Source organism: Mesorhizobium calcicola (genome assembly GCF_042682105.1).
Lineage (GTDB): Bacteria > Pseudomonadota > Alphaproteobacteria > Rhizobiales > Rhizobiaceae > Mesorhizobium > Mesorhizobium calcicola.
Genome location: NZ_JBHUGY010000028.1, coordinates 57,281 through 114,951, shown reverse-complemented (window position 1 = coordinate 114,951; position 57,671 = coordinate 57,281). Strand labels below are relative to the sequence as shown.

Genomic DNA, 57,671 nt, shown 5'->3' with positions numbered 1-57,671 from the left:
GACATCCCGCCCGACTGGAACGACGTGATCGCGCGCCAGCAGGCGACGATCGATCTCCTGGCTCGGGAACTGAACAGGCCCCCGATCAAGGCCGAGGATCTTTTCGACAGGCGCTTCGAGAAGATCGCCACAAATGCGCTGAACGCGTCATGACGCCCGTTTCTCAAGACTGGAGACGACGCAGATGAACGCATTCTCACACCCCGCCGCGGTCGCGCCCACCATCGGGTATGCATCTGATGAAAGGGCGTTGATCCCGCCCGCCGTAAAGCCCCGCAAGACCGGGACGAGGCGTCGCCTGGCGCTTGGGCGTGCGATCCCGTTTGGCGCGCTGATTGGGCCCGCACTTCTTCTTGTGGTCTGGTCCATCGGCAGTGTCGCCGGCCTGATCGATCCAAGGACGCTGCCGGCGCCTTGGTCGGTTGTCGGCACCGCCGTCGATCTTATCGCAGAAGGCAAGCTTCAGGGTCATCTGATGACGTCTGCCTGGCGGGCAGCGCAGGGGCTGGTGTTCGGCGTCCTGATCGGGACCGTGCTTGCCCTCATTTCAGGGTTGTCCCGGCTTGGCGAAGCGATCATCGACGGTCCCGTTCAGATCAAGCGGGCGATCCCGACGCTCGCTCTGATCCCGTTGCTGATGCTGTGGTTCGGCATCGGCGAGGGCATGAAAGTGACGACGATCGCGCTGGCTGTCCTGATCCCGATCTATATCCAGACCCACAGCAGCTTGCGCAGCATAGACAGCCGTTATGTCGAATTGGCCCAGACCCTGCGAATGGGCTATGGCGAATTCATCCGCGAAGTCATCCTGCCAGGCGCCCTGCCCGGCTTCTTCCTGGGCCTGCGTTTCGCCGTGACCTATGCTTGGCTGTCCCTGGTGGTGGTCGAACAGGTCAATGCCACCAGCGGCATCGGCTATATGATCGATCTCGCACGCAACTACGGCCAGACTGACATCGTCATCGTGGGCCTCGTCCTCTACGCGCTGCTCGGTCTCGCCTCAGACGGCATCGTCAGCTTCTTCCAGGAAAGGTCGCTGTCATGGCGTCGCACCTTGGCGGATTGAGCGGCGCACCCGTCGTGCGGGTCGAGAGCCTTATCAGAAGCTTCGGGCCACGAACCATTCTCGACGGGCTCAGCCTCGACATCGACAAGGGGGAGTTCGTCGCCCTTCTCGGCCGTAGCGGATCGGGCAAGAGTACGTTGCTGCGCGCGCTCGCAGATCTCGATGACAAAGTATCCGGGTCCGGCCGGCTCGAAACGCCCGATAAGAAATCGGTGGTGTTCCAGGATGCCCGACTGTTGCCATGGAAACGAGTGCTGGAGAATGTGATTCTTGGTCTCAACCTACCGGACGCAGCCAAACGCGGACGGGCAGCTCTCGAAGAAGTTGGCCTGGGCGGCCGTGAGAACGCTTGGCCGGTCGAGCTCTCTGGTGGCGAGCAGCAGCGGGTGGCATTGGCGCGCTCGCTGGTCCGTGATCCCGAACTGCTGCTGGCGGATGAGCCGTTCGGCGCACTCGACGCGCTGACCCGCCTGCGCATGCACGATCTGCTGCGTCAGCTTTGTGCCCGTCACCAACCGGCGGTCCTATTGGTCACCCATGACGTTGACGAAGCCGTAACGCTGGCGGACCGGGTTTTGGTTCTCGACAAGGGCGGGATCGTCGCCGACATCGCAATCGATATCCCAACGCCACGCGATCATGGCGATCGCCGGTTCGGCGAGATTCGCTCCGAACTTCTGCGTCATCTCGGCGTCGAGACGAAGCCTGTGCTGCCGGTCTGACCGGTCGAAAACCTGTCGCTCAGAGTCACCACCCAAGAGGACCCCCATATGCCCGCCGAATCACGACAGTTGAAGCTCAATCTTTTCATCTATCCTGGCGGCCATCATGAAGCCGGCTGGCGCTACAAGGATTCCGCCCCTGAGAGAATGCTGGACATCGCTTATTATCAGGAACTGGCGAAAAAGGCCGAGGCGAGCAAGTTCGACGCGCTGTTCTTTGCCGATGGGCCGGCGCTCGCAGACAACATCCGTTACGCAAGCCGCTTCAGGCTGGAGCCGCTGACCTGGATTTCGGCGCTTGCCGCCGTGACGCAACGCATCGGCTTCATCGCGACCGCCTCGACCACCTACAACGAACCCTATAACCTCGCCCGGCTGTTCGCTTCGGTCGATCATCTGAGCGGCGGCCGCGCCGGTTGGAACATCGTCACGACGGGTGATGCGTCCGCGGCGCTGAATTTCGGCTTTGACCGACATCCAACCCATGCCGACCGTTACGAGCGCGCCGGCGAATTCGTTGATGTGGTGACCAAGCTCTGGGACAGTTGGGAGGACGACGCGCTCGTTTCGGACCGGGACTCTGGAATTTTTGCCGACACTGACAAGATCCACTCAATCAATCACATCGGCAAATATCATCGGGTGAAGGGCCCGCTCACGCTTCCGCGCTCACCACAGGGGCGTCCGGTCTACGTCCAGGCGGGTTCATCGGAAGACGGACGATCATTCGCAAGCCGCTATGCCGAGGCGATATTTACAGCCCATCAGACACTCGGCAACGCGCAGGAATTTTACGCTGATATCAAAGCGCGCGTGAAGTCGGTTGGCCGCAACCCTGACCACGTCAAGGTCTTGCCTGGGATCAGTCCCTTCATCGGTTCAACCGAGGCGGAAGCTCGGGCACTGCATGACGAGTTCAATGAGCTGACGCAGCCGGAATACTCTCTTCACCAGCTACGCCGCATCGTAGACGCCGACCTTTCCGGCTACGATCTGGACGGGCCATTTCCGCGCGAGCTCATCCGCGTTGAGGGCGAGCGCGGCGCGAGCAGCCGCTTCCACGTCGTACTCGACATCATTGAGCGCGAGAATCCAACCATCCGCCAGTTGCTGCACCGCCTCGCCGGGGCGCGCGGGCATTGGGTCCAGGCCGGGACACCCGAACAGATCGCCGACAAAATCCAGGAATGGTTCGACAATGGTGCCGCGGACGGCTTCAATATCATGCCGCCCTATCTACAGGGCGGGTTCGACATATTCGCCGAGGAGGTGGTGCCGATCTTGCGCAGGCGCGGACTTTTCCGGCACGACTATGACGGGGCAACGCTACGGGACCATTTCGGTCTGCCGCGCCCGCAAAACACATTCAGCGGACTGCAAAGGGCGACCGCTTGATGCATCATGAAGATCGAAGACCTGCTGTTTCCTTTTTCAGGATTCGCTGAGAAGTCTTCAGCTTAAACCCGATTATTGTGGTCCATCTGTCATATTTTCCAAGGCCACTGCACGGTAGAGTAACAGCAACGTAGGTAAGACGGCGCAGACCGTCATGTTCTTTACAAGAGGCAAATCTCCCGAGGGATCGTCAACATGATCCGGCGGTCGGAAGGATCCGCCGGCTGAAAGAGGTCGGTGCCAAATGAAGCGGTCAGGAGATGGATTGGATGATCAACGCCAGGCATCTGCACGGATTACCTCCCCAAAATGGCGAGCCGGTCACGGAATTGAGCCACCGTCGCGAGCTTTTCGAGGCAGTGGAGGCTTCGCTGTCTGCTGTCCGCAGGGCGAAGCGCGCAGCAGATGAGAACCTGCGGCGAGTGCACGGAGCGCCGGATAGCGTGCGAAGAGCACATCCGGCATCGCAACAACTGTGCGAGGCCTGCTTTCAGCCATCCGTTGGCGACGGCCTCCGCGTTACGTCAGCCGGTCTCCGGTCAAACATACCCTCATCGAGCCCTCAAAATGGAGCGCTGCTAACTGGGAAAAGGGACGGCAACGGCTGTTTCGATGCTTCGTCATTATCCGGAGAGGTTAGCGCCGCGGCCCGTGTTGAGCGCCGAGCGTCGGATCAACTTGATTTTGTCGGGCATCCAATACCTCGTCGTCCCAGGTGCACTCAGCAAAGCACGCGATATCGTTCCTTTGCGATTCGTCGACTAGGACGTAGTGACGATTTAAGGGTTTGGGATTCCCAAGGATTGGCAAATCAGATTCAACGCTGATTTTTGGAGATCGGCGATGGATTGCGATGCGCTTGGGGACGACCAGTGGGACCGGATCAAGGGTTTTGTGCCCGGCGGCACGAAAGGCAAGCGCGGCCCGCGTACAGATAATCGGAAGTTCCTCGACGCGCTGTTGTGGATGGCGCGTTCGGGTGGCCGTTGGCGCGACCTGCCGGAGCGGCTTGGCGATTACCGCTCGGTGAAGCGGCGCTATTATCGTTGGATCGGGATGGGTGTGCTGGACGATATGCTGGAAATGCTCGCCCGCGAAGCCGACCTCGAATGGCTGATGATCGACAGCACGATCGTGCGAGCGCACCAGCATGCCGCCGGGGCACGCAAGGTCAAAGGGGGGCGGATGCCCAGGGCCTGGGTCGGTCTCGCGGCGGCCTGAGTACCAAGATCCACGCCGCCACCGAGGCGCTCGGCCTTCCCATCCGCCTGATCGGCACCCCCGGCCAGCGCAACGACATCGCCTTGGCCCACGACCTGATCGACGGTATCGACGCCGATGCCGCCATCGCCGACAAGGGATACGACGCCGATCACCTCGTTGACAGGATCACTGAACAGGGCGCAGAGGTCGTCATCCCGCCCAAGCGCAACCGCAAGGCCCAGCGGCCATACGACCGCGATCTCTACAAGGAGCGCAACCGCATCGAGCGCTTCTTCAACAAGCTCAAGCAGTTCAGGCGCGTCGCAACCCGTTACGACAAGCTGCTCGCAAACTTCATGGGTTTCGTCAAACTCGCAGCGATCGCCATTTGGCTCAGATAGTTAAATCGTCACTACGTCCTAGAGGATCTATGCGTCAGCAGACAATTGAGAATTTGCATTTAATTTGAGATTCGCGCTTGGCTCGCTGCGAGACCGGTAATTTCTCTGGGGTCGAATACGGGTTGTTAGGCCCAAGCAGTCCATCACCGTCGCTTCTTCAAGGAGGCAGCGATGGGACGCGCAAAATCAGAACTGTTTTCGGCACCGTGAAGGTTCGCAATCCCCGTTGGATGCTCTGCCGGGATTGCCATCCTGGCATGGTCGCTGCCTTCGCACCACTCAACGAGATCTGCCCTGATCGAGCCACGCCTGAACTGATTGAACTGACGGCGCGATTGGGAAGCATGATGCCGTATCGGCAGGCAGCGAAGGTGCTTGGCGAATTTCTACCCATTGAACACCCCGAGACGTACGTGACCGTGCGCAAGCGGACCATCAGGATCGGTGAACGGCTCGATGAACAGATCGCGAAGGAAGAAAGGCGCGCGCGAGCTCAAAGGCACGATCGAAGCCAGCTTGAAATGCAGCTTCCCGGCGACCGACGCAAAGAGTTCGTCATCAGCATCGATACGGCACATGTTCGCAGCGCCGATCCCAATTCCGCGCGAAACTTCGAGCTCGTTGTAGCTCGATGCGGCCGCGGCGGTCGGGGTGATGTCGGTGGCCGCTACCTCGTGACCAGCAACACCGACCAGGCTGCAATCCGGGATCGAGCCCTCCACGCACTTCAGCAAGAAGGCTATTGCGGCTTTGGCAACGTCACCGTGATCTCGGACGGCGCCGAAATCCTGAAGCGGCTGCCCCGCGCCATGCCGAAGCCGACAGCCCACATCATCGACTGGTTCCACATTGCCATGAAGATCCAGCCCATGCAGCAGATCGCCGATCACATCGTTCCCAGTCCGACCCTTTTGAAGTGCTTCCAACCATCGACAGGGACATCAGAGCCGTGAAGTGGCGTCTCTGGCACGGGCGGGTCGATGGCGCGATCCGCGACCTGGAGCAACTCCTAGCGAGACTGAAAGACTCGCAAAGGGACGGCGAGTTCTCGATCGCACGGCTTTATAGCCTCGCCTCGCAGCTCATCCATTCAAATCGCGGCGCGATCGTCAACTATGGAAAGCGCTATCGGGCTGGGCTTCGCGTTGCCTCCGCTCTGGCCGAGTCGGCGGTGAATTCACTCGTCAGCAAGCGGATGGTCAAAAAGCAACAGATGCGCTGGTCCCCCCACGGTGCCCACATGCTCATGCAGGTCCGGACGGCGGAGATCAATGGCGAACTTCGCGATCGGTTGCGGGCACCCTTCCGACAGCCAGAGCCAAACGTGCCCCCATTATTCAAGCCCAAACCACCCCTTCTGCGCGCCGCGTAACCCCAGAGAAATTACCGGTCTCACACGCTCTCGGCTCTCTAGGCCCCTAGTCTATAGCAGGTCGGACGCGGTTTCATTTTTGACTGCGAGTACAAGTAGTCAGCGCTCGCCTCGGCCGCACGCGTAATCGCGGCGAGATCGACATCCAGTACGCCATGACGCTTCATGATCTTGCCGGCAATCACGACGGTGTCCACGTCCGCTGGAGTTGCATTCATGACCACGAGCGCAGTCGGGTTGTGAAGCGGGAAGAGACCTACACGCTTGTAGGACAGAAGGACGATATCAGCCTGCATCCCTGCGGCAAGCATCCCCGTCTTTCCTGACAGACCCGCCGCGGCTGCGCCTCGCAGGGTGGCAAACTCCAGGATATCACGGGTCGTTAGCCGTGATTCAGTCTTCTCGCCCGAATGGTCGAGCATCTGTTGCGATATTTGGCCGCGATGAGTGCCAAGGGTGATTCGCAACGCACCGAGGATGTCGCAGGAATTCACGCTCGGCACGTCAGTCGAGATGCTCGGTCGGATTCCATTGGCCAGCAGCCGCGACAGCGGGTTGGCGCCGCACCCGAGGTGCATTTCCGATTCAACGGAGATCGACACGGTCCCGCCGGTGTCCGCAATCATCTTGTATTCGTCGCTCTTCAACGAATTGCAGTGGACATGGGTAATGTCAGGACCCAAAAGCCCTGCCTCGTGAAGCTGGCCGACAGAATAGGAGTAGGACCCGTTCGAGCCAACATGCACCGTGATCGGCAGCCCCAGCTCCCTGGCCGCCTTGAAGTCGTCCATCCAAACTTCCCGGGATGAGTAGTCTGGGCCACGTGCGGCTATCGCCATGGTGACCAGCCCGCCGGTGCCTGAGAAGTACTGATCTCGCACCCGTCTCGCATCGATCGTATCGAGGCGATGCGTATTTGGAAATTCGTAGCCCGCGTTACTATTTCCATACCCAAAGACTGCACGAATGCCTGAATCTTTGAGCGCAAGCACCGAGGCGTCAGCGTGCGCCGGAGTGTTCATCAGATGCGCCCAGTCGACAAGCGTTGTTGTGCCGGAATCGATGCCCTCAAGCGCGCCGAGCAAGGTTGCGATGTAAAGGTCTTCCGGTCGGTATACGCGCCCGATCACGCCGCGCATGAAGCCAAAATAGTCGGACAGCAGCCAATCCGGTCCGAGCGTATGGACCGTGGACTGCCAGGTGTGGCGGTGCGTATCGACCATACCTGGAACGACGATCATACCCGTAGCGTCAATGACGAAAGCGTCGGTGGCGTCGATCTTATGATCGATGTCAACAATACGATCCCCATCGATCAGAATGTCGCCGGGGGCGAAGTCACGATGGTCATCAGCCATTGTGACGACGGTACCGCCGCGGATCAGAATCCGCTGGCCTTTCCCGGGCTTTGGTTCCGCCACGCCTGCCGGGTTTGTGGCACGCAACCTCGACAGGCCCGGCGCGCCGTTTGTCGCGGCGATAGGTGCCGCCGCAACAGTGTGTTGGTGCAACTGAAAATGGGGGTTCCAGTGGCTCATGCACGAACAAGCCCGGGGGTTGAACACAGGTGGAGCCGGTAGATTGCCCCGATGAGGTGCCGCGTGACTGTCAATGTGAAGGCTCATTGCCGATCCCCTGCCTCGAGATACCTATACTGTTCCTAGCAATCGCCGATGGCCACCTTGGAGCGGCGAGCGCGCAAACTGTTGCGCGCCGCCTGCTCGTGCTGCCTATCGACGCTTTGACCTCATTCAATGAGGACCTTCATGGACGGCCGCACTTGGTGGCCATGGCACTTGCCAGTGTCGTCTCATCAGGCGTCCAAGATGGAGATTCGGCAATATTGTCCTTGGTGACGGTGACGTATGGAACAAGACAGACCTTGTCGGAGTCCGCCAGTGGCTTTCCGTTGAGAGTGTCATCGAGAATCCGGGTCGCAATGATCCCCTCAACCACTGGCGACCAGGCAGATGTAGCGACAAGCGTGCCCTGCTTGATGAGTGTGATGCCCTCGGGCGAACCGTTCTGGCTTACAATTGTGATCTCCGACGCCTTATCGCCAATGGCCTGGATGGCACCTGCCGCCATAGGCTCGTTCATCACGAACAGTCCTTTCAGGTCGGGCGTTTTGGTGACGATGTCCTGTGCTGCCTTGAATGCCTTTTGGCGATCCCAGAGACCATCGACAACGCTGACAATCCTGCTGTCATCCCGGAGGCCGCGCTTGAAACCCTCCAGCATCTCTTCAGCGTCGCCACGGCCGAGCGCACCGGTTATCACGCCCACGCCCCCAGCAGGGAGAGCCTTGGCGAGGGCAGCACCTGCCGCTTCACCAGTCTTGGAATAGTTGACATGGACGAAGCCGGCCGCCTCCGCGCGCAAGTCCGGAGAGTATCCGTAGAGGACCACGACGGGGATTCCAGCTTCTTTCAACAAGGCCAAGTTGGACGCGGAGCTTTGAGCCGTCGAAGGTTCGAGCACCACGCCGGCAACCTTCTTTGTGATGGCATCCTGAACATTCGCGCGCTCGGTTGCTGGATCGAAGTTCGAGACAAGAACGAGCGTGCTTGCACCGAAGCTCTTGGCGGCAAGCTTCACACCATCGGCGGTCCCGTCATAGTAAGGGTTGCTGTAGGTCTGTATGTACGCGACGGTCTTTCCGGTCAAAGGTCCGTCTGCCGAGCTTGCAGGTTGCACGAACACAAATGCCGCAAGTGCTAGGCCAACACCGCTTCGCCCGACAAGATTCTTCCTGATCGCCCCGTACTTTGTCTCCACATTCATGATTTTCCTCCCTGTTTGATCTTACGGTTGGCTGAGATTGCTTATTTTGCGTCTCGCTGCGCCATGACTGCGGTGACAATGACGAGACCCTGGAGCACGTACTGCCAGTTGGGGCTGATCGACATTAGGTTGAGAGCATTGCTGATCAACCCGAGCAACAGGACGCCAAGCAGAGTTCCGATCATGTCGCCCTTGCCGCCCGCCAACGTGGTTCCGCCGACGGCGACGGCGGCAATGGCGCTGAGCTCTTGCCCTGCCCCCATGGTGGCTCCAGCCGAACCGATCTGGCTCACCAGCAAGATCGAACCAATGCCGACAAGCAGACCGTTGAGCGTGTAAATGCCGATCTTAACGGTTCTAATGCGGACACCGGCGAGGTGAGCGGCTGACTCGGAGCCGCCGATGGCATAGAGCCAACGGCCCAACTTTGTGGCGCGCAAAAGGATGTGGCAAAAAAGGGCAACAAGCGCGAAAACGACAACCGCGATCGGTAGTCCGAGAAATTTCAACCTGCCCCAGGTGATAAACTCGTTCGGCAACCCGTACAGGGGCGTCTGTGAAACGAGAAGCGCCAGTCCCTGCAGCAGTGTAAGAACGCCAAGTGTGATAACGAAGGGGTGGATGGGGGAGTAAGAGGCCAGCGTGCCATTGACCGCACCAACTGCCGCTGCAACCGCAAGACATGCCACGATTGCCAGCCAGATCGGGGCGCCTTGCAGCATCACGAAAGCCAGCACCATCCCCGACAGCGAAAGGCTGGAACCGATCGACAAATCCATGCCGCGCGAGACCATTAACAGCGTGGTACCGCTAGCCAAAACGCCGAGCACCGCGACCTGAGACGCGACATTGACAAAATTGTGAACGGTCAGGAATACCGATGACTGGGTGGCTGTGATTGCGATCAGCAGCAGGATGACCGAGGCGAGCGCGATCCGAGAACGATAGACGCGTACCGTTCGGCCAAGGGCAGGTAGCCGGGGCTTCACGTTGGTGCGGGCGCCGACCGCATTTTCAGGGTTACTTGTCATGCTACCGGCTCATCCATGCTGACCGGCAAAGTGGTTCCCATGGCCAGCTCTAGCACCCGCTGCTCCGTCACCTCTGCGCCGGTAAGTTCACCGGCAATGCGCCCCTGGCGCAGCACAAGCACACGATTGGCGACTTGGGTGAGTTCTTCCAGGTCACTTGAAATCACCAAGACCGCGCAGTCGTCACCCGCGAGCGCGCCGATTGTCTGCAAGATCTCCTCCTTAGCGCCGATGTCGACGCCCTGCCCTGGCTCATCGAAGATCATCAGGCGAGCCTTCGTGTGGAGCCAACGCGCAATTGCGACCTTCTGCTGATTCCCTCCCGACAGGGTGGAGACAGGGAACCCAGGCAGGGCCGACCTTATCTTGAGGCGTTTGACCCACGCCATGGCGGTCCTTTGTTCCTCGCCGAGCCGGATGAAACCGCAATATGGCGTCGCGGGCATCCGGGTGAGCGTCACGTTCTGAGCGACAGTCATTTGCTGTAGCAGGCTCTCCGTCTTGCGATCCTCGGGGACTAGCCCTACGCCTAGAGTGATTGCCTCGGCCGGGCTGGCGGGGTGGTAGGGCTTGCCAAAAAGGAACATCTCGCCACTGTCTGGCTGCTCCGCACCGAAGATGACCCGCGCGAGCCGGGACCTGCCGGAGCCGACCAGACCTGTCAGCCCCACGATCTCGCCGGCGCGAAGGTCTAGATTGATCCCGAAAAGTCGCCGACCTTGCCCGAGGGCCCGCGCAGAGAAGACGACATCGCCCAGTTTCAACTGGGTTGGCCTGGCCAAGGCGACATGCCGGCCGATCATCGCCTCGACGAGTGTCTGCGGCGTCATGCTGTTAGACGGGGCAGTTAGAACCGCCCGCCCTTCGCGCATGACGGTAACGCGATCCGACAGCGCGAGCGTTTCGTGCAAGTGATGCGAGATGTAGACGACAGCGACGCCTTTGCTGGAAAGATCCCGGACAAGCTCTAGAAGTCTGATGGTCTCCGCTGCTCCCAGCACGGCGGTCGGTTCATCCATGATGATGAGCCGCGCGCCGCGATAGAGTGCCTTTGCTATCTCGACCAGTTGCTGCGCAGCAGGCGAGAGTTGCGACAATGGCGTCATCGGCGAAACATTGAGGCCCACACGCCGAAGCACGTCCTCGACATCGTGCTGCTGATGATCCGGCGTCAAGAACAGGCCGGCGATGGTCCGCTCTCGACCTAGCACAATGTTTTCCACGACGGTGAGGTTAGGCGCCAGGCTGCGCTCCTGAAAAATCGTCGCAAGCCCGAGCTGCTGGACCCGACGTGGCGTCAAAGATTCGCCATGCCACCCGCCAACAGTGATGGTGCCGGAGTCGGGCTTCAGTGCTCCTGAGAGAATCTTGACGAGGGTGGATTTGCCGGCCCCGTTTGCCCCCACGAGTCCATGCACCTCCCCTGGAAGTACCTGCAACTCCATCTGATCGAGAGCTTGGGTTGCGCCGAAGTGCCGGCAAATGCCGGTGGCCGACAGAGCGATTCCGGCTGCTTGCGGAAGAAAGCCGTTGAACTGAGCAGCGTGCTGGTTGCTCGTCATTGCCGGCTTCACCCGATTTTTTGATGAGGGGAACAGGAGGCGGTGGAGACACTGCGAGACGGATGGATGACCATCATGGCGTGGCAATCGAGCGGGACGTGTTTGATTGCAGACGTTAGGATCGCGCGCGGCCGTATCGTGCTCATCGTCTCCTCCCACTGCAGGCCGGTCTGGTCGCCAGGCTCTGCAAACGTTTGCAACGTAGCCGAAAGAAAATGGGCAGTCAACCACAACTGTCGCAGGGATTTTCCGTGACCGGCTCGGCAGCAAGGTTCTCGTCCGGGCGTCAAAACGCCATGCTTCAGCTTGCCATCCCCCACGGGCAGGACATATGAGCGCAGTCATAGGCAAGCATTACCGTGGAAAACCGATAAGGCGCAGGAAGGCTTATCTTCCGTCCAAAACCCTCGCCGTCGAACTGCGGATCACCAATTCGACGGGCAAGACTACGACTTGAGCCGGCGATTCCCCATTCATAAGCTTCTGCAACATCGATCCAGCTTCAAATCCCATCCTGTATTGCTGAATCCTTATGGTCGTAAGAGGGGGATCAATTCGATCAACCATCGGCATGTCGTTGTATCCGGTCACAGATACATCTTTGGGGCAGATAAGATTTCGGCGGCTCAGGGCCGCCAAGGCGCCAACCGCAAGACGGTCGTTTGCACAAAGGATAGCAGTAAACGTGTGGCCTGCCGCGATGAGTTCCTCGACGCAATGTTCGCCCGCAGACTCGTTGTATGCCTGGGCGAACGCCACCAGGCTTTCGTCGCTATCCAGGTTCAACGATGACCTGGATTGCACGAATGCTGCGTAGCGCTCTGCGCCAGTCGACAGGGTCTGCGGGCCGGCGATCATCGCAATCCGCCGGTGGCCCAATGACACCAAGTGGGTGAGCGCGCGCCGAACACCTTCGGATTCGTCGTGTACGATCGAATGGACGGAATCACGGTCCGGTCTGCGATTTACAGTCACGATCGGGATGCTTTCCGAGGCAGCCAGATCAAACACATCGTCTTTGCGCTCGACGCTCGCCAGGATCAATCCATCAATACCTCGGCCAACGAGAGTATCAAGAAGAGTGCGCTCTCGCTCGTTATCGCCATCAGTGTTCCCTACGATCGCCAGATATCCTGCCGTGGAAAGCGAATCTTCTATGCCTCGGATCATCGGGGGAAAGATGGCGTTGGTGATGTCGGGAACAATGACGCCGACGGTCTTCGTACGATTCGTTTTCAGTGAGTAGGCGGCCGCATGCCGCCGGTAGTCCATTTGTCGACTTGCCCTGATGACCTGTTCGACGACGTCCGAATTAATCAGATGCCGGGTGTTGGGACCAAGGGCACGTGAAACGGTGGACACATGGACACCTACGGCCTCGGCCACTTCACGCAGCGTGATGCGCTTCTTCGTCGTCATGATGCAACCGCCATACAAAAATTGAAGGACTCAATGGACACCAAGGGTCTATCGCGATTTAGGCAAAAAAGTAGCTGCATGCGAATTCAAGCCTTCAGGGGCCTCGCTCCACACAGCCATAATGCGCGCCTCGTCCTCCTGTTGGTAGCGACCGCAGCTTTCTTTAGGAGGCATCGTCACTTTTTAGCACTTCCGATTTGACGCTGGGAAATTACGCGTGCTATATCATGCAAACGTTTGCAGACAAGAAGGCAAACTGACCATCGCCCGTGGCGCCCAATTGTCCGCTCGACGTTCTTTTACAAAGGCCACTCGATGAAACAACAGTTAGCGGAGCGCGCATCATGACAGAATTGAGGATCGGATGGATCGGCCTTGGCCGAATGGGCTATCCGATGGCGGAGCGGTTGTTGAAGGCAGGGCATTGCGTCCAGATTTGGAACCGCACGCGCTCCAAGGCAGAGCCTTTGGTCGATCTGGGGGCAACACTAAAAGACTCGCCCCGTGAACTCGCAGGCTGCGACGTTCTGTTTACGATGGTCTCAACCGGGGCGGATGTCGAGCAGGTCTACTTTGGCCAAGACGGGGTCCTTAGCGGTACCGCCATGCCAAAGATTTTCGTTGACTGCTCGTCAATCGGGGTCGAGGAATCGGCCGACCTCCGTCGACGCCTAGGGGCACGTGGCGCCCAACTCATCGCTTCGCCCGTGAGCGGCAATGCTAAATGCGTGCGGGCCGGCAAGCTGAGCGCCGTTGTGTCGGGCCCGAGGCCCGCCTTCGATCAGGTCGAGAACCTTATTGCAGCTTTTGCCGTGCGGGGCGTGTCCTATGTGGGGGACGGCGAACTCGCGCGCTTCTGCAAGATCGCACACAATGTCTTTCTTGGCGTCGTCATACAGAACCTCGCTGAAATCACCATTCTTTGTCAGAAGGCCGGCGTGCCTCGGAGTGCGTTTCTCAACTTCATGAACGACTCGGTGATGGGTTCGACCTTCACCCGGTACAAATCGGATGCTCTCGTCAATCTCGACTGGACGACCACCTTCAGTCCGGCGCTGTTGCGCAAGGATCTTGATCTGGGGCTCGCGGCCGGACGCGTGCTCGACGTACCCATGCCCGTCACTGCAATCACTCGCGAGGCGTTCCAGATGCATTTCGGCGCCGCGAACCTGCAGCTCGATCCTAAGGACTATCTTGGCAAAGACTTCGCGGCTGTACTGGAGACCGTTGCGCTTGCTTCTGGGGTCAAATTGAAGAGCGAGGGGGTGCCTATACCTACGGGACTGGAGGTTCCCGAGAGCGTCGGTCAATAGGAGCCTGCCGAGTTGTCCCGTTCCTGCCGAGAACGGCTAGGGGGCGGGACAAGGGTTTGTCTGGAAAGGCGCGGCTCGTGTAGCGACGCAATCAAGCATAGTGCGCAATACCACGCGCGCCGAGGCTTCAATGGAGAGAGAAAATGTCCAGCGCCCTCAACCCTCGCATCCTGCAACCCGGCGATATCGATCCGAACTGGCGTTGGGACCGGCACCTGCCGGCCTTAGGCCATACCGCCGTGGACTTCGAACGTCGGGTCGACCACGATCGGCTGCGGCGCTATCGGCTAAGCCGCGCCAAGACGGCCCTCAACAAGTCCGGCTGCGGTGCGCTGCTGCTCTTTGACGTCAACAACATCCGATACGTCAGCGGCACCAAGATCGGCGAGTGGGAGCGCGACAAGATGTGCCGCTTCGCGCTTCTTGCCGGCGACGAGGAGCCCTATGTCTGGGACTTCGGCTCGGCTGCCGTTCATCATAGAGAGTACTGTGACTGGCTCGACCCTGAGCGCTGCCGGGCTGGCGTCGTTGGCATGCGGGGTACGATCCCGCCGTCCTTCGGCCTGATGAAGCACTACGCCGAAGAGATCTTCAACTTGCTGAAGATGGCCGGTGTCGCCGACATGCCGGTCGGTGTCGACTACGCGGAGACCGCGATGTTCTTCGCGCTTCAGGAAGCCGGCCTCAAGGTCGTCGACGGCCAGCAGGTCATGCTGTCCGCACGCGAGATCAAGAACGTTGACGAGATCCATCTCCTCAACCAGGCGGCAAGCATGGTCGACGGCGTCTACCACATGATCTGGGAGGAACTGAAGCCTGGTATCCGCGAGAACGACATCGTCGCGATGGCCAACAAGATGCTCTACGAAATGGGCTCGGACGACGTCGAGGCCATCAACGCCATCGCCGGTGAGCGCTGCAATCCGCACCCGCACAATTTCACCGACCGTTACTTCCGCCCCGGCGACCAAGCCTTCTTCGACATCTTGCAGAGCTATCAGGGATACCGCACCTGCTATTATCGCACGTTCAACATCGGCCGGGCTACGCCGGCGCAGAACGATGCCTATATCAAGGCCCGCGAGTGGCTGGACGCGGCCATCGCGCTGATCAAGCCGGGCGTCACCACCGACGTAGTCGCCAAGGTCTGGCCGACCGCCGAGAGCCTTGGCTTCCCCAACGAGCTGGCCGCCTTTGGGCTCCAGTTCGGACACGGCTTAGGTCTGGCGCTGCACGAGCGGCCGATCATCAGCCGTGCCGTCAGCCTCGATCACCCAATGGAAATCGAGACCGGGATGGTCTTTGCGCTCGAAACCTACTGCCCCGCGGCGGACGGCTATTCAGCGGCCCGCATCGAGGAAGAGGTGGTCGTTACCGACAAGGGCTGCGAGGTTATCAGCCTGTTCCCCGCCGAAACCCTGCCGATCGCCAATCGGTACTGAGACGGCAAGAGACGGGAGGACCCGAACCGATGAACGCCAGGAAAACCAACGCGGAAGCCTACCTTCGCATGTACCGGCAGATGGTGCGCATCCGCGTCTTCGAAGACAATGCCAACCAGCTTTATCTGTCGGCCAAGATGCCCGGCCTCACCCACATGTATTCCGGGCAGGAGGCCGTCGCGGTCGGCATCTGCGAGGTGCTGACGCGCGACGACAAGATCACTTCGACACATCGCGGCCACGGCCATTGTGTGGCCAAGGGCGCCGAATTCAAGGAAATGTTCTGCGAGCTTCTGGGCCGTGCCGAAGGCTATTGCGGCGGCAAGGGCGGCTCGATGCACATCGCCGATCAGTCCAACGGCAATCTCGGTGCCAACGCCATCGTCGGCGGTTCGATGGGGATAGCCACCGGTGCGGCGCTCTCGGCAAAGCGGCTCGGCCGCAAGGACGTGACCGTATGCTTCTTCGGTGACGGCGCAACGGCGCAGGGGCTTCTCTATGAGGTCATGAACATGGCCGCGCTCTGGAAGCTGCCAGTCATCTACGCATGCGAAAACAACGGCTACAGCGAGTACACCAAGACAGCGGAGATCGCGGCGGGGTCGCTTCCCGCCCGCGCCGAGGCCTTCGGCATCGAAGCCTTCAAGGTGGATGGTCAGGATGTGCTGGCGGTGAACAAGCTCGCGGAGCGGCTGGTGGCGCGCTGTCGCAAGGGCGAAGGCCCGTTCTTCATCCAGCTCGATACCTACCGCTACCACGGCCACCACGTCGGCGACATCAACCGCGAGTACTATCGCTCGAAGGATGAGGAAGCGCTGTGGAAGACAGAGCGCGATCCTATCGTCAATTTCGGTCGATGGCTGGCCGCTGAGGGGCTTGCAACGCCAGAGGAGCTGGCGTCGATCGATGCCGAGGTGGGTGCCGAGGCTGGTGCCGCGGTCGCTTATGCGTTGGCGGCGCCCTTCCCCGATGCGTCTCAGGTGGGACGCCATGTCTTCACCGACATGATCGTCGCCTGAGGAAACCGATATGCGCGAGATCACACTTTCCAAGGCCGTCAACGAGGCCATCGCGGAGGAAATGCGCCGCGACCCATCGGTCTTTCTCATCGGCGAGGATGTCGCGGAGGCAGGCACCCCGTTCAAGGTCCTGTCGGGCCTTGTCGAGGAGTTCGGCACCGACCGGATCATCGATACGCCGATTTCGGAGCCCGGTTTCATGGGCCTGGCGGTTGGCGCGGCGATGACAGGATCGCGTCCGATTGTCGACCTGATGTTCGGCGATTTCCTTTTCCTGGTCATGGACCAGCTCTGCAACCAGGCTGCAAAGGCCCACTACATGTCCGGTGGCAAGCTCAAGGTGCCGCTCGTGCTGCGCACCAATCTGGGCGCGACGCGGCGCTCCGCCGCGCAGCACAGCCAGTCGCTGCATGCCCTCGTCGCGCACATACCGGGCCTGAAGGTCGCGCTGCCGTCCTCCGCCTACGAGGCCAAGGGCCTGCTGAAGACGGCAATCCGCGACGACAATCCAGTGGTCATCTTCGAAGACAAGCTGATGTATCAGGAGAAGGCGCCGGTGCCCGAAGAGGAATACCTCATTCCGTTCGGCAAGGCCGAGGTGCTGCGCCCGGGGCGCGACATCACCATCGTTGCCACGTCCTCGATGGTGCAGGTCGCGCAAAAGGCGGCCGTCCTGCTGGAGCGCGATGGCATCGCCGCCGAGATCATCGACCCGCGCACCATCGTGCCACTCGACATGGAGACGATCCTTGCCTCCGTCCGCCGTACGGGGCGGGCCATGGTCGTCGATGAAGGCCACCAGAGTTTTGGCGTCACGGCCGAGATCGCCAGCCGCATCGCGGAAAGGGCGTTCTATCATCTCGATGCGCCGGTCCAGCGGATCGGAGCGATGGACGTCCCGGTGCCGTTCTCCCCGGTGCTGGAGGACATGACCGTCCCGACGCCGGAATCGGTTGCCGAGCGAGGCCGTCTGACGGTGCGTGGAGAGTTGTTCCATGCGGCGTGAGATCATCATGCCGGCGCTGGGCATGGCGCAGAAGACCGGCCTGATCGTCGCCTGGCACAAGGCACCAGGTGACGCGGTGAAGGCTTCCGACATCCTGCTCGACGTCGAGACGGACAAATCGACGATGGAGGTCGAGGCCGGGCATGACGGTTATGTGGCCGCGCTGATGGCTGGCGCCGGCGATGATGTCCCGGTCGGTTCCGCCATCGCGATCATATCCAGCGAAAAGCCGGACCTTGGCTCCACGCCGGCCAAGGCCGCGCCGTCGCCACCCGCTACGGAGAAACTTGCGATACCCGCGGCGGTGCCCGCCGTGCCGGCGGCCAAGCCGCCTCTCGAAAAGCGGATGCTCTTGGCAGCAGCCGATGATGGCAGGATCCTTGCCTCGCCGAAGATCAGGCGCCTTGCGGCCGAGCGCGGCATTGACCTCGGCCGGCTGGTCGCGCACGGCATGAGGCAACCTTTCCACGCCGCCGATCTCGACGCGCTGCCGCCGGCCCCGGCGATCACCGCTCCGGCGATGCTCTCGGAGATCGAAGCCATGATCAAACCGGCGGGCCTTGCCGGGATGATTCGGCTGCTCGGGGAGGAAGGTGGCACGGCGGGACGAGCCGCCTTATGGGCCGCCTTCGCCGCATCGAGCTTAAGGGCCACGGCCGATGATCACGGCCAGATATCCATACGGGTCGAACAGGGCTCCACCAGCCTGCATTTCCACGACCCGGACCAGAGTCCATTGTCGCGCCTCGAAGCCACGCCGGAGGATGGCGAGATCAGCCTGGCCCTGCGCGACCTCACCGGCACATGCGTTGTTTCGACGCGATTTGCCGTCGAGCCGGCGCCCGTTCTGACGCTCACCGGCGACGCCGGCCACATGAACCTGCGTCTGATCTTCGACGCGTCGCGGCTGACCCCCGCCGCTGGGACGGCGCTGGTCACCGGCTTTGCCGCGCGGCTCCTCGATCCGCTTCGACAGCTACTTTGAGGAGGACTCTCATGTCGCCGTACGACGGACCCGTCGATCTCTACATTGGCGGCCAATGGCTTCCCGCCTCGGCCGGCGGCCGCTTTGACGTCGTCAATCCCGCCAACGAGACGGCTCTAGCCTCTGTCGCTTCCGGTACGGAAGCGGATGCCAGGGCGGCGGTCGATGCCGCCGCTGCGGCCTTCCCCGCCTGGGCCGCGCGGCGTCCGCGCGAACGCGCCGACATCCTGCGCCGCTGCTTCGAGCTGATGAGCGCACGTCTCGGCGATTTTGCCAGGCTGATCACCCTGGAAAACGGCAAGGCTCAAGCCGACGCAATGGGCGAGGCGGCCTATGCGGCCGAATTCTTCCGCTGGTTCTCGGAAGAAGCGGTGCGCGCCGAGGGCCATCTCGGGCATGCTCCCGCATCGGGTGCGCGCATTCTCGTGCACCAGAAGCCCGCGGGGGTAGCGGTCCTGGTGACGCCGTGGAACTATCCGGCGGCAATGGGGACGCGCAAGATCGCGCCGGCACTGGCCGCAGGCTGCACCGTCGTTATCAAGCCGGCATCGGAGACGCCGCTCACCATGCTGGCGCTGATGCCGCTGCTCGAGGAGGCAGGGGTGCCGCCGGGCGTCGTCAATGTGCTGCCGAGCCGCCGATCGGGGGCGGTGGTCGACGTTATGCTGCACGATCCCCGCGTCCGCGTGGTTTCTTTCACCGGCTCGACGGGCGTCGGCCGCAAGCTGCTGCATGCGGCGGCCGACCAGGTCATCAAGCCGGCGATGGAACTGGGCGGCAACGCGCCCCTCATCGTCTTCGAAGACGCCGACATCGATGTCGCGGTCGAGGGGGCGATGGTCGCCAAGATGCGCAATCTGGGCGAAGCCTGCACGGCGGCCAACCGCTTCTATGTGCACGAGCGGATCGCCGGGGAGTTCACCCGGCGTTTCACCGCTCGCATGGCCGCGCTCAAGATGGGCAATGGACTGGCGCCGGGTATTGACGTTGGCGCGCTGGTCAACGCCGACGCCCGCGACAAGGTCGCGGCCTTTGTCAAGGATGCGCTGGCGCGCGGCGCGGAACTGTTGCTGGGCGGAACGGTGCCCGACGGGCCTGGATTCTTCTATCCGCCGACCGTGTTGTCCAACGTGCCGGGCGACGCTGACTGCATGCGCGACGAGATTTTCGGCCCGGTGGCGGCGATCCAGACCTTCGGCGACGGTGACGACGTGGTCGCTCGCGCCAACGACACCGAATATGGCCTTGTCGCCTATGTCTTCACCCAGGATATGCGCCGTGGGCTGAGCGTGTCGGAGCGTCTGGAGTTCGGCATGGTGGGCCTCAATCGCGGCCTCGTTTCCGATCCGGCCGCACCCTTCGGCGGCGTCAAGCAATCCGGCCTCGGTCGCGAGGGGGGCAAGGACGGCATGCTGGAATTCATGGAAACCCAGTACATAGCGACCAATTGGTGAACAGGATGACAGCGACCGTCGCCAGCCCTTCCACCCGGCAACGCGCCCGCGAGGCGGGCGTGGATATCGATGCTCTTGCGACCGAGCTGGGCCGGGACATGATCTCCCCGGGCGATATCGATGACAGGCTGGAAGGCAGGCGCGTCGGCCCCGGCGGGGACTATCGCCGCTACTGGGACGTCGACCACGCGCGATATGGCCCGGTCCGCGAGGAGGCGACCAGCCGCTTCGGCCAGATCGCCGCACTCAACCTGGCCGCCGCGCAGCAGGTCATCCCGGCCGTAACGCATCACGACCGCGCCGACATGACGGCGATCGACGCGGCGCGCGCGGCATTCCAGGACGAGGCGCGGACGCGCGGGGCGAAGCTCACCGCACTGGCCTTCCACGTAAAGGCACTCGCCCGGACGCTGCGGGATTTTCCGCGCTTCAACGCCTCGCTTTCAGCGGACGGCCGCACCCTTTTTCTGAAGGACTATGTCCATATCGGCATCGCCGTCGATACGCCGCACGGCCTGATGGTGCCCGTCATCCGCGACGCCGACCGTAAGGGCCTCTGGCGTATCGCCGGCGAAGTTGCCGATCTCGCGACCCGCGCGCAGCAGCGCAAGGTCCGCGCCGACGAGATGGACGGTGCGTCCATGTCGATCAGCAATCTGGGCGGCATCGGTGGCATCGGCTTCACGCCGATCGTCAATCCGCCGGAAGTGGCCATCCTCGGCATTTCCCGGACCGAGGTCGCGTCGGTGTGGAATGGCGGGGCCTTCGTACCGACCCCGATGACGCCGCTCGACCTGAGCTACGATCACAGGGTGGTCAACGGAGCCTACGCCGCGCGCTTCCTGGTGCGTTACATCAACCTGTTGGCCGACCCGCGCCGGTTGATGATCTGAGATGCCGATGATCGAGACACAGCATGCCGACCTCATCGTCATCGGCGCAGGACCCGGAGGGTATGCGGCAGCGTTCCGTGCCGCCGACCTCGGCCGATCGGTCGTTCTGGTCGACGGCAGGAGCACGCTCGGCGGCGTATGCCTCAACGAAGGCTGCATTCCCTCGAAAGCCCTGCTGCACGCCGCGCGCGTCATTCACGAAGCGAGCCATATCGGCGCTTGGGGCATCTCGTTCGGCCATCCGAAGACGGACATAGACGCGCTGCGAGCGCGAAAGGACGCGATCGTTTCGCAACTCACCGACGGACTGGGCCAACTCGCCAGGCGCCGCAAGGTCCGGGTCGTCACCGGGCGCGCGGCGTTCGTCCGCGATGACGAGCTGGCCGTAACGACCGCGGACGGCGGGATCGAGCGCTGGACATTCGGCCAGGCGATCATCGCCGCGGGATCCTCGTCCATGCAACTGCCGGGCTGGCCGCAAGACAGCCGCATATGGGATTCGACTGCGGCGCTCGAACTCCGCTTCGTGCCACGCCGCCTGGCAATCGTCGGCGGCGGCATCATCGGGCTCGAGATGGCGACGATCTATTCGGCTCTCGGATCCTCCGTCACCGTGATCGAGTTGGCCGGCCAGGTCGCGCCGGGCGCGGAAGCCGACGCGGCCGACCTGATCAACGCGTCGCTCGAAGCCAGGAGCTGCATCGTCCACACCGGCACGCGGGTCATCAGTATCAAGGCCAGCGCGAAGAGCGTCAGGCTCTCTTGCGAAGGCGGTTACGCAGGCACTGTCGAAGCGGACGCCGTGATTCAGGCCGTCGGCCGGCGAGCGAGCACCGCGGCGATCGCCGCCGTAAAGGCCGGTATTGAGGTAAGGCCTGATGGAGCGGTTATTGTCGATGCGCTGTGCCGCACGAACCGCTACAACATCTTTGCCGTAGGCGACATAACCGGCGGGCCTATGCTGGCGCATCGCGCGACGCATCAGGGCAAGGTCGCCGCCGAGGTGGCCTGCGGCCACGCCAGCGCCTTCGACACGGCCTTCGTTCCCTTTGTCGCTTACACCAATCCCGAACTGGCCTGGGTCGGCCCGACCACGGCACAGCTGAAGGCAGCCGGCGTCGCCCACAAGGTCGCCAGGTTCCCATGGGCGGCCAGCGGCAGGAACCTCGCGTCCGGTGGCGGTGACGGCCTGACCATGATCGCCTACGCACCGGAAAGCGGCCGCGTCCTCGGCGCCACAATCGTCGGCCCGGGCGCCGGCGAACTGCTGGCGGAGGTCGGGCTCGCCCTGGAAATGGGCGCAACGCTTACCGACCTCGCGCTGACGGTGCACGCCCACCCCACCCTGTCCGAAACGGTGGCGTTCGCGACCGAAAGAGCCCTGGGAAGGTTGGCTGAACTATGATGCCGAGGGTCCGATCAAGCAGGCTATGCGTTTACAGAAAATCCTCAATGACCTAAGTCTCATGAGTGACTGAACTTACACACATCGACTGCATCAGGGTTTTTGGCACAGGTCTCAGAAATTTAAAAAGCTACTGAAATCGAAACTTGAAACAATGGCGCAACTTATATCAACTATTAGAAATTTTACGACGCGTATTAGTTTGCTACTTTTACGAAGGGCTCCACGATGGCTCCAGGTTTCATTTCTCATTTTAGTTTTTGTCTATCTCCTTGTTAATGTCTACCTGCTCCATTGAGCAGGACGGAGGATGGGTATCGATGCTTCTTGATCGACTTGAAGGCCATTTGCTCAGTCCTCGGGCATGCGCTTCAGATTGCGCAGTTTCCAGCTTGCGGCAGGCAGTTTTTCCGCACCGTCGATGTCGAGCATTGCGTCGTCATCGACGGCAGCCAGACCACGAGGCGATCGTTTCCTGCGATGCGACAAGCCGATTGCAGGACCGCTCGCGGCGCTGGTTGAAGCCGATCGCAATGCGGAAAAGTCGATATTTGAACAATCACATCGAGCAGGACCATCGGCGCATCAAGCGCCGCGTGCGACCGATGCTCGGCTTCAAATCTCCAGCGACCGCCAACATCATCCTGTCCGGCATCGAAATGGTCCACATGATGCGCAAACGACAGGCAAGGTACGCCTTCACTCCAGATCCGTCGCTGGCCGAGCAGTTCGACATCCTCGCCGCATAATCAAGGCTATTTTCCCATGATTCGGCCCTTAAGCCATGCCCGCGAAAGTTTGCAACACAACCAGAAACAGCAGATGCAGTGGAGCAGGATTGGCGCGCATCTTCTGCTGCAAACCCGCACGCAGACCCTAGACGGTTCCCTCCGCTCGACCTTCCGCCAATGGTATCCCGGCATGGCCAACGACAATCACGAGCACAGAGAAACCGGCACCGCATGACCGCCCCACAAATCCTCATGCTCACCAATTTCGGAGCGATAATTCCTTCTTCAACAGCGGCGTGAACCTCCAGTTCCCTGATGAAGGTCATCAAGGAGCGGGAAGCCCATCTGTCGAAGGCCACGAATTTTCGCGCTCCGGAGCTGGCACTTGAACTGAAGCCCGGCACCGGCAAGACTGAGACCAGGCTCGCACTCAATACCCATCAGCGCTTCGAGCGACTGCTGGTGGTGGTGCCGACGGACGCCATACGCGAGCAGATCGCCAGAACAAGAGGAACACCACCACCGTTACATCGCATTGGTCACTTGTCCGAGCAGCCATGCGGTAAGATCCTGCACCAGCGGATTCGTCTTTTTTGATTCCGGCACGACGACGTAGTAGCTGTTCTCGGTCATCATTGGCAGGTCGAGGATCACGGCGAGTTCACCGGACATCAGCTCGCGCTCGATCAGATAACGCGGCAGAAGCGCGTAGCCCATCCCGCCTATCACGGCTTCTATGATCATCGAAAACTGATCGAAACGGTGTCCCCGGCAAGCCAATTCCGCCGGCAGGCCGGCCCGTTCGAACCACTGCGACCATAGCTTGGGGCGCGTGGCCAGATGGAGCAAGGATTCACCAAGAAGGTCAGCCGGGACCTTCTTCGCCGCAGAAGGCGACAGCGCCGCGCTTGCTACCGGTACGATAGATTCGCTGCACAGATAAGTGCAGGTGCCGCGCGCCCAGACCGGCTGCCCATAGTGGATTGCGAGGTCGAAATTCTCCTCCTCGAAATCGAACGGCGCCGATCTGGAACCGACATTCAGGATCGTCCCCGGGTGTTGGCTGAGGAAATCAGGCAGGCGCGGGCTGAGCCAGCGGCTGCCGAATGTCGGCAAGGTTGCGATGCTGAGACCTACTCTGGCCTCCGCCGAGGACATTGCCCGCAGCATCGTCTCTTCGGTCTGCTGCAAAAGTTTTCGCGCCTCCGGCAAAAAGCGCTGCCCATCCTCGGAAAGCACCACCCGTTGGCGGATCCGCTCAAACAGCAGCGCGCCGAGATGGTTCTCGAGATCCTTGACTTGCCGGCTGACCGCGCTCTGCGTCAGGTTCAATTCACCCGCTGCACGCGTGAAGCTGGCGTGCCGCGCGGCACACTCAAATGCCTGGATCGCCACCAGATCCGGTATCAGTCGTCTGTTGAGTGTCATGCGTAACTCGCATCAACCTAGTCGAAACTGTCGCAATCTTTGCAGCATGAAATCCAGTATCAGCTTTTTCAGGAATGATCTGCCCTTTTTTGAGCGAGGTCGCGCGTCATGGACAGCCGTGGGTTTGTTACACCCGATCACATCCGTTCAGCCTTTTCGGCGGCGATGTCGGCCATGTACAGGACCGAGGTCCCCGCCTACGGCACGCTGATGGACCTGGTCGCCTCGGTCAATGACGAGACCCTGAGGTCTGATCCCGAGCTTCGGCAGCGCCTGGAAGCGATGGACTCACTCGACCGAATTTCGGAGGAACGGCATGGCGCGATCCGGCTCGGAACGCCGGCCGAACTCTCGATGATGCGGCGCGTGTTCGCCGTGATGGGCATGGTCCCGGTAGGGTACTATGACCTGAGCCCGGCTGGTGTGCCGGTTCACTCCACCGCCTTCCGCCCCGTCGGAGCCGAGGCGCTGAGCCGCAATCCGTTCCGCGTCTTCACTTCGCTGCTCAGGATCGACCTCATCGACGACGAGACCTTGCGTGCCGAGGCCGAGCGCATCCTGTCCGAGCGCAGGATTTTCACGGGTGGAGCGTTGGCGCTCACCGAGAAGGCCGAACGGCAAGCTGGCCTGCACGAAGACGATGCGGATCGTTTTGTCGCCGAAATACTCGAAACTTTCCGGTGGCACGATCAGGCCTGCGTCAGTCTTGACATGTACAACAGCCTGCATCAGGCGCATCGCTTGATCGCGGATGTGGTCTCGTTCAGAGGTCCGCACATCAATCATCTCACGCCGCGCACGCTCGATATCGATGCCGTTCAGGTTGGCATGCCGGCGCATGGCATAGCGCCGAAGGCAATCGTGGAGGGCCCTCCACCTCGGCTTTGCCCGATCCTGCTCAGGCAGACTTCGTTCAAGGCACTGGATGAGGTGGTGTCGTTCAACGCAGGGGACGGCGCCTGGGTGGCAGGCTCGCATACCGCGCGCTTCGGCGAGATCGAGCAGCGCGGCATAGCGCTGACACCCAAGGGGCGCGCCCTTTACGACAGTCTGCTGGAGGCCACGCGCGCAATCATCCGACCGGCTGCCGACGGGTCGAACGCGGCCGACTACGCACAAACACTTTCACGGACATTCGAGGCGTTCCCCGATACATGGGAAGGCATCCGGGCCGCGAATCTGGGATACTTCAGATACTCCCTGACGGAGCGCGGGCGGCATACCGGCAGTGTCATGACTGACGACTTCGAGCACCTTGTCGCAGAAGGTTTCTTCCGTTTCGACCCAATCGTCTACGAGGATTTCCTGCCTGTCAGCGCCGCCGGCATCTTCCAGTCGAATCTTGGCGACGGGGCAACCCAGGAATTTGTCGCCAGTCCCAACCAGAAGCGCTTTGAAAGCGATCTCGGTGTTGGCGTGCTGAACGAGTTCGAGCACTACGCCGCCATCGAACAGGCGTCGATCGAGACCTGTCGCCAAGCGCTCGGCGGCCTCCGGGCTGCGGAATAGGCGCCCTGGATGATCGACGAAAGACACAAATCCGCATTGGTGGAGATCCTTGGCGAAAATGGCGTCATCATGGATCGGGCCGCCATGGCAGCCTACGAGATCGGTGCGCGCCACGATCACGGTCATGCGGCGCTGGTGCTGCGCCCTGGCACTACGGCGGAAATGTCCGCCTGCGTTGCCTATTGCGTCCGGCAGCGTATCGCGCTCGTGCCGCAATCGGGCAACACAGGGCTGGTCTCGGGCTCGACACCGGATGCCAGCGGATCGCAGATCGTGCTCAGCTTGGATCGAATGACGCGCCGTTTCGATCTCGACATCGACAATCGATCGTTGCGCGTCGATACCGGAATTTTGCTGTCCGAGGTCAATGCCCGGCTTGAGCCGAGTGGGCTTTTCTTTCCGGTCGACCTTGGCGCTGATCCGCGCCTCGGGGGCATGCTGGCGACCAATACCGGCGGCACGCGCTTTCTCCGGTATGGCGATGTGCGTAAGAACACGCTTGGCGTGAAGGTCGTTCTGGCCGACGAGACCGGTACGGTTGTCGATCTAATGTCTGGATTACGCAAAAACAACACCGGTGTCGACTGGAAGCAGCTTTTCGTCGGCACGGCTGGCGCCTTCGGCATCGTCACAGAATGCGAACTTAATCTCGAGCGACTGCCAAAACAGGTCGCGACAACCTATCTGGTGCCGAGCGGCAGTGTCGCTGTCATGCCCCTGCTGCGGACGATCGAGGAGCGCCTCGGATCGTATCTTTCCGCCTTCGAAGGCATGTCGAAAAACGCGATTGGCGCTGCTCTCGCCCATGTTGCGTCGCTGCGAAATCCGTTCCAGAACGGTCAAATTCCCGACTATGTGATCCTGGCCGAGATTTCCCGAAGCTGGGCGCCGCGCGACGGCGAGCAGCCGATCGACGCGGTCCTGGAAAGCGTGCTTGCCGATATTCTGCAAGGCGACGATGCGCTGTTGGCCGACGCCTTCGTTGGTCCCGCGCATGAGATGTGGGCGCTACGGCACGCGCTGTCGGAAGGCGTGAAGCATGCCGGTCGGCTGGTGGCTTTCGATCTGTCGTTCCGCAGAGCCGACGTTCTGGCCTTCTGTGAGTGGATGAAGGCCGAGCTGCCTCGGCAATTTGCCGGTGTCGACATCTTCGACTTTGGCCATATCGGCGATGGCGGCGTGCATTTCAATCTGGTGGCTAGCGATGCAAGTCAGGTCGATGCCGCCTTCGAACAGCGGCTGCGTGACTGGGTCTATTCGGTCGCTGTCGACCGGTTCGGCGGCAGTTTCAGTGCCGAGCACGGCGTCGGCCGCAAGAACCAGGCCTATTACGATCGCTATACCCCACAAAAGAGCAGGGACCTTGCCGCGGGCCTGAAGCGACTGACGTCGCCAGGCAGCCTCGGCTCGGTCTGTTTTGGATAATCAGGAACAGGAGTTCGTCGGATGAACATTACAGTTAAGTCGGTGGATGTAGCCAAGGAAACGGCCGAGCTTCTGGCGAAACTGGGTGTGGCCAAGGACGCACTTGTTGGCGGCGACCTGATCGTGCGCAGTCCGGTGACGGGTGAGCAGATCGCGGCGCTGAAGACGATCTCGCCGGCCGACGCGGCCAAGACCATCGATGCCGCGCACAAAGCGTTCCACGCGTGGCGGATGGTGCCGGGCCCGCGGCGCGGCGAGCTGGTGCGGCTGCTCGGTGAGGAGCTGCGCATGCACAAGGCCGAGCTTGGCCGGCTGGTCTCGATCGAGGTCGGCAAGATCCCGTCCGAGGGGCTTGGCGAAGTGCAGGAGATGATCGACATCTGCGATTTCGCCGTCGGTCTGTCCCGGCAATTGTACGGCCTGACCATCGCCACCGAGCGCCCGGGCCATCGCATGATGGAAACCTGGCATCCGCTCGGCGTCGTCGGCGTCATTTCCGCCTTCAACTTCCCGGTCGCGGTGTGGTCGTGGAACGCAGCCTTGGCACTGGTTTGCGGCGACGCGGTGGTGTGGAAGCCGTCGGAGAAGACGCCGCTGACGGCGCTCGCCTGCGAAGCGATTTTTGCACGCGCGGTAAAGCGTTTTGGCACCGACGCGCCGCAGGGCTTGGCACCGGTGCTGATTGGTGACCGCGCCGTCGGCGAGATACTGGTCGATCATCCCAAGGTGCCGCTGGTATCGGCCACCGGCTCGACGCGCATGGGCCGCGACGTTGGCCCGCGGCTGGCCAAGCGCTTTGCCCGCGCGGTGCTCGAACTCGGCGGCAACAATGCCGGCATCGTCTGCCCGACCGCCGATCTCGACATGGCGCTGCGCGCGATTGCCTTCGGCGCGATGGGCACGGCGGGACAGCGCTGCACGACGCTGCGGCGCCTGTTCGTGCATGACAGCGTCTATGACGCCCTGGTTCCACGTCTAAAGAAGGCTTACGAAAGTGTGACGGTCGGCAATCCCCTGGAGACCTCTTCACTGGTCGGGCCGCTGATCGACAAGGCTGCCTTCGACGCCATGCAGAAGGCGCTGAAGGAGGCAGGTTCACATGGCGGCAAGGTGACCGGCGGCGCCCGGGTCGAGAACGGCCATCCGGATGCCTATTACGTGCATCCGGCGCTGGTCGAAATGCCGAAACAGGTTTCGCCGGTGACGGAAGAGACCTTCGCGCCGATCCTCTATGTGATGAAATATTCCGATTTCGACACCGTGCTCGACGAGCACAATGCAGTCGGCGCCGGCCTGTCGTCGTCGATCTTCACCCGCGACCTGCAGGAATCCGAGCGCTTCCTCGGCGTCGACGGCTCGGACTGCGGCATCGCCAACGTCAACATCGGCACGTCGGGTGCAGAGATCGGCGGGGCCTTCGGTGGCGAGAAGGAAACCGGCGGCGGCCGTGAGAGCGGCTCCGATGCCTGGAAGGCCTATATGCGCCGCGCCACCAACACGGTGAATTATTCCAAGGCGCTGCCGCTGGCCCAAGGCGTCTCGTTCGACATCGACTGAGGATCAACCAATGACCGTCAGCACAAGGATCGATCAGGCCGGCTTCGTGCCTGCCTCGCGTCTATCGACGATCGGCGTTTCGCCGATCCTGAAGATCGGCGCCCGCGCTCAGGCCTTAAAGCGCGACGGAGCGCCGATGATCATCCTGGGAGCGGGTGAGCCGGATTTCGACACGCCCGACAATGTGAAGCAGGCGGCCTGCAGTGCCATCCAACGCGGCGACACCAAATACACCGCGCTCGATGGCACGCCGGAACTCAAGCGGGCGATCCGGGAAAAATTCCGCCGTGAGAACGGCCTCGACTATGCGGTAGACGAGATCACGGTGGCTGCCGGTGCCAAGCCGATACTGTTCAATGCGATGATGGCGACGGTGAACTGCAGCGATGAGGTCATCATCCCGACGCCGGCATGGACTTCCTATGCCGATATCGTCGCCATCGCCGAGGGCAGCCCCGTCTTCGTCCCTTGTGAAGCGGAGGCTGGGTTCAGGCTGACGGCAAGTCAGCTCGAGGCAGCGATTACGCCGAGGACAAAATGGCTGCTCCTGAATTCACCCTCCAATCCGTCCGGCGCCGCCTACAGCGAGGCCGACTATCGACCTCTGATCGAGGTGCTCCTGCGGCATCCGCATGTCAGCCTACTGGTGGACGATATGTACGAGCATATCATCTATGACGGTTTTCGTTTCGTCACCCCGGTGGCGCTGGAACCGCGCCTGAAGGCGCGGTCGCTGACCGTAAACGGCGTTTCGAAGGCCTATGCCATGACCGGATGGCGGATCGGCTACGCCGGCGGGTCGCGAGAGCTGGTCAAGGCGATGGCGGTGGTGCAGAGCCAGTCGACCTGCTGCCCGTCATCTGTCAGCCAGGCTGCCGCTGCCGAGGCCCTGTCCGGCCCTTAGCACTTCCTGAAGGAAAGAACCGAGAGTTTTCGTCGCCGCCGCGATCTCACTGTTGACGGATTGAACGCGATCGAAGGCATCGACTGTCGCAATCCGGAGGGGGCCTTCTACACCTTTGCCAGTTGTGCAGACCTGATCGGCAAATCGACGCCAGCCCGCAAGTGGATCGAAACTGACAATGATTTCTGCAACTACCTGCTCGAGGAGGCCAGTGTCGCGGTTGTCCCAGGCGCTGCTTTCGGCCTATCACCTTTCTTCCGCATTTCCTATGCGACATCCGAAGCCGAGTTGAGAGAAGAAATCCTGCGCATCTCCGCAGCATGCGCGCGACTCGCCTAGGCGACCAATCTTAAAAAATGCACTCGGAACCGTTCGATGCTGAATGACCCCCGCTCTCACGGCCTTTGGGAGGCGACCGCGCCGCAGGCTCCTATAACGGCTGCACTCGACCGGCAAATTTCCGCCGATGTGGTTGTCGTCGGTGGTGGGTATACCGGCATGTCATGCGCGCTGCACTTGGCAGAAGCCGGACGCCAGGTCGTCCTGCTGGAAGGCCGCGAGATCGGTTTCGGCGGCGCCGGGCGTAATGTCGGGTTGATCAATGCCGGCCTGTGGCTGATGCCGGACGACCTTACCGCCAAGCTCGGGTCCATTCACGGCGAGCGGCTGCTGAGGCTGCTCGGTGAGGGTCCGGCAATGGTCATGGACCTCATCGATAGACATCGCATCGACTGTGAATTGGAACGAAACGGCACGCTCCACTGCGCGGTAGGCCAAGCCGGGTTGATGGAGATTCGGGAGCGCGAGGCACAGTGGCAAAGAAGAGGCGCGCCGGTGGAGGTACTCGACGCCGACGAAACGAAAAAGAGGCTAGGCACCCGGGCCTATGCGGCTTCACTGCTCGATCGACGTGCCGGTACACTCCAGCCGCTCGCATACGCGCGTGGCCTCGCCCAGGCCTGCCTCCGCGCCGGGGCGATAATCTGCACCTCCAGTCCAGTTGTGGCAGCTGGCAAAAAGAACGGTCGATGGACGTTGCGTACCACGAATGGCGCGGTCGAGGCCGAATGGGTGGTGGTCGCCACTGACGCCTACAGCACCGGACCATGGACAAGCGTCCGCAACGAACAGGTACATCTACCTTACTTCAACCTGGCGACCAAGCCGCTCGGGGCCGAGCTGTTACAGTCCATCCTGCCAGGACGAGAAGGCACGTGGGACACCAAAACGATCCTCTCTTCGTTCCGGCTGGATAAAGCGGGGCGGCTGGTGTTCGGCAGCGTCGGCGCGCTACGCAACACGGGCACTGCCATCCACAAGGCTTGGGCGCGCCGTGCCCTGTCGAAACTCTATCCGCAGCTTCGCGATGCGGAGTTCGAGTATGAGTGGTACGGACAGATCGGCATGACCACGGATGCAATGCCGAGATTCCACAAGCACGCCCAAAACGTCATCGGTTTCTCAGGCTACAACGGCCGCGGCATTTCGCCCGGCACGGTGTTCGGTCGAGAGCTGGCACTTCTGATCCTTGGCGAAAAGACCGAGACTGAACTGGCCTTGCCGCAATCTGAACTGCAAGAAATCTCCTCACTTGGCCTCAGGGAAGCGTATTACGAGGTCGGCGCGCAAATCGCCCATCTGACGTCGGCATGGCATTAAAGTACCGGTTCTTGTGGCAAGGGGCCCATGCCCCGCACAGGCATTGAACGTCTCAATTGGCCGAAGAACGAACCCGCGACGTGGGATGGGCGTGCGCGATAAGATCACGAACTGATCGTTGTTCGCAGTGTGCGTCGTTCGGCCGAGGCAGAGCATATGGGGCTTCTTGCTGGCGGCTATTGCTAAGTGTCATTCCTGATGCGTTGGAACTGACGTCAGTTCAGGTCTCGGCCGTGCTATATGTATTTGATGGCTATTGGTTCGATGTTGCGCCCGCGCTGCCTGCCGGAAAGGCGCTTTCCATCCTATGCGTATCTGCCGGGCAAGCAACCGCATCCCGTGCGCGATCCCGCAGGACACAGCTACCACAGCGAAGCCGTGCCGGTCCCTGCAAAAGCGTCGCTTGAGTCAGACATGTTCCTATGGGGTCTCGACCTGTTCAATCACGGCTATTACTGGGAAGCCCATGAGGCTTGGGAAGGTCTTTGGCAGGTCGCGGATCGAGGCGATCCGCTCCGGATGCTCTTCAAGGGATTGATCCTGTTATCGGCGGCCGGCGTGAAGATCCGGGAGGGCAAGCATGCCGCGGCGGTGCGTCATGCCGGGCGTGCCGCTGGACTCCTTCACCTGCTGATGGACACGACGGATCAAACCTTCGCGCGCGCGCTCGGCATGTTGCCCGCAGCGCTTGCCGAACAAGCCAGAGCCGCGGCAGGCATACCCGCAAACCTGCAGGCGACTGCGCTCGGTCAGCCTCAACCCGTGTTTGATTTCATTCTCGGCCAAGGTTCGACAGACGACCTGTCAGAACGTGCCTCCACGTGGTGACCTGACGAATAGAAAAGGCCGGACTGTTAAGCCCGGCCAAGTATGAAGGTTCAAAACCTCCAGAGGGGAACGCGTCGGACGCGATGGGAGGAGGCATCCGATGCGATGTGCATATGGGTCAGCTACGGTGACGTTTCAACGACACGGCGGTGGACCACCGTGGCCGCGCTGTAGAGCCAAGCAAGCAATAAGCTCGGGCGTACCGGCCTGCCCAGTCTCGCCGGATCGCCATCAGCATCCTATAATCCATCCCATATCCAAAAGGCGGGAAGATATCCCGCCTTTTATTGCCAAACAAACTGATTTCACATGATCGTTTGAAGACTTGCAGCAATCCGCTGCCCCGGCCCTCGGATCTATCATCCTTCGTGCGCTCTTGGCGCAGCCGCCAGTACATCCGTGACTACGAGAAAATTAGCCTGCTTTGCTCAGATTGCCGGCAGAGGACTTGCCGGTGCGGCGGTCCTGCTCGATCTCAAAATTGATCTTCTGGCCATCGACGAGGGTGCCGAGACCCGCGCGCTCCACAGCGGAGATGTGGACGAAAACGTCCTGACCACCATTGTCGGGCTGAATGAATCCAAAACCCTTGGTGCTATTGAACCACTTCACGGTTCCAGTCGCCATATGCGTATTCCTTATGTCAGTTGCTCAGTCGGGCTGCGAAGCCAAACCAGTTCATATCAAAATTTTGGAGAAAGACACAGCAAGGACGATGTATCTGTACCGGGCTGTAGGTCTCGGGCAGCAGATTCCGCCTGGCTTCGGCCGCCCGCGCCGCGTGAAGGTCGAGAGCCTTGCCGGAACCTAGGCTTCGGAAGACATTGCCTGGACCCCGGTACATTCGTCAGGCCGATCTTCTCAGCGACATGCTCATCGCTCACTTTGGGATTTCTAGGTGGCGCATGTCTGAAAGCGGTCATCAGTGATGCCAAGAGAGGCTTCTCGCAGCGACGATTGAATGCGCGGCCAAGCGAGTCCGGTGGGCGACTGTCGACTTCGCCCTTCGCGTCAAGACAAGCAGTAAGCAGCTGCGTTACGAGCCACGGTGGACTTATTTATTCAGCCTACCCGCCGCAAATCCTGCTGTCGCGCCCTGGCTGCTATGAGCAAGCAGGTTTCGTCGCTAAGTCCGGTCTGGAAACGGCGCACCAGGTCAGAGGCAACATTCTCAGCTTCTGGTGATCCCGGCTGGATATCTCTCTCTTGGCAAAGCTGGTCGAAAACCGATTTCAGGCTTTCCAAGTCACTTGGATAGAGGGCTGGGTCAAGGTTGAGACGATCAATCATCTGGGCCTCCCGTGGGCTGAGATCTTGAACGACACAAAGGGGGGCGGAAAGACCGCCGACAGGACAACATGACTCCGCTGAAAGCGCTTGTCATCTAGAAAGCTGCGTATAGCTAGTGCCCGTCCACGCCTCCTGCGCCGCTGAACTCTGGAGCATCATCAAGGCGGACTGGGGCTTGATGCGGGGCATGTTTTACGCAACGCGGAGCTGCGATTCAACTTCGACAAGACCGTGTTCGACGACATGTTGCGGGTCATCAAGGAAACCCGGAACGAGCTCTTCCATAGCAAACCCATCAAGGACCGTAAGAAGGTCGTCGAGGCTTGTGAGCGCATGCGCTTCAGTTCCATCTCGGCGACTATGACGCCGAACTAGGCGCCGCCCAATGCTTGCAGATTTCGCCGACAGTCAACCGCGCGCAGCGACACGTCATCCCAGCTCGATAGATTTTTCTCTCACGACATGGTGTGTGACGACCCGGAGCCGAAGGTCGTCACGAGGATCGTCGAACGCAAATCCGATGTCCCCCGTTCGCTGTTCGACTGCATGCCGGAACCCGTGGCGACGGAGGTCTGGGAGACTCAGCGGGACGTTGCGCTGTATCTCGAGCGGCTAGCGGTGGCGGGTCAGGATTGCCGGACCCGCCTCGCTAAAGTCAGGAAGCTGCTGGCTGACCGCTAAGGTCGTCAGGCGGCGCTCCTGTTCGGCGGCGAGGAGGGCCGCCAGGTCGGCGAGTGCGGCATCGGTCACGTGCCGGACCAGAAGCTCGGTCGCCAGCGGCTCGGCAAGAACGGTCTCTCTGGTCTGTCCGGGAATCCGGAAAGGCGTGCCTGAACTGAAAACTTGGTCGTCGAGGATCTTTCTCGATCCGGACGAACGGACCGCGCCAAGCATGCTTTCGACCATGAACGCGGTCGCTTCCCCAGCGAGCTGGCGGAGTCCGTGATGCTCGGCATCTTCCTGACCGAAGCGCTCGACCATCTCGCCGGACAGCGCTGTTACGGGCTTCTCGCCATTCATGATGCGGCGCCGCATCTCCGAGAGGATCTGCGATTCCTCGGCGAGGGCCAGGAGCGCATTCCCATTCTTTAACTTCGCAGCCCTGCTGCGGATTCGTTTCGGCCATTCGGTTGACATGTCGCTTGCCTATCTGACATCACAGCAGTGATGTCTCTTATTGGAATGGGCAGCGACATACGATACCCGGGGTGACGTGTAAACAGTCCTCTCTGTTAGACATGTCTCTGAGCGCATTGCCCTTCCTGGTCGCCGCCCCAGTGTCGGATACCGAACGACTGCTTCTGCGCTTCTTCCTCGGGCGCCCCTTCCAAGACCCAGCCCTCTGAGAGTTTGCCGCGTACCGCGAAACCCGGGACCCGTTGCTCTTTGGCCCGTCATCACCGATGTACCATCTCACGGCGTTAGGCCACTTCTTCGGACTCGGCCGCTCCCCAGTTATCGGGATCGCGGTTATGCCGAGGCCGCCGTGCGCGGTAGGAACTGGCTTATGCAGCATTGAGATATTGTCCTCTCGTGCAGTTCGCGGGCGCGCTGGACCATCTGCGCCGTCGGCTGGATGCGCCAACCGGCATGTTCGTGTCCGACGCGTTCTGCGAGATACTCGTCGACGTCGGCGATCTGCATAGCGTCGACTTTCGTCAGCAGCCTCCATGCCCGGAACCGAAGCCTGTCGACACGCAGCTCGTCGTCGTCCGAAAGCTGCGTCGTCCGATGCGCGGCGTTGTCATTGGCATGGCGACCCCACAATGCCAGGCGGCGCGCCGCAGCCACGTCGTCTCAAGCAGCAATTCCACGCCCGCTCCGAACACTAGTCACAGATGCTCGGCACGAGGCAGGAAAGCCGGGAAGCCCCGGTCCCTGCGGTCGACCTCGGCCTCAGTTGGGAAGCCGCGCAGCCTGTCGAGCTTGTCAGCAGAGATCACGTGGGCACCGCGTGTCTCCGGATCGAATCCGTACTGGCACGACATCTGTCTCGTGCCGCCGATCTCGCCGGTTATGCGATGGGAATCCCATTCCGACTTCTTCAGGATGTCGCGGGACGCTGCAAAGGCGGCAGAACTCGCAGTCAAACAGGCGACTTCAACCCTCAAGCCTTGAACTGAGGGACCGGCCGCTCTCGGGTTGAGCTGCTGTCGCGTTGGGCGACTGGAAGGAGGCGCAAAGCTGTCATGCGCGGCTTCACCTGCGATTGTTTGCTTCGAGCCAAAAGGGGCGAACACCTGTGGTCCTGAAAGGAGCCGGACCAAGGCCCACCAGTTGCGTTGTCCGGACGAACGGGCGCAGTCCGGCCTCAAACGAACGACCAGCGCGGCTCAACGAAACGTGAAGCACGAGCAGCTGCCTCACCACGCAATAGCGTGCTGTCCCGGCAGCAAGGATCACAATTCCTGCAGCGGTCGACAACTGTCGAACTGACCAAGGCGGTTCGAATTTCAGGGATTTATGCTGCTGAAGAACTAAGCGGCGACAATAGCGAGAATTTACTTTCAAATTCTGGCCGCAAAGTTCTATCGTAAATGAAAAAGGGGATAGGGCATGGAAACGAGTTCAGACACTGGCGATGCCGCCGGTATATCAGCCGCGCCCGTAATAGAAGTCGTGGCGGACATCGCCGCCAGCTTTACATATGCGTCCTTCCAAAATGCTATTCCGGTGATCCGGTCTATCGCGCTCAACAACCCGACCCAGCAGGGTTTCGAAAAATGCACTCTCGACCTGACATCGAACCCACCATTTTTGCGCGCCAAGAGTTGGACGATTGATCGGATTGTTGCCGGCGACCGGCTTCCCTTAAGCGACCGAAAAATCGATCTCGACGCCAGCTATCTGGCCGGTCTCAATGAGGCTGAGCGCGGGGAGATAACGCTGCGGCTCACCTCAGGAGGCGCAGTGCTGGCCGAGCAGCGTATTGCTGTGCGCCTGCTTGCTCGCGACGAATGGGGTGGCGTCATCGATATGGCGCAATTGCTACCTGCATTCGTCATGCCGAACGACCCGGCGATCGCAGGATTGCTACGTTCCGCAGCGGAGCGGCTCGCAGCGCATGGTCATGCCTCCAGCCTCGATGGCTATCAAAGCGGCAATCCGCAACGCGCATTCATGCTGGCGGCCGCAATTTATTCGGCCGTTGCCGGTCTATCCCTGCATTATGCAGAGCCTCCTGCAAGCTTCGAAAGCCGAGGCCAAAAAATTCGACGTCCCTCAACAATTACGGCGGAGAGGCTGGCTACCTGTCTCGATGCCAGTCTGTTGTTCGCCTCTGCCCTGGAGGCGACGGGCCTGCATGCAGTCGTCCTTATGTTCCAGGGCCACGCTGCCGTCGGCGCCTGGATAACACAAAAGACGCTCGCCAACGCCATCGAGACCGATGCCATGGAGATACGCAAGGCGCTGGCATCGCGCGAACTGATCGTGTTTGAGACGACCGGTGTAACGCATCGGCCGGCGATGACGCTGGAGGCTGCGCAACGAGCAATCGAACAACGGCTCGACGAAACGCAGGTAGGCACCTTTGTCGCCGCCATCGATATCCGCCGCTCGCGTAGCGGCGGCATTACTCCGCTTGCCTCGCACGAACCGATGCGTCGCAGCGTGGATACCGAAGTGGCAACCGAAATCGCGCTGCCGCTGCCAGCGGCACCGGCCGTGACAGCCCTGCCTGCCGACATCGTCGAGGTGAAGCCGACGACAGCTGCCGGGCGGATCGACCGCTGGCAGAAAAAGCTCCTTGATTTGACACTGCGGAACCGCCTGCTCAATTTTCCGGACTCCAAGAAGACAATTCCGTTTCTTTGTACCGACGTCGGCTATCTAGCCCGGAAAATTCATGGGGGTTGGCGGATGTGGTGCAAGCCGTTGAAATGACGTAGGATTTGGTTGCTTAAGCCGATCCGAACCATTTCCCGGAGACCACACCCGCCATGAATGATCTTACGCTGCCGCTGAGCGGTTTGTCATCAGACGGCGGCAAGTCCGTCGTCGCCCGTTTTGACGGCGGCATGTTGTCCTCGAACAGTGGTGTTCTGGCTCTGGCCGAGGTGGAAAAGCGGCTGCGTGTGGCCGACCGTGTGGCGCGTTGCATCGACGATCCGCGCCGCCCGGACCAGATCATCCACAGCCTGGCGGACATGATCGGCTTTCGCATGAAGATGATCGCCGCCGGTTATGAGGATGGCAACGACGCCAACCGGCTGCGCTGCGATCCGGTCTTCAAGATGGCCCAGGATGCGCTGCCTTCGGGTCGGGATCTGGCCTCGCAATCGACGATGTGCCGGCTTGAGAACCTGCCTGGCGTGCGGGAACTGGTCGTTATGGGCCGGGCGATGGTCGACCTCTATTGCGCTTCCTTCCGCCAGGTTCCGAAGCGGATCGTGCTCGACATTGACGACACTTTTGACGCCGTGCATGGCGGCCAGCAGCTCCGCCTGTTCAATGCCCATCACGACGAATACGGCTTCCAGCCGATTGTTGTGTTCGATGGCGACGGCCGGTTCGTCGGTGCGGTCCTGCGACCAGCGAAGCGGCCGAGCGGGGCAGAAATCCGCCCCCACCTGCGCCGCCTGGTGCGGGCGATCCGCAGCAATTGGCCGAACATCCGCATCCTGATCCGGGCCGACAGCCACTATTGTAGTCCGCAGGTCATCGACTGGTGCCGCGCCAACGATGTCGACTTCATCCTCGGCGTGGCGCCCACCACGACCCTGCGCAAGCATGTCGCGGACCTGGAGAGCAGCACGATGGCGCGTTTTGAAGTGTCATCGAAGACGAACAAGGTCCGCCGCTTCAAGGAGTTCCTGGATGGCGCCGCCAGTTGGAGCCGCGTAGAGCGCATCATCGCCCGCGTCGAGGTCGGCGCCCAAGGTGCCGATACCCGCTTCATCGTCACCAACCTTGCAAGTGGCAAGGCCAAGGCGCTCTACGAGGATGTCTACTGCCGGCGCGGCGCTGCCGAGAACCACATCAAGTCGTGGAAGACGCATCTCGCCGCCGACCGCACATCCTGCACAAGAGCGACGGCCAACCAGTTCCGGCTGTTCCTGCATGCCGGCGCCTACTGGCTGATGTGGGGCCTGCGCGCCGCGATGCCGAAACGCTCGAGCTTTGCCGTCGCCCAATTCGACACGCTGCGATTGCGCCTCATCAAGATCGCCGCCCGCGTGGTCGAGATGAAAACCCAGATCCGCCTGCACCTGCCGACATCCTGCCCCGACCAGCGTATTCTGCGCATCGTCCTCAGCCGCATCCCGCAACTCGCGACATAAACGATGGGGCGCAGACGTCCCGAAACAAACCCGCCGACCTCAACCCGCAAACCCCCGCCTTCCACCACGACGGATCATCGCCGGCGCCCGACGAGGCTTGTCAAAATGCACCCCAAGGGCGGCCAGATCGCCATGCAGGCCGCCGAAAGCCGATCGCCGTGCATCAAGCGGGCTAGAGGATCGCCTGATGGCAGGCGCTTCGATCAGGCTCATATCGCTGCCCGAACAGAATCCATTGGGCGAGCGTGATGCTGCCCTCTATCGCGAAGTCCATGGACGTGACCTGCAGCGCGGTTTTGCAGCAGAAGCGCTCCTGCGCGACGAGCTCCCATCGACGCTCGATGGACACCAATTGGAATCCCGACTGATCGATCTTTACCGCCAAGTTCGCAACGACTTTGCCGAGGGCGGCGCGAATACGCTTTTCCTGGCGGTCGGCTTCCTGCGCTGGAAGAAAAAGCCGGAGGACGAGCGCAGCTATCGCGCGCCATTGTTGCTCGTGCCGGTCAAAATCGAGCGCCGCAGCGCAACATCGCGTTTTACCTTGCGCTTTCATGAAGATGAGCCGCGGTTCAACGCAACCTTGTTGCAGTTTCTTGAGCGCGACTTCGAGCTCAAACTGCCTCAGTTCTCCGGGGAGCTGCCCGAAGACGAAAGCGGCGTTGATGTGCCCCGTCTGCTAAGTCTTATGCGTCAGGCAGTGCGCGACGTCCCCGGTATGGAGGTAGTGGACGAGACGGCGCTCTCAACCTTCTCCTTCGCCAAATTCCTGATGTGGAAAGATCTGGTCGAGCGTACCGATGCTCTGCGCGAAAACCGCGTAGTACGCCACCTGATCGATACGCCGGAGATAGCGTTCGAGGGCAGTGGCGCATCATTCCGGGACGAGCGCGAACTCGACCGGCACTATGCCCCGTCCGATATCGTTTCGCTGCTGCCGGCCGACTCTTCACAGACCGCGGCAAGCCTTGCCGCCGCTGAGGGCCGCGACTTTGTCATCATCGGTCCTCCCGGCACTGGCAAGAGCCAGACCATCGCCAACATGATTGCCAACTGTCTTTCAGTTGGCAAAACTGTGCTGTTTGTGGCCGAGAAGACGGCGGCGCTCGATGTGGTGTATCGCCGCCTGCGCGAACATGGCCTGGGCGCGCATTGTCTCGAACTCCATTCCAGTAAGGCGGACCGACGCAACTTTCTCAACCAGCTCAGGATCAGCTGGGAAAGCGGCGTGCGCGTGGACGCCGCGGAGTGGATTGCGATCAATGAGCGGCTTCGCGTCCGTCGCGACGAACTGAATACCTATGTCGAAGCGCTGCATCGGCGCCATATCAATGGTCTCACGCCCTATCTGGCGCTTGGCATCGCTCTCAAGAACAAGCAACGGCATGCTCCGGGATTGTCGTGGCCTTCGCGCGATGGCCATGACGAGGCAAGCCGGCTGGCGCTGGAGCGTATTGCCGCCGAAACAGGTCTCGCATTTCAGTCAGTGGAGATGCGACCGGTCTTGCGTCTCATAGATGTCACCGAGTGGACGTCGGGCTTGCAGGATAACTTGCTCGAAGGGGCAAAGACCCTCAAGAGTGCGTCCGAGGTTCTAGCCACCGCACTCGACGCCTTCCTGGTGAGCATCGGCCTGCGCGCCAAAGGCGATGCGTCAACAGCAGAGCTCGAAGCGCTGCGAAAACTAGCAGGGGCACTCCAGGACAGTGCCGGCTATGACCTCAGCATTGTCTTTGATCGAGATTTCGCCCAGTTGCGGGGAGCCCTCGCGAGTCTCGATGATGCAATCAGGGACTATCGCAAGTCTCGCAAGGACCTGTCGGCACACTATGACGAGGCTGCTGTTGCGCGCATACGAATAGAGAACATAGAGCAGCAATGGCAACAGGCTGCTTCTGCCTTTTGGCCAAACAGTCAGTTGGGCAAACGCAAAGTCCAGAAGCTGCTTCAAGGCTATGTCACAGAGGGCGGGGCCGATCCTCAGCGGGACTTGCCACTGCTGCGCGTGATGCAGGACAGCCGCGCCACTGTCGAAGCCAACATCCTATCTGGCAAGCCGGTCGGATTTGCTGCACTTAATACCGACACCCGTAGTATCGATCAGATACTCTCGATCGCCGAAAGGCTTCGACAGACGCTACGCCTGCCCGGCCTCGGCACGGAGGATCTCAGAGCGCTCCTCCAAGCAACCGCCCCGAGCCTGCGAAGCGGTGCAGCAGATAGTACGATGCGCCATGGGGCAGCTCGCTTCCTTGCGGCTGCTACAGCATTCGAGGCTGCGAGGACCCAATTTGCGATCCCTGCTGGAAAGACGCCTTCGTGGGCAGGACATGATAACCCGCTGACCGAAATGACGACCGCGATGGGAGATTTGCTCAATGCCCGTCATCTTCTGCGGGACTGGACTTCGTGGTGCGGCATACGTCGCAGAGCTGTCAGTCAGAATCTGGGAGCGTTGGTCGACGATATCGAGGCGGGTCTAGTGCGACCAACCGAAGCTCAATCCGCGTTCCGCCTAGGCTACGTGCGCTGGTGGCTGCCGGCCACGCTGGATGCCGATCCGGTGCTGCGAGAGTTCCGGCGCTTCCAGCACGAGCATGCCATCGACGATTTCCGGGAAATCGACGATCTTGTCCGCGCTCAAGCAAGCCTTCGCGTCATCAGCGCCATCGCTCATGGTTTGCCGGCTGTGCAAAGCGTCCCTCGCAATTCCGAGTTGGGCCTGTTGCGCCATCAGATGGAATTGCAGCGGCCCAGCAGGTCAATCCGCGAGATGATCGGTGCTATGCCGTCGACCTTTGCCAAGCTCGCGCCCTGCATGCTGATGTCGCCTCTTTCAATCGCTCAATACCTACCTCCCGACCAGGCGTTGTTCGACGTAGTCATTTTCGACGAAGCATCGCAGATCACCACCTGGGACGCCGTCGGTGCCATCGCGCGGGCCCATCAAACCATAATCGTAGGCGATCCCAAGCAGTTGCCGCCCACCAATTTCTTTGGCCGCAACGAGGAGAACGAGGAAGTCGTCGAGCACGAAAAGGATCTTGAGAGCATTCTCGACGAAGCCAAAGCGGCCGGCATCCCGGTGCGTGATCTGCGCTGGCATTACCGCAGCCGCAGTGAGTCGCTGATCGCCTTCTCCAACCATCACTACTATCAGAATAGGCTCATCACCTTCCCTTCCCCAACGGTGGAAGATCGGGCAGTGCAGCTGCGAAAAATCACGACCGGCATCTACGACCGAGGAAAAAGTCGCACCAACCGCATCGAAGCCCAGGCGGTCACCGACGAGGCGGTCAGCAGGATGCGGCGTTGGCTGGCCCTTCCGGAAAAGGACCGACCCACGCTCGGAGTCATCACCTTCAACGCGCAACAGCAGTCGCTCATCCTCGACTTTTTCGACAAGGCGCGACAGATGGAGCCGGAGCTTGAATGGTTCTTTGCCGACGATCGTATTGAACCCGCCATCGTCAAGAACCTGGAAAATGTCCAGGGCGACGAGCGTGACATAATCCTGTTTTCGATCACTTTCTCGCAAGATAACGCCGGCAAGCGCTCCATGGATTTCGGCGCGCTAAATCGGGACGGCGGCGAACGCCGGCTGAACGTCGCGGTGACGCGTGCGCGGCAGGAATTGATAGTATTTTCAGGTTTTACCGCCGACCAGATCGACCCCAACCGGACAAAGGCAATCGGTGTACAGCATCTCAAAACCTTCCTCGATTTTGCCGAGCGCGGCGCCGTGGCATTGCCAGCGCAGGAACGCGGACCGGTCGGGGCTTTGGAATCCCCTTTCGAGGAGGCTGTAGCCGCCGAGCTTGAGAAGCGCGGATGGACCATCGTTCCACAAGTTGGCATTTCTGGCTTTCGAGTGGATATAGGGATCCGGCATCCCGATCTTGCCGGAGCCTATCTGGCTGGGGTCGAGTGTGACGGCGCTGCCTATCACAGTTCTGCCACGGCGCGAGATCGAGACAAGGTCCGAGAGCAAGTCCTGCGAGGCCTCGGGTGGAACATTGTCCGGGTATGGTCAACCGATTGGTGGTTTGATCTCGAAGGTTGCACCGAGAGGCTTCATGCCAGCCTGGCCGCGCTGCTCGAGGAAAGCCGTCGCAAGCAAGCTGAACAACAGGAAGGTGAAGCGGTGATCCAATGGGACATGGGACATAAGGTCGACCCCATAGACCCATTGCCAGCCGAAGAGTTTGCATCGATCGGCGAACCTGCAAGCTTGTCGATAAAATCAGAGCCAGAGCTTGTCGCCGCTCCCGTCGCGACGGTAGAGCACCCATCAGCATCTGGAGCAATTTTGCCTGCTGCCGCGAATTCGACGCATGATTCCATACCGACGGACGACCGTTATCGCCTCACAGACCTATCAGCATTCGCTACCAGCCCGGATCATTTTTACGACTTCGCCTACCGAGGCACTTTGCGGACCATGGTCGACGCAGTGATCGAACAGGAAGGCCCGCTGCGAGAAGACGTCCTTGCGCAGCGCATCGCACGGGCGCATGGCTGGCTCAGAACGGGCAACAAGATTCGGGAGCGGATCGACCTGCATCTGCGCGATTTTGATAGAACTGAAGAATCCAGCGGCAGCTTCCTATGGAAGAAGGGGACGGTGGTCGATCTGTTTGATTATCGCATGCCGTTTGACGCCTATGCCCGCCGGTCCATTGCCGACATTCCAATGGCCGAGCTAGCCGCTGTCGTCGTCGCGAACAAAGACATTCTGGAACAGTCGGATCCCGCTCTCGACCTTGCACGTATGCTCGGCGTCGAGCGACTTGCGGCGATATCACGCTCCCGGCTGGATGAGGCCATCGATCGCGCCCGGCACTACCTGGCACAGACATAGTCTCGGAGACTCCATGTTTCGTTTCATCCACAGCTCCGATCTTCATATCGGCAAGCGGTTCGGCAACATGCCGGAGGATCTGCGCGGGCGGCTCCGTGAAGCGCGCCATAGCGCGATCAGCCGGCTGGCAGAACAGGCACGGGTCCATGGTGCATCCACCATATTGCTGGCCGGCGATACGTTCGACACCGAAACGCCTACACCAGCGATGTTGCGGCAGGCCCTTGCCGAGATGAGCCGGAGCGCGCCCTTGCGCTGGATATTGCTCCCTGGCAACCACGATTCACTGTTAGCTGATCAATTGTGGAGCGCTGCGGGCAGCGTTGTGCCGGACAATGTCATACTGGCCACCCGGCCCGAAATCCTGACCATTGCTGCGGACGTGGCGCTGCTGCCCGCACCGTGCACGACCCGCAGACCCGGTCGCGACCTTACCGAGTGGATGAACAACGCCGCGACACCGCAAGGCGCCATCCGGGTCGGACTTGCTCATGGCGCCATTCAGAACTTTTCAGAAGATTCAGTAGCGTCCGACGTCATTGCACCAGATCGCGCGACCAAGGCCGGCCTCGATTATCTGGCACTTGGCGACTGGCACGGGCCCGTCACCATCAATGAGCGCAGCCGCTACAGCGGTGCGCCCGAACCTGACCGTTTCAAGCATGATACACCCGGTCAGGCCCTTGTCGTTTCCATTGCCGGGCCTGGCGCCCTGCCCGAGATCGTGGCCGTCGAAACAGCCAGCTTTTCCTGGAAAACCGCTCCACTGCATTTGCTGTCTGGCGATGACAGCGCGGCGGCATTCGAAGCGTTGCTACCACCGGCAGACTTGCGGCGTCAGACCTTGCTGCGAATTGCCGCGTCTGGCCGGGTACGGGTAAGCGGACGAACCGCCCTCGAAGCCGCGGTCGCGGCAGTCGCGCCGGACTACGCCTATCTGGAGCTGCAAGGGGACGGCCTGGCGACCGACTGCGAAAGCGGCGATTTGGATCGGATCGGTCGCTCCGGCGCCCTTCGCGAGGCAGCGCAGGCACTGTTGGATGAAAGCACCGACGAAAGGCGGTCGACTGTCGAACGCGACATTTCACGACAAGCACTGGTTCGGCTGTTTAGCTATTGCGAGGCGATGGGATCATGAAACTTACAGCCCTTCGGCTGCACAACGTCAAACGGTTCGCTGGGCAAGGCGTCGCCATCGAGAACATAGGCGACGGCGTCAACGTGCTTTGCGCGGTCAATGAATTCGGCAAATCAACTTTCTTCGAAGCACTCCATGCACTCTTTTTCCAGCCTCATACGGGGACGCCCGAAGGCGTAAGACTGCTACGGCCTTATAGTGGTGGCAATCCGGTGGTGGAGGCCGACATCACCACTTCAGAAGGACGCTATCGGCTTACCAAGCAGTTTTATGGTGGCAAGCTGGCCAGCGTTACCGACCTCGAGCGGAGCCGACTGTTGGCTCAAGCGGATGAGGCCGAAGCGTTTATTGGCAATCTAATCCATGGCGGAACCGCAGGACCGGCAGGATTGCTCTGGGTTCGCCAAGGAGTCACCGGCATCGAAAGGCGAAGCAAAAGCGAGGAGGATGGCGACAAACGCGTGCGCGAAAGCCTACTATCCTCGGTTCAGGGGGAAGTTGAAGCCCTGACCGGCGGGCGACGCATGGCGGAAATCGCCGCCGCATGCGAAGAAGAACTCTATAGCCTGGTTACGTCAACGCTGCGTCCCAAGAGCGGCGGTCTCTATGCGGCGGCGCTCGATGAGCGTGACAAACTGCTGAAAAAAGAACTGCGCCTCAGCGCCGAAGTTGCAGGTCTGCGCGATGCGCTCGACAAGCGGCGCATGGCGTTGGCGCGTCTGTCTGAGCTTGAAAACCCTGAAGAAGGCGCTACCCGGCGGGAGGGTATCTCGGCCGCCGAAGCCGCGGTCGAGGCTGCCAAATCGCATAGCGAAGCCCTGAAGGCTGCTGAAGCGGAAGCTGCCCTGGCCGCAATTCACCACGACGCGGCGAAGCAGGCCCTCGATAGTTTTCGGACCGCGCTCAAACGAGCTGCGGATTTGCGCGAGCAGTCGACAATTGCGCAGCTTCGCCGCAGTGAGGTTCTCGATCGGCGCGCTTCTGCCATAGTCGAAAACGAACAAGTGATGGCAGAAGTTCAAGTAGCCGAACAGGAAGAGCGCGAAGCTCGCGAACTGCTCGCGCGGCTGGATGCGACCCTCTTGGCGCGCGACGCAGCCGAACAACTGGCAAGCCTACACAACCGGCTGAAACAAGCCGAAGTCGCCAGAACCCAGATCGAAGATGGAGAGGCAGCGCTGGCGATGCTGGCGGTGCCGGAACAGGCTGTCGAGCAGCTCCAAGCGCTCGAAATCGACATTGCCGGCCTTCGTGCAGCTCAACTGGGAACCCTGCCGACGCTACGCATGGAATATCGGGACGGCGCCGCCGATTTGGTGACCATCGATGCCAAGCCTTTGCTCCATGCAGTAGACCAAAGCTTTGCTGGCACCGTGCGCATAGACATTGCCGGCATCGGAGCTTTGACCCTGCGCTCAATTCGGCCCCAGCAAGCCAACCGGACCATCGAAGAAGCCGAAGCGAAGCACCACAGCCTGCTTGCGTCCCTTGGCGTCGACAGCCTCATGACGGCACGCCAGCGCCTGGTTGAAGCGCGCGACAAGGCTGCCGAACTGGGCTTGGCGCGTCAGCGGCTCGGCGATCTCGCGCCCAAGGGAATACAGCAATTGCACGAGGAGCTTGCCCGACTGAGTGCCCTCGCGGCCGGGAACCTCGAACTTATAGTCGATTCGCGACAGATCCGGCAAAATCATGCAGCAGCCCAGCAGCGTGTGGCGACAACACGCAACAACGTGCGCGAGGCCCTGCCCCTGCGCAGCCACGCCGACGAGGCTGTCATGGCCGCCGAGACTGCTTACCTGACCATCCAGGCGGAACTGACCAGCCTCGAGGTCATATTGGGACCTGACGCAGCGCGCCAGGAAAAGGAGCGCTTGCTCCTTACCGAGGCCACCGCACGACAAACTCTGCGCGAAGCGGCTGAGATGCGCGCTGCGCCGCTGCGCGACGGCGCTCACGATCTCACCAGCGCCGAAGCTGTCCTGCGCCGTGCCCGCTCGGTCCAGGATGCCGCCACGCAGGAAGCAAGTCAGTTGCGTGTAACTCTAGCCGATCTCAATGGCCATATTCGCACCCGGTCCGACGACGCGGTGGAAGAAGCTTGGCGCGAGGCCAGAGAAAAATTGGAAGTCGCTGAAGAGCGAGTGGGACGCTTCGAAATCGAAAAGGCCGTCCTCGACCGGCTGCGTACAACGCTGGTCGCTGCGCGCTCGGCGGCACGCGATCTATATCTCACGCCGGTCATGTCCGAGCTGCGGCCGCTGCTCAGACTGTTATTCGACGACATCTCCATAGTGTTCGATGAGAATACACTGTTGCCGCAGACCGTTCGTCGCAATGGTCAGGACGAGGATGTCGAGAGGTTGAGTGGCGGCATGCGAGAACAGCTTTCGGTTCTGACCCGGCTGGCCTTCGCTCGTCTGCTCGCCCGCGACGGGCGACCCACACCGGTTATCCTCGATGACGCGTTGGTCTATTCCGATGACGATCGCATTGAGCGCATGTTCGACGCTTTGCATCGTCAATCACGCGATCAGCAGATTCTCGTTTTCTCCTGTCGCCAACGCGCGTTCGCAAAACTCGGCGGAAACATTTTGCAGATGAGCGACTGGCAACCAGGTAAGTCATAAGCGGAGACGAGATGGCTCTGTCCGAAATTTGTATATATGTTTCGGACAGGCGTGATCTCGGACGGCGCCGAAATCCTGAAGCGGCTGCCCCGCGCCATGCCGAAGCCGACAGCCCACATCATCGACTGGTTCCACATTGCCATAAAGATCCAGCCCATGCAGCAGATCGCCGATCACATCGTTCCCAGTCCGACCCTTTTGAAGTGCTTCCAACCATCGACAAGGACATCAAAGCCGTGAAGTGGCGTCTCTGGCACGGGCGGGTCGATGGCGCGATCCGCGACCTGGAGCAACTCCTGGCGAGACTGAAAGACTCGCAAAGGGACGGCGAGTTCTCGATTGCACGGCTTTTTAGCCTCGCCTCGCAGCTCCTGACCTATGTCCATTCAAATCGCGGCGCGATCGTCAACTATGGAAAGCGCTATCGGGCTGGGCTTCGCGTTGCCTCCGCTCTGGCCGAGTCGGCGGTGAATTCACTCGTCAGCAAGCGGATGGTCAAAAAGCAACAGATGCGCTGGTCCCCCCACGGTGCCCACATGCTCATGCAGGTCCGGACGGCGGAGATCAATGGCGAACTTCGCGATCGGCTGCGGGCACCCTTCCGACAGCCAGAGCCAAACGTGCCCCCCACTATTCAAGCCCAACCCCCCCTTCTGCGCGCCGCGTAACCCCAGAGAAATTACCGGTCTCTCGTCGCAAATGCGGCATTGGTACCCAAGCCCGCGCCTGACATGCTCTTGTACGCACTCGCCGGCTTGGCGTGGAGCCCCGCGATGCCGTCATGGTGGGCGACAGCGCCATCGACATCGATGCAGCGCACAACGCTAGCCTGCCGGTCGTCTTCCTTCTCAACGGCTATATGAGAAGCCCCAACGAGGCCGCCGAAGCCGATCTGACTATCGCCGATCTCGGCGATCTTGCAGCCGCCATTGAAGCGATCTGGGCAGTCGGCCGACCTCGCTTTTCGAAAAGCACTTGACGCCTGATGGCCTAAACTCGCGATTGATGTCTATGTGTCCCGCTGCTAACAAGATACGCAGAGTGGAAACCATCTTTCATGGATCAGCCAGGCACGATCGTCATTCTAGCACGACCCGGAAGCGAATGGAGGTCGCCATGCGAGGTGCTTTCGGAGCGCTATGCCTATCGGGTTGTCCTTGCAAGTTCCCCTGCCGAGGCGCTTACGGCGATGAGCAGTATCCAGGTTGACTTGGCGATTGCGGAAGACGGTGGTGACGACACGAGCGGGCTTGACTTTCTAACCCAGCTGCGCGTCTCTCATCCTGACATTGTGCGCGTGTACGTAACCCCAGATTCGCACCGCGTGTCCATGCAGGCGCTGGCGCGAGCGGCGATCTACCAATTCCTTCTCACTCCACTCGACGCCGTGCAGCTTGGTCTGGTCGTAGAGCGAGCACTGGAGACTCGCGAACTGGCTCGCCGCCATCGGATTCTCGCGCGCGAGTTCAAGATCTCTGGTGCCTCGCTCATCTTCGGCGAGCGCAAAGGCTCGCCCTTTCGGCCGGAAAGCCAACGCTTCGAGAAGCTTGTCTATGTCAGTGAGAAAATGGCTGAGATGTGCGACCTGGCACGCCAAGCCGCCACCACGGAACTGCCGATCCTCATTCAAGGCGAAACCGGCACTGGAAAGGAATTGCTTGCGCGCGCTGTCCATTACAATTCGACGCGACGAACCAGTCCGCTGCTTGTGCAAAATTGCGGCGGAATGTCGGACGAATTGTTGCAGTCTGAGCTGTTCGGCCACAAGCGCGGCGCATTTACCGGAGCAATCTCTGATCGTCTCGGACTGTTTCGCGCTGCTGATGGGGGCACGGTGTTCCTTGATGAGATTTCGGAAGTGTCACCTTCGTTCCAGGTCAGCTTGCTGCGCTTCCTTCAGGAAGGAGAAGTCAAGCCGCTGGGTGCAGATAAGGTCCTTCATTGCAACGTTCGCGTCATCGCGGCTTCAAACCGTCCGCTTCATGATTTGGTCGCGCGAGGCGAATTTCGACAGGATCTCTATTTTCGACTGAAAGGTTTTGAGTTCGAAGTGCCGGCGCTGCGTGAGCGGCCCGATGACATCGCGCCGCTCGCGGAATTTTTCGCTGCCAAGCACGCGGACGCACTCAGCCGAAAAATCCTTGGCATCAGCGCCAGCGTCATCGACAAACTCTCCAATGGAGAGTTTCCCGGTAATGTGCGCGAACTCGAGAATGAAATCCGTCGTATGGTGGCGCTGGCAAAGGACGGCGAGTATCTAACGACTCGAAATATGTCGCCTGCATTGCTGAACGCCGCGCCGCGTCCCAAAGGGGATGGGGCAAGCATCTTCCAGCCGGAAGGTGTGACGCTAAAGGATCAGGTCGAAAGCCTCGAAAAGCAAATTGTCCGCCGGGCGCTCACACGTCACCACTGGAACCAAAGCCGTGCTGCCGATGAGCTCGGCCTGTCACGCGTCGGTCTTGCCAACAAGATTAAGCGATATAATCTTAACCACAATTAGGTGGTCGATCAGTACGGCACCACTGTAAGTCGAACCGTCGTCATCGCCGGTTTCCGCAATCGCGGGTATCGCCAGTCGGAGCAAAAAAGCCAGCCAAAATTCTAGGGCTTGGGCCGGAGCTATGGCGGAAACTGGGTGATGACGGTTTGAGGAGAGCGGCGTATCGAGGCGGGTGACGAAGCCTGCCAGAACCTCTCAAGGAGAGCGATACGCCATGAACAAGACTATCAACATTGTTCGCCTTCGTCAGCCCGACGAAATTGATGATCCACTGACGGATGTGCTTCGCAGCGGCGCGCGCAAATTGCTTGCGCAGGCGATGGAGATGGAAGCCGACGCGTTTCTTGCCGAGATGCGGGATCTCAAGCTTGGCGATGGCCGTGACCGGCTTGTCCGGCATGGTCACGGCCCGGAGCGGAGCATCCAGACGGGCATCGGTCCGGTGCCTGTCAGCCGGGTGAAGGTCCGGGATCGCGGCGCGACCGACGAAGCGGACCGGGTCCGGTTTTTCCTCATCGATCCTGTCGAAATGGGCGCGTCGGACGCGCAGTCTGGATGCGCTGCTTCCCGTTCTCCACCTGCGCGGCGTTTCGACGGGGGATTTTCAGGACGCTCTGGCGGCCCTCTTGGGCAAGGAGGCGCCGAACCTGTCACCCTCGGTGATCACGCGGCTGACGGCACAGTGGAACGCCGAATACGATCGTTGGCAAAAGCGCGATCTTTCGGCGCGCCACTATGTCTATGTGTGGGCGGACGGGATCTATCTGCAGGCCCGGATGGAAGACCATGCCGAATGCATGCTGGTTCTGATCGGCGCCACACCCGAGGGCAAGAAGGAACTTGTCGGCTTCCAGACCGGTATTCGCGAGGGTGCGCAAAGCTGGTCGCAAAGACGCTTTCGATGGGATTGGTAACCGACGTTCGCAGATGATCCCAGTGTTCGGCGAAGACGGCAATTGCCGTCTCGGCGGAGGCCCGGTTGGGAGCGAGATAGATTTCGCGCAGGTCTGCCTTCATGCCGGCCTGCACCGATTTCGGCACCGGGGAAATCGTAGAACGCCAGCAAGGCATTCTGATCTTTCGTCAGGCAGTCGACCGCTTTGGCATATTTCGCGTCATATTTTTCGACGCTTGTTGAGAACGTTGGCTGTCTTGTGCACCCAGCATTGCTGGTGTTTGGTGCCGGGAAGGAGCTCATCGAGCGCCTTCCAGAAGCCAAGCGCGCCGTCGCCCACGGCAAGATCGGGCGCGATCTTAAGGCCACGACGCTTGACGTCGACCAGCAGCTCGCGCCCGTTCGCCACCGCACGGTGCGTACCAAGGGCTCGCTGTCCTCGAAAACCGCCAGGCTGATGGTCTTCAAGCTGGTCATGGCCGCAGCCAGGACGTGGCGACGATTGAAAGGACAAAATCAGTTGCCGAAACTCATCGCAGGTGCCAGGTTCCTGGACGGAATCGAGGTCATCGAAACGAAGCCGCAGAGCGCCGCTTGATCAGCCTCGTCATCCAAATTCCAGCATAGCTCCTTGGGCCGATGGCGACAGTTCTTGGCGCTCCCGAGGAGCAGACCATCGGCCATTGGTGCAGCCGCTGCCGAGGCATCTGGTACGGCTATCTGCTTGAGGTCGCTTGCCCAGTCTGCGGCAACAGGCATGGCTGAGGGCCTTTCTGGCGCGGCAAGCCCTTGGCAGAGAGGTAACCTTCCTTGCACATGAAAATGAAGTATGCGCAAAGCACAGCCTCATTGCCGCAGCGCAATATATTGGTTGGCGGATTTTGCTGGCTTTTTTGCGTTTCCACAGATTGGCACGAAGGTTGCTTTTCTCCTTTTTGAACGGCTGCGCCAAAATGCAGCGTCGATCAGGATGAGGGAACTATGGCCAATCTTCTATGGCTCCAGGGCGGAGCCTGTTCCGGCAACACGATGTCGTTCCTCAATGCCGAGGAGCCAAGCGCCTGCGATCTGGTGACGGATTTCGGCATCAATGTGCTTTGGCACCCATCTCTGGGCATGGAGCTGGGCGACAACCTTAAGAAACTGCTGAGGGCGCTGACCTCCGGCCAGATGGCGCTCGATATTTTCGTTTTCGAAGGCACCGTCGTGAACGCTCCAGACGGTACGGGCGAATGGAACCGCTTTGCCGGGCGGCCGATGAAGGACTGGGTTGCCGATCTCGCCAAGGTGGCGAATTTCACAGTCGCGATTGGCGACTGTGCGACTTGGGGCGGTATCCCTGCGACGGCCCCCAATCCGTCCGAAAGCAACGGGTTGCAATTCCTCAAGCGCGCCCATGGCGGCTTTCTCGGCAAGGATTACAAATCCAAGGCTGGCCTTCCGGTCATCAACATTCCTGGTTGCCCGGCCCATCCCGACTGGATCACCCAGATCGTGGTGGCGGTGGCCACCGGGCGTGCTGCCGATCTGACGCTCGACGAGTTCCAGCGGCCAAAAACCTTCTTCACGTCCTTCACACAGACAGGTTGCACGCGCAACATGCACTTCGCCTACAAGGTTTCTGCGACCGAGTTCGGCCAACGCAAGGGCTGCCTGTTCTATGATCTGGGCTGCCGCGGGCCGATGACGCATTCACCCTGCAACCGAATTCTGTGGAATCGGCAGTCGTCCAAGACACGCGCCGGGATGCCGTGCATGGGTTGCACCGAGCCGGAATTCCCGTTCTTCGATCTGGCCCCTGGCACTGTTTTCAAGACCCAGACGGTCATGGGCGTCCCCAAGGACATGCCCAGTGGCGTCGACAAGATTGGTTACGTCAAGCTGACCGCCGCGGCCAAGGCGGCGTCTCCGCGCTGGGCTGAAGAGGACATCTTCGTCGTCTGAGCCAGTTTTGTCCCAAATTCGCTAGCGATCAAACTTCATTTCAGAAAGGTCATCGACCATGTCCGCTGCTATACAGACACTTGATATTTCACCTGTTGGCCGCGTCGAGGGTGATCTCGACGTCCGTGTCGACATCAAGGACGGTGTTGTCGTCAACGCCTGGACACAGGCTGAACTCTTTCGCGGCTTCGAAGTTATTTTGCGTGACAAGGATCCGCAGGCAGGCTTGGTGGTGACACCGCGAGCCTGCGGCATCTGCGGGGCGTCGCATCTGACCTGCGCCGCTTGGGCGCTCGACACAGCATGGAAGACCGAAGTTCCGCGGAACGCTATTGTGGCGCGCAATCTCGGTCAGATCGTCGAAAGTCTGCAGAGTTTGCCCCGCCATCACTACGGTCTGTTTATGATCGACTACACCAACAAGAATTACGCCAAGTCCAAGTTTTATGAGGAGGCCGTCAAGCGCTGGGCACCTTTCACGGGCACCAATTATGAGATCGGCGTGACCATTTCGGGACGGCCAGTCGAGATTTATGCGCTGCTCGGCGGGCAATGGCCGCATTCGAGCTATATGGTACCAGGTGGCGTAGTGTGTGCTCCCACGTTGACGGATGTCACCCGTGCCTGTGGTATTCTTGAGCACTTCAAGCGTAATTGGATCGAAGCCGTGTGGCTCGGCTGCACGCTGGAACGCTACCAAGAAATAAAGTCCTACGATGATTTCATGGCCTGGCTCGATGAACGTCCAGAACATGCCAATTCCGATCTCGGCATGTTCTGGCGCATGAGCCTCGACATCGGCGCCGACAAATACGGCAACGGCGTCGGGAAGTATGTCAGCTGGGGATACCTGCCGCACGAAGACAAGTATCAGAAGCCGACAATCGAGGGCCGCAACGCGGCGTTGATCATGAAAAGCGGCGTCTATGACGGCCACGCCGACACTCACAAGCTGATGGACCAGAAATTCACCCGCGAAGACACGCTTCGCGCCTGGTATGATGAACCGGGCGGCGTGCATCCCTTCGACCGTACAACCAAGCCGACCCGAAAAAACACCGTCGACATGGCCGGAAAATACTCTTGGGCGACCGCCGTGAGACACAACGAGGACGGTCGCCTCGAGGCAGGGCCACTGTCGCGTCAATTGATTGCTGGTGGTAGGCATGGCGAGAGCTTCCAGCATTACGATCCACTGGTTCTTGATATGTACAAGAAACTCGGTGGCGCCAGCGTCATGCTCCGCCACTTTGCCCGGATGCATGAGGGATTGGCGCTTTACCGCCAGGCCGAGCACGCATTGCGCGAATTCAAACTCAACGATCCCTGGTACATCAAGCCGACGGAGAAGGATGGTCGCGGCTGGGGTGCGACAGAAGCAATACGTGGGGCGCTGTGTCACTGGATCGAGGTGCAGGGCGGCAAGATCAAGAACTACCAGATCATAGCGCCGACGACGTGGAACGTCGGTCCGCGCTCGCAGGACGGCAACAGAGGGCCGATGGAGGAGGCTCTGATCGGGGCGCCTATCGCCGACCCGACCGATCCGGTCGAAGTGGGTCACGTCTGCCGGTCATATGATTCCTGTCTGGTGTGCACGGTGCATGCCCATGACGCCAGCACTGGCGAAGAACTCGCGCGTTTCAGAACGGCTTGATTGGAAAAAGTTCTCCTTCAACAGTCGGTATCTCGGCGTCCCGCTTATCAGGATCGCCGACCATCCCGGATGGCGAAGCTCCAGACAAGGCGAGTGAAATGAATAATGAGCAGCAAAAAGCTATGCTGCGAAAGATGGCCCATTTCATGGATAATGGGCTGAAGACGCAGACCGAACCTTTTCCGGAAACGGAAAAGGAGTTCGCAGCTATCCTTGACGAACTGCGCGCTCTCAATCCCGACGACCTGGAAGCCAAGATGGTTATCAGCGGTTTCTTCAATCGTCCCTATGGGCCGGATCGGCAGCGCTGCATGGAGTGCCTGTACTATCTGGTGCATCGCGAATGGTGTGACTTGCCAGAGCTTGCCGTGCCCGTTGATGCGGACTGGTGGTGCCGGCTCTGGCGCATCTGACATTGTGGGGAGGATGCCATGGCGCAAACGGCAGCAACGGATGCTGAGGTCCTCGAGCAGATCCGCTCGATGCTGGCAGGCGGCCTCAAGACCGAGGTTTTCCCGAGAGGTGACACCCACGAAGAGATTGCGCAGATCATCGCCCGTCTGCGAGAATCCGATGGAAGTCTGGAATCCAAGCTGGTGATCGGCGGCTTCACGCTCGAAACGATCGAGCATGGCGGCATCGAGCAACCTTGCGAGACCTGTATGTACTATCTCTTGCATCGCAAGTTCTGCGAATTGCCTGAGTTCGCTGTTCCGGTCGAACCGGAATGGTCATGCAGGCTCTGGCGGATCTGAACGGTGGCGAGATGATCGCAATCATCGGATGCGGCAACCCTAACAGGCGGGACGATGGCGTCGGCCCAGTTGTCATCGACCGGCTGAAGGCGCGCGGAATAGAACACTTAGGCGTCAAATTGTTCGATGCCAGAACAGATGGAATGTCGGTCATGTTCGCTGCGCGGGGCTGCACGACTTTGATCGTTGTTGACGCTTCCAAATCCGGAGTCGAACCAGGAACCATCCACGAGGTGCCGGGGGTGGAACTGGAGCGGGCCTATTCACCGGGGCTGAACCTGCACGATTTCCGCTGGGACGCCGCCCTCTACGCCGGCCGGCAGATTTTTCGCGATGCGTTTCCGCAGGATGTGACCGTGTTGCTGATCGAGGCGTCTGAACTGGACCTTGGCATTGGTCTTTCCGACGTGGTGGCGTGTTCGGCTGAAAAGGTCGTAGGTCGTATCGAAGTCCTGGTTGCAGCACTTATACCGGGGCAACAAGCATGTCCGGTGTCTTAATCGAGCTTAGGCGCGGCGGGCTCTATCTGTCCTGCGAGGTCTATGAGCGCTTCTTCGCGGGGCTGGAGACCGTGGTCCTTCTGCGGCGAAAGAGCGACCTGGTTGTGCTGCCTGTGCGTCACCCGGCGGCGGGCGGTTATTTGCTGAAGCGGCGCAACGGAGTTGGGGATCGCGTTGTCTTCGCCCCCGATTTTTTTCGTGAACATGGGATCAGCGATGATGCCGACTGCAAACTTGAGGCCGACTGGGATGCCGAGCAGGTAGCGCTAATTGCCAGCGAATGTTTTGCTAGAGCGGTTTTCCCTTAATCGGAGTCGTTTGTTTGCAGTGAACGGCTTGTTCTGATTCCCTGATCGAAGTGATTTGCGGAAGGAGCAGCGGCATGGCACGAGCTTACAGCCTGGATTTGCGGACGCGTGTTATCGAGGCGATAGAGGCAGGCCTGTCGACCCGAGAAGCGGCACGGCGGTTTGCCATCGGGATATCGACGTCTGGTGCATGGTATCGGGCCTGGCGTTCGAGCGGCAATCTGGAACCTGGGCGGCAGGGCAAGCCGAAGGTATCGAAGCTGGACGCGCACGAGACTTTCATTCTCGCCTTGGTCGAGACCGATGAGCGGGACATCACGCTTGCCGAGATCGTCGATCGCCTTGCGGCAGAGCGCGGGGTCAAAGCCAGCCTGACGACGGTCCATGCGTTCTTCGCAAAGCGTGGCATCACGTACAAAAAAAGACAGCGCACGCGGCCGAACAGCAGCGACCGGATGTTTTGGCAGCGCGGGAAGAGTGGTTCGAAGGCCAACTCGATCTCGATCCGAGCCGCCTGATCTTCATCGACGAAAGTGGCCTCAATACCAAGATGGCCCGGCTACGAGGCCGCTCTGCGCGTGGACAGCGTTGCCGGGCGGCTGTTCCTCATGGGCACTGGAAATCCACGACCTTCACGGCCGGCCTGCGCCTCGACGGGATCGTCGCGCCCTGGCTCCTGGACGGCGCCATGGATGGCGAAGCATTCCTGGTCTACTTGCGCCGCGTCCTCGTGCCGACGCTTCAACCCGACGATGTCGTCGTGATGGACAACCTGCCTGCTCATAAAGTGGTCGGTGTCCGCGAAATCATCGAGGCTGCGGGGGCTTCCCTTCGCTATCTTCCGCCCTACTCCCCGGACTTTAACCCCATTGAGATGGCCTTCGCCAAGCTGAAGGCTTTACTGCGAAAGGCAGCAGCCCGGTCCATCCCGGAATTATGGGACGCCGTGGCCGTCGCCATCGATCGTTTCCACCCCAAAGAATGCGAAAACCTGTTCGCCCACGCCGGCTACGATGCCTAACCGTGATTATCCAGAAACTGCTCTAGCACGCATTTTGCATACTAAGTTTACTATTCGTAATTTATATAGACAGGTAAAGGAAAGTGCGTTAGCATTTTTGCCAATAAAGTAAGCTGCATCTCACGCGGTCAGTGGAGGAACCCAAGAATGAACGGCGATCGCGTTGGCGACGAAGTGCGGGCAGCGTTGAGTGTGGCGGACGATGCGGGCGCAAGTCCCTCGGAGCGAACCGAAATGCTCATGGAAATCGCCATGGGGCTGCAGCAGCGTCCGAAAAATCCCGAGCAGATCGCCGCCGCCGTTTTTCTCTACGACCGCGCCTTGGCGCTCTGCCCCGAGGACCAGCGCCTGCTTGACGCGCGTATCATGGCGCG

The 57,671-nt window shown here is 60.6% G+C and carries 46 protein-coding genes and 9 pseudogenes (2 of these 55 running past the window's edge); 43 read left to right on the top strand and 12 right to left on the bottom strand.

Annotated features, from left to right (window positions below; translation table 11 throughout):
• The 7 genes from ACFSQT_RS18990 to ACFSQT_RS18960 all read left to right on the top strand — a co-directional run.
• Window positions 1-153 carry the end of an ABC transporter substrate-binding protein gene (locus ACFSQT_RS18990; RefSeq protein ID WP_379021012.1) on the top strand. Its footprint begins 900 nt before the window's first position, so the window shows 153 of its 1,053 coding nt (coding positions 901-1,053); the start codon falls outside the window, past its left edge; its stop codon occupies window positions 151-153.
• Window positions 154-184: 31 nt separating this feature from the next.
• Complete coding sequence (locus ACFSQT_RS18985) at window positions 185-1,066, top strand: ABC transporter permease (RefSeq protein WP_095204548.1); 882 nt, start codon at window positions 185-187, stop codon at window positions 1,064-1,066.
• A complete protein-coding gene (locus tag ACFSQT_RS18980; protein WP_379021009.1) occupies window positions 1,042-1,788 on the top strand; it encodes an ABC transporter ATP-binding protein in 747 nt (248 codons plus the stop codon). Before ACFSQT_RS18985 ends, ACFSQT_RS18980 begins: the two co-directional genes overlap by 25 nt.
• A 48-nt stretch (window positions 1,789-1,836) precedes the next feature.
• Window positions 1,837-3,183 (top strand): LLM class flavin-dependent oxidoreductase, encoded by a 1,347-nt coding sequence (locus ACFSQT_RS18975; protein WP_379021007.1) that lies wholly within the window; start codon window positions 1,837-1,839, stop codon window positions 3,181-3,183.
• A gap of 843 nt (window positions 3,184-4,026) precedes the next feature.
• A protein-coding gene (locus tag ACFSQT_RS18970; RefSeq protein WP_378925984.1) for an IS5 family transposase occupies window positions 4,027-4,787 on the top strand; the annotation gives its coding sequence in 2 pieces (ribosomal slippage) (window positions 4,027-4,366 and window positions 4,366-4,787; 762 coding nt in all).
• Window positions 4,788-4,864: 77 nt separating this feature from the next.
• Window positions 4,865-5,740 (top strand): hypothetical protein, encoded by an 876-nt coding sequence (locus ACFSQT_RS18965; RefSeq protein ID WP_379021005.1) that lies wholly within the window; start codon window positions 4,865-4,867, stop codon window positions 5,738-5,740.
• Window positions 5,737-6,159 carry a hypothetical protein gene (locus ACFSQT_RS18960; protein ID WP_379021003.1) on the top strand — a complete coding sequence of 141 codons (423 nt, stop codon included), beginning with the start codon at window positions 5,737-5,739 and terminating at the stop codon, window positions 6,157-6,159. The genes ACFSQT_RS18965 and ACFSQT_RS18960 overlap by 4 nt, the downstream gene beginning before the upstream one ends.
• Window positions 6,160-6,197: 38 nt before the next feature.
• Here ACFSQT_RS18960 and ACFSQT_RS18955 read toward each other — a convergent pair whose 3' ends face one another.
• The 5 genes from ACFSQT_RS18955 to ACFSQT_RS18935 form a co-directional block, all read right to left on the bottom strand.
• On the bottom strand, window positions 6,198-7,697 hold the full coding sequence (locus tag ACFSQT_RS18955; RefSeq protein ID WP_379021001.1) for an amidohydrolase family protein: 1,500 nt from the start codon (window positions 7,695-7,697) through the stop codon (window positions 6,198-6,200).
• A gap of 226 nt (window positions 7,698-7,923) precedes the next feature.
• Window positions 7,924-8,943, bottom strand: coding sequence for a sugar ABC transporter substrate-binding protein (locus ACFSQT_RS18950; protein WP_095088756.1), 1,020 nt, complete (start codon window positions 8,941-8,943; stop codon window positions 7,924-7,926).
• Between the two features lie 41 nt (window positions 8,944-8,984).
• Window positions 8,985-9,974: an ABC transporter permease gene (locus ACFSQT_RS18945; protein ID WP_095088758.1), complete on the bottom strand. Its 990-nt coding sequence runs from the start codon at window positions 9,972-9,974 to the stop codon at window positions 8,985-8,987.
• The gene (locus ACFSQT_RS18940; RefSeq protein WP_167392231.1) at window positions 9,971-11,536 is read right to left on the bottom strand and encodes a sugar ABC transporter ATP-binding protein; all 1,566 of its coding nucleotides are present in this window, start codon (window positions 11,534-11,536) and stop codon (window positions 9,971-9,973) included. Before ACFSQT_RS18940 ends, ACFSQT_RS18945 begins: the two co-directional genes overlap by 4 nt.
• 387 nt (window positions 11,537-11,923) lie before the next feature.
• Window positions 11,924-12,955, bottom strand: coding sequence for a LacI family DNA-binding transcriptional regulator (locus ACFSQT_RS18935; protein ID WP_095088762.1), 1,032 nt, complete (start codon window positions 12,953-12,955; stop codon window positions 11,924-11,926).
• A gap of 344 nt (window positions 12,956-13,299) precedes the next feature.
• On the opposite strand from ACFSQT_RS18935, the gene ACFSQT_RS18930 reads away from it, so the two are divergent.
• From ACFSQT_RS18930 to ACFSQT_RS18880, 11 genes and pseudogenes are all read left to right on the top strand, one after another.
• Complete coding sequence (locus tag ACFSQT_RS18930; protein ID WP_095088764.1) at window positions 13,300-14,268, top strand: NAD(P)-dependent oxidoreductase; 969 nt, start codon at window positions 13,300-13,302, stop codon at window positions 14,266-14,268.
• A gap of 143 nt (window positions 14,269-14,411) precedes the next feature.
• Window positions 14,412-15,710 (top strand): M24 family metallopeptidase, encoded by a 1,299-nt coding sequence (locus tag ACFSQT_RS18925; RefSeq protein WP_095088766.1) that lies wholly within the window; start codon window positions 14,412-14,414, stop codon window positions 15,708-15,710.
• 29 nt (window positions 15,711-15,739) lie between these two features.
• Window positions 15,740-16,729: a thiamine pyrophosphate-dependent dehydrogenase E1 component subunit alpha gene (locus ACFSQT_RS18920; RefSeq protein WP_095088768.1), complete on the top strand. Its 990-nt coding sequence runs from the start codon at window positions 15,740-15,742 to the stop codon at window positions 16,727-16,729.
• Between the two features lie 10 nt (window positions 16,730-16,739).
• Complete coding sequence (locus ACFSQT_RS18915; RefSeq protein WP_095088771.1) at window positions 16,740-17,735, top strand: alpha-ketoacid dehydrogenase subunit beta; 996 nt, start codon at window positions 16,740-16,742, stop codon at window positions 17,733-17,735.
• A complete protein-coding gene (locus ACFSQT_RS18910) occupies window positions 17,725-18,720 on the top strand; it encodes a biotin/lipoyl-containing protein (protein WP_095088779.1) in 996 nt (331 codons plus the stop codon). Before ACFSQT_RS18915 ends, ACFSQT_RS18910 begins: the two co-directional genes overlap by 11 nt.
• 11 nt (window positions 18,721-18,731) lie before the next feature.
• On the top strand, window positions 18,732-20,174 hold the full coding sequence (locus ACFSQT_RS18905) for an NAD-dependent succinate-semialdehyde dehydrogenase (protein WP_095088781.1): 1,443 nt from the start codon (window positions 18,732-18,734) through the stop codon (window positions 20,172-20,174).
• Between the two features lie 5 nt (window positions 20,175-20,179).
• Window positions 20,180-21,067, top strand: a complete 888-nt coding sequence (locus ACFSQT_RS18900) for a 2-oxo acid dehydrogenase subunit E2 (protein WP_095088886.1) — start codon at window positions 20,180-20,182, stop codon at window positions 21,065-21,067.
• A gap of 7 nt (window positions 21,068-21,074) precedes the next feature.
• Complete coding sequence (gene lpdA, locus ACFSQT_RS18895; protein WP_095088887.1) at window positions 21,075-22,472, top strand: dihydrolipoyl dehydrogenase; 1,398 nt, start codon at window positions 21,075-21,077, stop codon at window positions 22,470-22,472.
• A gap of 425 nt (window positions 22,473-22,897) precedes the next feature.
• Window positions 22,898-23,221, top strand: a pseudogene (locus ACFSQT_RS18890) (DDE-type integrase/transposase/recombinase); the annotation flags it as partial.
• 61 nt (window positions 23,222-23,282) lie between these two features.
• Window positions 23,283-23,438: pseudogene (locus ACFSQT_RS18885) on the top strand (ISKra4 family transposase); the annotation flags it as partial.
• Between the two features lie 80 nt (window positions 23,439-23,518).
• On the top strand, window positions 23,519-23,800 hold the full coding sequence (locus ACFSQT_RS18880; RefSeq protein ID WP_095088783.1) for a DEAD/DEAH box helicase family protein: 282 nt from the start codon (window positions 23,519-23,521) through the stop codon (window positions 23,798-23,800).
• Here ACFSQT_RS18880 and ACFSQT_RS18875 read toward each other — a convergent pair.
• Window positions 23,729-24,631: a LysR family transcriptional regulator gene (locus tag ACFSQT_RS18875; RefSeq protein WP_095088785.1), complete on the bottom strand. Its 903-nt coding sequence runs from the start codon at window positions 24,629-24,631 to the stop codon at window positions 23,729-23,731. The two genes, ACFSQT_RS18880 and ACFSQT_RS18875, sit on opposite strands and share 72 nt — an antisense overlap.
• Before the next feature lie 108 nt (window positions 24,632-24,739).
• On the opposite strand from ACFSQT_RS18875, the gene hglS reads away from it, so the two are divergent.
• The 6 genes and pseudogenes from hglS to ACFSQT_RS18845 all read left to right on the top strand — a co-directional run bounded on the left by hglS (window position 24,740) and on the right by ACFSQT_RS18845 (window position 32,513).
• Window positions 24,740-26,140: a 2-oxoadipate dioxygenase/decarboxylase HglS gene (gene hglS / locus ACFSQT_RS18870; RefSeq protein WP_095088786.1), complete on the top strand. Its 1,401-nt coding sequence runs from the start codon at window positions 24,740-24,742 to the stop codon at window positions 26,138-26,140.
• Between the two features lie 9 nt (window positions 26,141-26,149).
• Window positions 26,150-27,565, top strand: a complete 1,416-nt coding sequence (locus tag ACFSQT_RS18865) for an FAD-binding oxidoreductase (RefSeq protein WP_095088790.1) — start codon at window positions 26,150-26,152, stop codon at window positions 27,563-27,565.
• 21 nt (window positions 27,566-27,586) lie between these two features.
• Window positions 27,587-29,122, top strand: coding sequence for an L-piperidine-6-carboxylate dehydrogenase (gene amaB / locus ACFSQT_RS18860; RefSeq protein WP_379020997.1), 1,536 nt, complete (start codon window positions 27,587-27,589; stop codon window positions 29,120-29,122).
• Between the two features lie 10 nt (window positions 29,123-29,132).
• Window positions 29,133-30,365 (top strand): annotated as a pseudogene (locus tag ACFSQT_RS18855) (pyridoxal phosphate-dependent aminotransferase).
• Window positions 30,366-30,401: 36 nt separating this feature from the next.
• Window positions 30,402-31,685 carry an NAD(P)/FAD-dependent oxidoreductase gene (locus tag ACFSQT_RS18850; RefSeq protein WP_095088794.1) on the top strand — a complete coding sequence of 428 codons (1,284 nt, stop codon included), beginning with the start codon at window positions 30,402-30,404 and terminating at the stop codon, window positions 31,683-31,685.
• A 240-nt stretch (window positions 31,686-31,925) separates the two neighbouring features.
• Window positions 31,926-32,513: a DUF309 domain-containing protein gene (locus ACFSQT_RS18845; RefSeq protein WP_245331193.1), complete on the top strand. Its 588-nt coding sequence runs from the start codon at window positions 31,926-31,928 to the stop codon at window positions 32,511-32,513.
• Window positions 32,514-32,927: 414 nt separating this feature from the next.
• On the opposite strand, the gene ACFSQT_RS18840 is transcribed toward ACFSQT_RS18845, so the two are convergent.
• Together ACFSQT_RS18840 and ACFSQT_RS18835 are read right to left on the bottom strand one after the other, a co-directional pair.
• Window positions 32,928-33,140 (bottom strand): cold-shock protein, encoded by a 213-nt coding sequence (locus ACFSQT_RS18840; protein ID WP_095088798.1) that lies wholly within the window; start codon window positions 33,138-33,140, stop codon window positions 32,928-32,930.
• Between the two features lie 435 nt (window positions 33,141-33,575).
• The gene (locus ACFSQT_RS18835; protein WP_095088800.1) at window positions 33,576-33,803 is read right to left on the bottom strand and encodes a hypothetical protein; all 228 of its coding nucleotides are present in this window, start codon (window positions 33,801-33,803) and stop codon (window positions 33,576-33,578) included.
• A 231-nt stretch (window positions 33,804-34,034) separates the two neighbouring features.
• Between ACFSQT_RS18835 and ACFSQT_RS18830 the strand changes: the two genes are divergently transcribed.
• On the top strand, window positions 34,035-34,178 hold the full coding sequence (locus ACFSQT_RS18830; protein WP_379020995.1) for a hypothetical protein: 144 nt from the start codon (window positions 34,035-34,037) through the stop codon (window positions 34,176-34,178).
• 237 nt (window positions 34,179-34,415) lie between these two features.
• On the opposite strand, the gene ACFSQT_RS18825 is transcribed toward ACFSQT_RS18830, so the two are convergent.
• The 3 genes from ACFSQT_RS18825 to ACFSQT_RS18815 form a co-directional block, all read right to left on the bottom strand.
• A complete protein-coding gene (locus ACFSQT_RS18825; protein ID WP_095088806.1) occupies window positions 34,416-34,940 on the bottom strand; it encodes a hypothetical protein in 525 nt (174 codons plus the stop codon).
• Between the two features lie 333 nt (window positions 34,941-35,273).
• A complete protein-coding gene (locus ACFSQT_RS18820) occupies window positions 35,274-35,594 on the bottom strand; it encodes a hypothetical protein (RefSeq protein ID WP_095088810.1) in 321 nt (106 codons plus the stop codon).
• 41 nt (window positions 35,595-35,635) lie between these two features.
• Entirely contained in the window at window positions 35,636-35,893 is a 258-nt protein-coding gene (locus ACFSQT_RS18815; RefSeq protein ID WP_095088813.1) for a hypothetical protein, read from the bottom strand.
• A gap of 466 nt (window positions 35,894-36,359) precedes the next feature.
• On the opposite strand from ACFSQT_RS18815, the pseudogene ACFSQT_RS18810 reads away from it, so the two are divergent.
• The 9 genes and pseudogenes from ACFSQT_RS18810 to ACFSQT_RS18765 form a co-directional block, all read left to right on the top strand.
• A pseudogene (locus ACFSQT_RS18810) lies at window positions 36,360-37,658 on the top strand (DUF4011 domain-containing protein); the annotation flags it as partial.
• Window positions 37,659-37,744: 86 nt separating this feature from the next.
• Window positions 37,745-39,085, top strand: coding sequence for an IS1380 family transposase (locus ACFSQT_RS18805; RefSeq protein WP_379020993.1), 1,341 nt, complete (start codon window positions 37,745-37,747; stop codon window positions 39,083-39,085).
• 172 nt (window positions 39,086-39,257) lie between these two features.
• Window positions 39,258-43,946 (top strand): annotated as a pseudogene (locus tag ACFSQT_RS18800) (DUF3320 domain-containing protein); the annotation flags it as partial.
• Between the two features lie 13 nt (window positions 43,947-43,959).
• Complete coding sequence (locus ACFSQT_RS18795; RefSeq protein ID WP_095088823.1) at window positions 43,960-45,084, top strand: metallophosphoesterase family protein; 1,125 nt, start codon at window positions 43,960-43,962, stop codon at window positions 45,082-45,084.
• Window positions 45,081-47,714: an AAA family ATPase gene (locus ACFSQT_RS18790; protein ID WP_095088828.1), complete on the top strand. Its 2,634-nt coding sequence runs from the start codon at window positions 45,081-45,083 to the stop codon at window positions 47,712-47,714. The genes ACFSQT_RS18795 and ACFSQT_RS18790 overlap by 4 nt, the downstream gene beginning before the upstream one ends.
• A gap of 386 nt (window positions 47,715-48,100) precedes the next feature.
• Window positions 48,101-48,278: pseudogene (locus tag ACFSQT_RS18785) on the top strand (ISKra4-like element ISMet1 family transposase); the annotation flags it as partial.
• A 196-nt stretch (window positions 48,279-48,474) separates the two neighbouring features.
• A complete protein-coding gene (locus tag ACFSQT_RS18780) occupies window positions 48,475-48,693 on the top strand; it encodes an HAD family hydrolase (protein ID WP_378920658.1) in 219 nt (72 codons plus the stop codon).
• Window positions 48,694-48,903: 210 nt separating this feature from the next.
• A complete protein-coding gene (locus ACFSQT_RS18775; protein ID WP_378920656.1) occupies window positions 48,904-50,217 on the top strand; it encodes a sigma-54 dependent transcriptional regulator in 1,314 nt (437 codons plus the stop codon).
• A 214-nt stretch (window positions 50,218-50,431) separates the two neighbouring features.
• A pseudogene (locus ACFSQT_RS18765) lies at window positions 50,432-51,101 on the top strand (transposase); the annotation flags it as partial.
• Here ACFSQT_RS18765 and ACFSQT_RS39825 read toward each other — a convergent pair.
• Window positions 51,100-51,536 (bottom strand): annotated as a pseudogene (locus ACFSQT_RS39825) (transposase); the annotation flags it as partial. The pseudogenes ACFSQT_RS18765 and ACFSQT_RS39825 overlap by 2 nt on opposite strands.
• Between ACFSQT_RS39825 and ACFSQT_RS18755 the strand changes: the two are divergent.
• The 9 genes and pseudogenes from ACFSQT_RS18755 to ACFSQT_RS18715 all read left to right on the top strand — a co-directional run.
• Window positions 51,507-51,710 (top strand): annotated as a pseudogene (locus ACFSQT_RS18755) (IS256 family transposase); the annotation flags it as partial. The pseudogenes ACFSQT_RS39825 and ACFSQT_RS18755 sit on opposite strands and share 30 nt — an antisense overlap.
• Window positions 51,711-52,093: 383 nt before the next feature.
• Window positions 52,094-53,056 carry an NADH-quinone oxidoreductase subunit B family protein gene (locus ACFSQT_RS18750; RefSeq protein WP_378920652.1) on the top strand — a complete coding sequence of 321 codons (963 nt, stop codon included), beginning with the start codon at window positions 52,094-52,096 and terminating at the stop codon, window positions 53,054-53,056.
• Window positions 53,057-53,114: 58 nt separating this feature from the next.
• A complete protein-coding gene (locus ACFSQT_RS18745; RefSeq protein WP_095090101.1) occupies window positions 53,115-54,713 on the top strand; it encodes a nickel-dependent hydrogenase large subunit in 1,599 nt (532 codons plus the stop codon).
• Between the two features lie 98 nt (window positions 54,714-54,811).
• Window positions 54,812-55,126, top strand: coding sequence for a hypothetical protein (locus ACFSQT_RS18740; RefSeq protein ID WP_095090103.1), 315 nt, complete (start codon window positions 54,812-54,814; stop codon window positions 55,124-55,126).
• 18 nt (window positions 55,127-55,144) lie between these two features.
• Complete coding sequence (locus ACFSQT_RS18735; RefSeq protein ID WP_095090105.1) at window positions 55,145-55,468, top strand: hypothetical protein; 324 nt, start codon at window positions 55,145-55,147, stop codon at window positions 55,466-55,468.
• Complete coding sequence (locus ACFSQT_RS18730; protein WP_245331252.1) at window positions 55,447-55,968, top strand: hydrogenase maturation protease; 522 nt, start codon at window positions 55,447-55,449, stop codon at window positions 55,966-55,968. The genes ACFSQT_RS18735 and ACFSQT_RS18730 overlap by 22 nt, the downstream gene beginning before the upstream one ends.
• Window positions 55,953-56,276, top strand: a complete 324-nt coding sequence (locus tag ACFSQT_RS18725) for a hypothetical protein (protein ID WP_095090107.1) — start codon at window positions 55,953-55,955, stop codon at window positions 56,274-56,276. The genes ACFSQT_RS18730 and ACFSQT_RS18725 overlap by 16 nt, the downstream gene beginning before the upstream one ends.
• 74 nt (window positions 56,277-56,350) lie before the next feature.
• A protein-coding gene (locus ACFSQT_RS18720; RefSeq protein WP_417568608.1) for an IS630 family transposase occupies window positions 56,351-57,297 on the top strand; the annotation gives its coding sequence in 2 pieces (ribosomal slippage) (window positions 56,351-56,692 and window positions 56,695-57,297; 945 coding nt in all).
• Between the two features lie 366 nt (window positions 57,298-57,663).
• Window positions 57,664-57,671, top strand: partial view of a hypothetical protein gene (locus ACFSQT_RS18715; protein ID WP_378920647.1) — the 5' end (the start) only. Its footprint extends 784 nt past the window's final position; 8 of the gene's 792 nt are visible here — the first part of the coding sequence; it begins with the start codon at window positions 57,664-57,666; the stop codon falls past the right edge of the window.

What these genes read in the sequence shown, in the direction of transcription:
- ACFSQT_RS18985 (WP_095204548.1), top strand. Translation starts at nt 185, where the DNA reads ATGAACGCATTCTCACACCCCGCCGCGGTCGCGCCCACCATCGGGTAT.
- ACFSQT_RS18980 (WP_379021009.1), top strand. Translation starts at nt 1,042, where the DNA reads ATGGCGTCGCACCTTGGCGGATTGAGCGGCGCACCCGTCGTGCGGGTC.
- ACFSQT_RS18975 (WP_379021007.1), top strand. Translation starts at nt 1,837, where the DNA reads ATGCCCGCCGAATCACGACAGTTGAAGCTCAATCTTTTCATCTATCCT.
- ACFSQT_RS18955 (WP_379021001.1), bottom strand. Translation starts at nt 7,697, where the DNA reads ATGAGCCACTGGAACCCCCATTTTCAGTTGCACCAACACACTGTTGCG.
- ACFSQT_RS18950 (WP_095088756.1), bottom strand. Translation starts at nt 8,943, where the DNA reads ATGAATGTGGAGACAAAGTACGGGGCGATCAGGAAGAATCTTGTCGGG.
- ACFSQT_RS18945 (WP_095088758.1), bottom strand. Translation starts at nt 9,974, where the DNA reads ATGACAAGTAACCCTGAAAATGCGGTCGGCGCCCGCACCAACGTGAAG.
- ACFSQT_RS18940 (WP_167392231.1), bottom strand. Translation starts at nt 11,536, where the DNA reads ATGACGAGCAACCAGCACGCTGCTCAGTTCAACGGCTTTCTTCCGCAA.
- ACFSQT_RS18935 (WP_095088762.1), bottom strand. Translation starts at nt 12,955, where the DNA reads ATGACGACGAAGAAGCGCATCACGCTGCGTGAAGTGGCCGAGGCCGTA.
- ACFSQT_RS18930 (WP_095088764.1), top strand. Translation starts at nt 13,300, where the DNA reads ATGACAGAATTGAGGATCGGATGGATCGGCCTTGGCCGAATGGGCTAT.
- ACFSQT_RS18925 (WP_095088766.1), top strand. Translation starts at nt 14,412, where the DNA reads ATGTCCAGCGCCCTCAACCCTCGCATCCTGCAACCCGGCGATATCGAT.
- ACFSQT_RS18920 (WP_095088768.1), top strand. Translation starts at nt 15,740, where the DNA reads ATGAACGCCAGGAAAACCAACGCGGAAGCCTACCTTCGCATGTACCGG.
- ACFSQT_RS18915 (WP_095088771.1), top strand. Translation starts at nt 16,740, where the DNA reads ATGCGCGAGATCACACTTTCCAAGGCCGTCAACGAGGCCATCGCGGAG.
- ACFSQT_RS18910 (WP_095088779.1), top strand. Translation starts at nt 17,725, where the DNA reads ATGCGGCGTGAGATCATCATGCCGGCGCTGGGCATGGCGCAGAAGACC.
- ACFSQT_RS18905 (WP_095088781.1), top strand. Translation starts at nt 18,732, where the DNA reads ATGTCGCCGTACGACGGACCCGTCGATCTCTACATTGGCGGCCAATGG.
- ACFSQT_RS18900 (WP_095088886.1), top strand. Translation starts at nt 20,180, where the DNA reads ATGACAGCGACCGTCGCCAGCCCTTCCACCCGGCAACGCGCCCGCGAG.
- lpdA (WP_095088887.1), top strand. Translation starts at nt 21,075, where the DNA reads ATGATCGAGACACAGCATGCCGACCTCATCGTCATCGGCGCAGGACCC.
- ACFSQT_RS18880 (WP_095088783.1), top strand. Translation starts at nt 23,519, where the DNA reads ATGAAGGTCATCAAGGAGCGGGAAGCCCATCTGTCGAAGGCCACGAAT.
- ACFSQT_RS18875 (WP_095088785.1), bottom strand. Translation starts at nt 24,631, where the DNA reads ATGACACTCAACAGACGACTGATACCGGATCTGGTGGCGATCCAGGCA.
- hglS (WP_095088786.1), top strand. Translation starts at nt 24,740, where the DNA reads ATGGACAGCCGTGGGTTTGTTACACCCGATCACATCCGTTCAGCCTTT.
- ACFSQT_RS18865 (WP_095088790.1), top strand. Translation starts at nt 26,150, where the DNA reads ATGATCGACGAAAGACACAAATCCGCATTGGTGGAGATCCTTGGCGAA.
- amaB (WP_379020997.1), top strand. Translation starts at nt 27,587, where the DNA reads ATGAACATTACAGTTAAGTCGGTGGATGTAGCCAAGGAAACGGCCGAG.
- ACFSQT_RS18850 (WP_095088794.1), top strand. Translation starts at nt 30,402, where the DNA reads ATGCTGAATGACCCCCGCTCTCACGGCCTTTGGGAGGCGACCGCGCCG.
- ACFSQT_RS18845 (WP_245331193.1), top strand. Translation starts at nt 31,926, where the DNA reads ATGTATTTGATGGCTATTGGTTCGATGTTGCGCCCGCGCTGCCTGCCG.
- ACFSQT_RS18840 (WP_095088798.1), bottom strand. Translation starts at nt 33,140, where the DNA reads ATGGCGACTGGAACCGTGAAGTGGTTCAATAGCACCAAGGGTTTTGGA.
- ACFSQT_RS18835 (WP_095088800.1), bottom strand. Translation starts at nt 33,803, where the DNA reads ATGATTGATCGTCTCAACCTTGACCCAGCCCTCTATCCAAGTGACTTG.
- ACFSQT_RS18825 (WP_095088806.1), bottom strand. Translation starts at nt 34,940, where the DNA reads ATGTCAACCGAATGGCCGAAACGAATCCGCAGCAGGGCTGCGAAGTTA.
- ACFSQT_RS18805 (WP_379020993.1), top strand. Translation starts at nt 37,745, where the DNA reads ATGAATGATCTTACGCTGCCGCTGAGCGGTTTGTCATCAGACGGCGGC.
- ACFSQT_RS18795 (WP_095088823.1), top strand. Translation starts at nt 43,960, where the DNA reads ATGTTTCGTTTCATCCACAGCTCCGATCTTCATATCGGCAAGCGGTTC.
- ACFSQT_RS18790 (WP_095088828.1), top strand. Translation starts at nt 45,081, where the DNA reads ATGAAACTTACAGCCCTTCGGCTGCACAACGTCAAACGGTTCGCTGGG.
- ACFSQT_RS18775 (WP_378920656.1), top strand. Translation starts at nt 48,904, where the DNA reads ATGAGCAGTATCCAGGTTGACTTGGCGATTGCGGAAGACGGTGGTGAC.
- ACFSQT_RS18750 (WP_378920652.1), top strand. Translation starts at nt 52,094, where the DNA reads ATGGCCAATCTTCTATGGCTCCAGGGCGGAGCCTGTTCCGGCAACACG.
- ACFSQT_RS18745 (WP_095090101.1), top strand. Translation starts at nt 53,115, where the DNA reads ATGTCCGCTGCTATACAGACACTTGATATTTCACCTGTTGGCCGCGTC.
- ACFSQT_RS18740 (WP_095090103.1), top strand. Translation starts at nt 54,812, where the DNA reads ATGAATAATGAGCAGCAAAAAGCTATGCTGCGAAAGATGGCCCATTTC.
- ACFSQT_RS18735 (WP_095090105.1), top strand. Translation starts at nt 55,145, where the DNA reads ATGGCGCAAACGGCAGCAACGGATGCTGAGGTCCTCGAGCAGATCCGC.
- ACFSQT_RS18730 (WP_245331252.1), top strand. Translation starts at nt 55,447, where the DNA reads ATGCAGGCTCTGGCGGATCTGAACGGTGGCGAGATGATCGCAATCATC.
- ACFSQT_RS18725 (WP_095090107.1), top strand. Translation starts at nt 55,953, where the DNA reads ATGTCCGGTGTCTTAATCGAGCTTAGGCGCGGCGGGCTCTATCTGTCC.